The sequence below is a fragment of the Streptomyces sp. NPDC031365 genome (genome assembly GCF_055569765.1).
This window is the reverse complement of sequence record NZ_JBVIIM010000017.1, coordinates 118,528-176,198: the sequence shown is the minus strand read 5'-3', so window position 1 is coordinate 176,198 and position 57,671 is coordinate 118,528. Positions and strand designations below refer to the sequence as shown.

Annotated in this window: 45 protein-coding genes, 1 tRNA gene and 2 pseudogenes (1 of these 48 running past the window's edge); 33 read left to right on the top strand and 15 right to left on the bottom strand. The window is 70.9% G+C overall.

Annotated elements, in window-relative coordinates:
- Positions 1–613: the 3' portion of a DegT/DnrJ/EryC1/StrS family aminotransferase gene (locus ACZ5C2_RS24340; RefSeq protein ID WP_468794607.1), read on the top strand. The gene continues 53 nt to the left of window position 1, outside the view; 613 of the gene's 666 nt are visible here — the last part of the coding sequence; its start codon lies beyond the left edge, outside the window; the stop codon is at positions 611–613.
- A 77-nt stretch (positions 614–690) separates the two neighbouring features.
- Positions 691–763, top strand: a tRNA-Thr gene (locus tag ACZ5C2_RS24335).
- Between the two features lie 61 nt (positions 764–824).
- Here ACZ5C2_RS24335 and ACZ5C2_RS24330 read toward each other — a convergent pair.
- Positions 825–3,464: a SpoIIE family protein phosphatase gene (locus ACZ5C2_RS24330; protein ID WP_468794591.1), complete on the bottom strand. Its 2,640-nt coding sequence runs from the start codon at positions 3,462–3,464 to the stop codon at positions 825–827.
- A gap of 501 nt (positions 3,465–3,965) precedes the next feature.
- Between ACZ5C2_RS24330 and ACZ5C2_RS24325 the strand changes: the two genes are divergently transcribed.
- The 10 genes from ACZ5C2_RS24325 (at position 3,966) to ACZ5C2_RS24280 (ending at position 18,843) form a co-directional block, all read left to right on the top strand.
- Positions 3,966–9,431, top strand: coding sequence for a HAMP domain-containing protein (locus tag ACZ5C2_RS24325; protein ID WP_468794588.1), 5,466 nt, complete (start codon positions 3,966–3,968; stop codon positions 9,429–9,431).
- A 307-nt stretch (positions 9,432–9,738) separates the two neighbouring features.
- Positions 9,739–10,416, top strand: a complete 678-nt coding sequence (locus tag ACZ5C2_RS24320) for a response regulator (RefSeq protein WP_468794585.1) — start codon at positions 9,739–9,741, stop codon at positions 10,414–10,416.
- Between the two features lie 174 nt (positions 10,417–10,590).
- Positions 10,591–13,323: a DNA translocase FtsK gene (locus ACZ5C2_RS24315; protein ID WP_468794582.1), complete on the top strand. Its 2,733-nt coding sequence runs from the start codon at positions 10,591–10,593 to the stop codon at positions 13,321–13,323.
- Between the two features lie 253 nt (positions 13,324–13,576).
- Positions 13,577–14,416, top strand: a complete 840-nt coding sequence (locus tag ACZ5C2_RS24310; RefSeq protein WP_468794579.1) for a helix-turn-helix domain-containing protein — start codon at positions 13,577–13,579, stop codon at positions 14,414–14,416.
- A 93-nt stretch (positions 14,417–14,509) separates the two neighbouring features.
- A complete protein-coding gene (gene rimO / locus ACZ5C2_RS24305) occupies positions 14,510–15,985 on the top strand; it encodes a 30S ribosomal protein S12 methylthiotransferase RimO (protein ID WP_468794576.1) in 1,476 nt (491 codons plus the stop codon).
- Positions 15,982–16,872: a CDP-diacylglycerol--glycerol-3-phosphate 3-phosphatidyltransferase gene (gene pgsA, locus ACZ5C2_RS24300; protein ID WP_468794573.1), complete on the top strand. Its 891-nt coding sequence runs from the start codon at positions 15,982–15,984 to the stop codon at positions 16,870–16,872. Before rimO ends, pgsA begins: the two co-directional genes overlap by 4 nt.
- Positions 16,869–17,414, top strand: a complete 546-nt coding sequence (locus ACZ5C2_RS24295; RefSeq protein WP_468794570.1) for a CinA family protein — start codon at positions 16,869–16,871, stop codon at positions 17,412–17,414. Before pgsA ends, ACZ5C2_RS24295 begins: the two co-directional genes overlap by 4 nt.
- 109 nt (positions 17,415–17,523) lie before the next feature.
- Positions 17,524–17,904: a helix-turn-helix domain-containing protein gene (locus ACZ5C2_RS24290; protein ID WP_266821377.1), complete on the top strand. Its 381-nt coding sequence runs from the start codon at positions 17,524–17,526 to the stop codon at positions 17,902–17,904.
- A 188-nt stretch (positions 17,905–18,092) separates the two neighbouring features.
- Positions 18,093–18,563, top strand: coding sequence for a Dps family protein (locus tag ACZ5C2_RS24285; protein WP_468794566.1), 471 nt, complete (start codon positions 18,093–18,095; stop codon positions 18,561–18,563).
- Positions 18,564–18,606: 43 nt separating this feature from the next.
- A complete protein-coding gene (locus tag ACZ5C2_RS24280) occupies positions 18,607–18,843 on the top strand; it encodes a hypothetical protein (protein ID WP_468794563.1) in 237 nt (78 codons plus the stop codon).
- A gap of 46 nt (positions 18,844–18,889) precedes the next feature.
- On the opposite strand, the gene ACZ5C2_RS24275 is transcribed toward ACZ5C2_RS24280, so the two are convergent.
- Together ACZ5C2_RS24275 and ACZ5C2_RS24270 are read right to left on the bottom strand one after the other, a co-directional pair.
- Positions 18,890–19,711: an Fpg/Nei family DNA glycosylase gene (locus tag ACZ5C2_RS24275; protein WP_468794560.1), complete on the bottom strand. Its 822-nt coding sequence runs from the start codon at positions 19,709–19,711 to the stop codon at positions 18,890–18,892.
- Positions 19,712–19,898: 187 nt separating this feature from the next.
- Positions 19,899–24,773 carry an ATP-dependent helicase gene (locus ACZ5C2_RS24270; protein WP_468794557.1) on the bottom strand — a complete coding sequence of 1,625 codons (4,875 nt, stop codon included), beginning with the start codon at positions 24,771–24,773 and terminating at the stop codon, positions 19,899–19,901.
- Between the two features lie 95 nt (positions 24,774–24,868).
- On the opposite strand from ACZ5C2_RS24270, the gene ACZ5C2_RS24265 reads away from it, so the two are divergent.
- From ACZ5C2_RS24265 to ACZ5C2_RS24255, 3 genes are read left to right on the top strand one after another with little or no spacing between them, the layout of a single operon-like run.
- Positions 24,869–25,867 (top strand): AraC family transcriptional regulator, encoded by a 999-nt coding sequence (locus ACZ5C2_RS24265; protein WP_468794554.1) that lies wholly within the window; start codon positions 24,869–24,871, stop codon positions 25,865–25,867.
- Entirely contained in the window at positions 25,807–26,484 is a 678-nt protein-coding gene (locus ACZ5C2_RS24260) for an AzlC family ABC transporter permease (protein ID WP_468794551.1), read from the top strand. The genes ACZ5C2_RS24265 and ACZ5C2_RS24260 overlap by 61 nt, the downstream gene beginning before the upstream one ends.
- Positions 26,481–26,789: an AzlD domain-containing protein gene (locus ACZ5C2_RS24255; RefSeq protein ID WP_468794548.1), complete on the top strand. Its 309-nt coding sequence runs from the start codon at positions 26,481–26,483 to the stop codon at positions 26,787–26,789. Before ACZ5C2_RS24260 ends, ACZ5C2_RS24255 begins: the two co-directional genes overlap by 4 nt.
- A 341-nt stretch (positions 26,790–27,130) precedes the next feature.
- Here ACZ5C2_RS24255 and ACZ5C2_RS24250 read toward each other — a convergent pair whose 3' ends face one another.
- Positions 27,131–28,075 (bottom strand): hypothetical protein, encoded by a 945-nt coding sequence (locus ACZ5C2_RS24250; protein ID WP_468794545.1) that lies wholly within the window; start codon positions 28,073–28,075, stop codon positions 27,131–27,133.
- 78 nt (positions 28,076–28,153) lie between these two features.
- On the opposite strand from ACZ5C2_RS24250, the gene ACZ5C2_RS24245 reads away from it, so the two are divergent.
- From ACZ5C2_RS24245 to recX, 4 genes are all read left to right on the top strand, one after another.
- Entirely contained in the window at positions 28,154–28,348 is a 195-nt protein-coding gene (locus tag ACZ5C2_RS24245) for a DUF3046 domain-containing protein (protein WP_468794542.1), read from the top strand.
- Between the two features lie 59 nt (positions 28,349–28,407).
- Positions 28,408–29,667: an AI-2E family transporter gene (locus ACZ5C2_RS24240; RefSeq protein WP_468794539.1), complete on the top strand. Its 1,260-nt coding sequence runs from the start codon at positions 28,408–28,410 to the stop codon at positions 29,665–29,667.
- A 227-nt stretch (positions 29,668–29,894) separates the two neighbouring features.
- Positions 29,895–31,013, top strand: a complete 1,119-nt coding sequence (recA, locus tag ACZ5C2_RS24235) for a recombinase RecA (RefSeq protein ID WP_468794536.1) — start codon at positions 29,895–29,897, stop codon at positions 31,011–31,013.
- Positions 31,014–31,016: 3 nt separating this feature from the next.
- On the top strand, positions 31,017–31,805 hold the full coding sequence (recX, locus tag ACZ5C2_RS24230) for a recombination regulator RecX (RefSeq protein ID WP_468794533.1): 789 nt from the start codon (positions 31,017–31,019) through the stop codon (positions 31,803–31,805).
- Positions 31,806–31,852: 47 nt separating this feature from the next.
- On the opposite strand, the gene ACZ5C2_RS24225 is transcribed toward recX, so the two are convergent.
- Positions 31,853–32,527 carry a class F sortase gene (locus ACZ5C2_RS24225; protein ID WP_468794530.1) on the bottom strand — a complete coding sequence of 225 codons (675 nt, stop codon included), beginning with the start codon at positions 32,525–32,527 and terminating at the stop codon, positions 31,853–31,855.
- Positions 32,528–32,532: 5 nt separating this feature from the next.
- Positions 32,533–33,375 (bottom strand): DUF4397 domain-containing protein, encoded by an 843-nt coding sequence (locus tag ACZ5C2_RS24220; protein WP_468794527.1) that lies wholly within the window; start codon positions 33,373–33,375, stop codon positions 32,533–32,535.
- A gap of 402 nt (positions 33,376–33,777) precedes the next feature.
- Between ACZ5C2_RS24220 and ACZ5C2_RS24215 the strand changes: the two genes are divergently transcribed.
- Positions 33,778–34,302 (top strand): universal stress protein, encoded by a 525-nt coding sequence (locus tag ACZ5C2_RS24215; RefSeq protein ID WP_468794604.1) that lies wholly within the window; start codon positions 33,778–33,780, stop codon positions 34,300–34,302.
- A gap of 17 nt (positions 34,303–34,319) precedes the next feature.
- Here ACZ5C2_RS24215 and ACZ5C2_RS24210 read toward each other — a convergent pair whose 3' ends face one another.
- Entirely contained in the window at positions 34,320–34,658 is a 339-nt protein-coding gene (locus tag ACZ5C2_RS24210) for a helix-turn-helix transcriptional regulator (protein ID WP_468794524.1), read from the bottom strand.
- A 639-nt stretch (positions 34,659–35,297) separates the two neighbouring features.
- Between ACZ5C2_RS24210 and ACZ5C2_RS24205 the strand changes: the two genes are divergently transcribed.
- Complete coding sequence (locus ACZ5C2_RS24205; RefSeq protein ID WP_468794521.1) at positions 35,298–36,347, top strand: TerC family protein; 1,050 nt, start codon at positions 35,298–35,300, stop codon at positions 36,345–36,347.
- 96 nt (positions 36,348–36,443) lie between these two features.
- On the opposite strand, the gene ACZ5C2_RS24200 is transcribed toward ACZ5C2_RS24205, so the two are convergent.
- The 5 genes from ACZ5C2_RS24200 to ACZ5C2_RS24180 form a co-directional block, all read right to left on the bottom strand.
- A complete protein-coding gene (locus ACZ5C2_RS24200; protein ID WP_468794518.1) occupies positions 36,444–38,069 on the bottom strand; it encodes an FAD-dependent monooxygenase in 1,626 nt (541 codons plus the stop codon).
- Between the two features lie 294 nt (positions 38,070–38,363).
- Positions 38,364–39,266, bottom strand: coding sequence for an amino acid ABC transporter permease (locus ACZ5C2_RS24195; protein WP_468794515.1), 903 nt, complete (start codon positions 39,264–39,266; stop codon positions 38,364–38,366).
- A complete protein-coding gene (locus tag ACZ5C2_RS24190) occupies positions 39,263–39,940 on the bottom strand; it encodes an amino acid ABC transporter permease (RefSeq protein ID WP_468794512.1) in 678 nt (225 codons plus the stop codon). Before ACZ5C2_RS24190 ends, ACZ5C2_RS24195 begins: the two co-directional genes overlap by 4 nt.
- A 132-nt stretch (positions 39,941–40,072) precedes the next feature.
- Entirely contained in the window at positions 40,073–40,918 is an 846-nt protein-coding gene (locus ACZ5C2_RS24185; protein ID WP_468794509.1) for a glutamate ABC transporter substrate-binding protein, read from the bottom strand.
- 81 nt (positions 40,919–40,999) lie between these two features.
- The gene (locus ACZ5C2_RS24180) at positions 41,000–41,776 is read right to left on the bottom strand and encodes an amino acid ABC transporter ATP-binding protein (RefSeq protein WP_468794506.1); all 777 of its coding nucleotides are present in this window, start codon (positions 41,774–41,776) and stop codon (positions 41,000–41,002) included.
- 285 nt (positions 41,777–42,061) lie between these two features.
- Here ACZ5C2_RS24180 and ACZ5C2_RS24175 point away from each other — a divergent pair, with 285 nt between their 5' ends.
- Both ACZ5C2_RS24175 and ACZ5C2_RS24170 read left to right on the top strand, forming a co-directional pair.
- Complete coding sequence (locus tag ACZ5C2_RS24175) at positions 42,062–42,748, top strand: response regulator transcription factor (RefSeq protein WP_468794503.1); 687 nt, start codon at positions 42,062–42,064, stop codon at positions 42,746–42,748.
- Between the two features lie 9 nt (positions 42,749–42,757).
- Positions 42,758–44,191, top strand: coding sequence for a sensor histidine kinase (locus ACZ5C2_RS24170; protein WP_468794500.1), 1,434 nt, complete (start codon positions 42,758–42,760; stop codon positions 44,189–44,191).
- Here ACZ5C2_RS24170 and ACZ5C2_RS24165 read toward each other — a convergent pair.
- A complete protein-coding gene (locus ACZ5C2_RS24165) occupies positions 44,170–45,165 on the bottom strand; it encodes a TAXI family TRAP transporter solute-binding subunit (protein ID WP_468794497.1) in 996 nt (331 codons plus the stop codon). The genes ACZ5C2_RS24170 and ACZ5C2_RS24165 overlap by 22 nt on opposite strands.
- An 84-nt stretch (positions 45,166–45,249) precedes the next feature.
- Between ACZ5C2_RS24165 and ACZ5C2_RS24160 the strand changes: the two genes are divergently transcribed.
- The 4 genes from ACZ5C2_RS24160 (at position 45,250) to ACZ5C2_RS24145 (ending at position 48,699) form a co-directional block, all read left to right on the top strand.
- Positions 45,250–45,657 carry a pyrophosphohydrolase domain-containing protein gene (locus tag ACZ5C2_RS24160; protein WP_468794494.1) on the top strand — a complete coding sequence of 136 codons (408 nt, stop codon included), beginning with the start codon at positions 45,250–45,252 and terminating at the stop codon, positions 45,655–45,657.
- Between the two features lie 114 nt (positions 45,658–45,771).
- Positions 45,772–46,326, top strand: a complete 555-nt coding sequence (locus ACZ5C2_RS24155; RefSeq protein ID WP_468794491.1) for a DUF7010 family protein — start codon at positions 45,772–45,774, stop codon at positions 46,324–46,326.
- Positions 46,327–46,376: 50 nt separating this feature from the next.
- Positions 46,377–47,894, top strand: a complete 1,518-nt coding sequence (gene miaB / locus ACZ5C2_RS24150; protein WP_468794488.1) for a tRNA (N6-isopentenyl adenosine(37)-C2)-methylthiotransferase MiaB — start codon at positions 46,377–46,379, stop codon at positions 47,892–47,894.
- A gap of 91 nt (positions 47,895–47,985) precedes the next feature.
- Complete coding sequence (locus ACZ5C2_RS24145) at positions 47,986–48,699, top strand: class III extradiol dioxygenase subunit B-like domain-containing protein (protein WP_468794485.1); 714 nt, start codon at positions 47,986–47,988, stop codon at positions 48,697–48,699.
- Positions 48,700–48,853: 154 nt separating this feature from the next.
- On the opposite strand, the gene ACZ5C2_RS24140 is transcribed toward ACZ5C2_RS24145, so the two are convergent.
- Both ACZ5C2_RS24140 and ACZ5C2_RS24135 read right to left on the bottom strand, forming a co-directional pair.
- A complete protein-coding gene (locus ACZ5C2_RS24140) occupies positions 48,854–49,126 on the bottom strand; it encodes an antitoxin (RefSeq protein WP_468794482.1) in 273 nt (90 codons plus the stop codon).
- Positions 49,127–49,150: 24 nt separating this feature from the next.
- Positions 49,151–49,438, bottom strand: coding sequence for a hypothetical protein (locus tag ACZ5C2_RS24135; RefSeq protein ID WP_468794479.1), 288 nt, complete (start codon positions 49,436–49,438; stop codon positions 49,151–49,153).
- Between the two features lie 181 nt (positions 49,439–49,619).
- On the opposite strand from ACZ5C2_RS24135, the gene miaA reads away from it, so the two are divergent.
- From miaA to hflX, 6 genes and pseudogenes are all read left to right on the top strand, one after another.
- On the top strand, positions 49,620–50,558 hold the full coding sequence (gene miaA / locus ACZ5C2_RS24130; protein WP_468794476.1) for a tRNA (adenosine(37)-N6)-dimethylallyltransferase MiaA: 939 nt from the start codon (positions 49,620–49,622) through the stop codon (positions 50,556–50,558).
- 108 nt (positions 50,559–50,666) lie between these two features.
- Complete coding sequence (locus tag ACZ5C2_RS24125; RefSeq protein WP_468794601.1) at positions 50,667–51,167, top strand: hypothetical protein; 501 nt, start codon at positions 50,667–50,669, stop codon at positions 51,165–51,167.
- A gap of 68 nt (positions 51,168–51,235) precedes the next feature.
- Positions 51,236–51,964: pseudogene (locus tag ACZ5C2_RS24120) on the top strand (diaminopimelate epimerase).
- 299 nt (positions 51,965–52,263) lie between these two features.
- Complete coding sequence (locus tag ACZ5C2_RS24115; RefSeq protein ID WP_468794473.1) at positions 52,264–54,432, top strand: RelA/SpoT family protein; 2,169 nt, start codon at positions 52,264–52,266, stop codon at positions 54,430–54,432.
- 97 nt (positions 54,433–54,529) lie between these two features.
- Positions 54,530–55,905: pseudogene (locus ACZ5C2_RS24110) on the top strand (M1 family aminopeptidase).
- A gap of 158 nt (positions 55,906–56,063) precedes the next feature.
- On the top strand, positions 56,064–57,557 hold the full coding sequence (hflX, locus tag ACZ5C2_RS24105) for a GTPase HflX (RefSeq protein WP_468794471.1): 1,494 nt from the start codon (positions 56,064–56,066) through the stop codon (positions 57,555–57,557).
- Positions 57,558–57,671 lie beyond the last annotated feature (114 nt).

Genomic DNA, 57,671 nt, shown 5'->3' with positions numbered 1-57,671 from the left:
CGGCAACGTGGAAGTCGCCGAAGCCGTAAGGGCGGCAGGGGCTCTGCCAGTCTTCGCCGACATAGATCCGGCGACATACTGCCTGGAGCCGACCGAGGTGGCGGCGGCCGTAACTCCGCGGACGGCGGCCGTCGTTGTCGTGCACCGCTTCGGCCGGCCCGCCGATGTCGGGCGGTTGCACGCCCTCGGCCGACGGCACGGGCTGCTGGTGCTGGAGCACGGGGAGCCCGAGGCACCGCCGCACGACGAGACGGCTCAGAGGCGGGAGAGGGCCGCGTTTCTCGACGCCAGGTTGAGAGGCGTGCGTACGCCCGAAGGCGGAGTCGGGCACGCGTATCAGCAGTACGTCGTACGCGTGCAGGGGAACGGGCGGCCCGACCGGGATGCCTTCGCACGGGCCATACGCGTCAGGGGCGTTGTGTGCCGGGTACCGGTGAAGACACCTGTGCACCGGCTGCCGGAGTTCCGGCAGTGTGTGTCCCTCCCCGAGACGGAGCGGGCCGCCGACGAGACCCTCGCGCTTCCGGTGGACGCGTCATTGACCAAGAGGGAGATGCAGCGGACCGTGGCCGCGTGCAATGCGCTGGGCGGACTGCTGCAGCCTGCCCTCTGAGCGCGGTTGGGAGCACGGGGCTGTTCGGGGTATGATCTATCCCGTTGCCGCGAGGGAAACCTCACGACGGGCAACAGGCCCCTATAGCTCAGTCGGTAGAGCGTCTCCATGGTAAGGAGAAGGTCAACGGTTCGATTCCGTTTGGGGGCTCGGACAGAAAGGCCCCGCCCATTCGGGCGGGGCCTTTCTCATGCCCTGAACAGGCCGCCCGCTAATCCTTCTGCAGACCAGGCACACGCATGGCCAGAATGGCCATGTCGTCGGACGGCGCGTCGGAGGCGAAGCGTTCCACGGCGCGCATGATGCGGGCCGCGACGGCGCCGGCCGTCAGGCCCGTACAGGTCGTCAGGACCTCGGCGAGGCCGTCGTCGCCCAGCATCCGCGGGCCCTCACGACGCTCCGTGACGCCGTCCGTGACGCAGAGGAGGACATCGCCGGGATCGAGGGTGACCGTCTGCTCGTACAGTTCCAGGTCCTCCAGTACGCCGAGGAGCGGCTGCGGTTCCGCGGCCGGTTCGACCGTGCCGTCCTGCCGGAGCCGGAGCGGGAGGGGATGGCCGGCGCAGACCACCTTCAGTTCCGCGCTGCCGTCCTCCTGAGGGCGCATCTCGCCGTAGAGGAGGGTGAGGAATCGGCTGCGGGCGCCCTCGTCGAGGATCGCGGAGTTGAGGCGTTCCAGGACCGCCGGGCCGCTCAACCCCTCGCGGGCCAGCAGGCGGAGCGCGTGCCGGGCGAGGCCGGTGACGGCCGCCGCGTTCGGGCCCGTACCGCAGACGTCGCCGATGGCGAAGCCGTAGGCGCCCTCGCTGATCGGGAAGAGGTCGTAGAAGTCGCCACCCACCTCGTTGCCCTCGCCGGCCGCGCGGTAGATGACCTCGACCTCGACACCGTCGATCGTCGGCAGCTCCGGCGGCAGGAGGCTGCGCTGGAGGGACTGGCTGATGGCCGTGCGCTCGGAGTAGAGGCGTGCGTTGTCCAGGGCCAGGGCGGCCCGCCGGGAGAGGTCCTCGGCGAGCTCCAGGATCTCCTGACGGAAGTGTTCGTCGCTCGGCTTGCCCAGCGTCAGCATGCCGATGACGCGGTTGCGGGCGACCAGGGGGAGGACCACCGTCTCGCCGCCGACCGCCGAGGCGGTGGCGAGGGTCGGGCCGATGCCCGGGGTGACCTGCTGGGTCGGCCCCCCGCTGAGGCCGAGGCTGCGCATCGACGTGCGCAGGGCCGCCTGGTGGGCGACCTCCGCGGGTGCCGACCAGACGCGGGCGCCGGGGGTGGGGACGGGATCGGGCGGGGCGATCTTCGACAGCAGGGACTTGATGCCGTCGATGAGATCCTCGTCCTCATGGAGCACGTAGGAGAGGTACGGATCGGAGGACTGGTCGGCGATCGTGTACACGGCGCACCAGGTGGCGAGGGTCGGAACCGTCATCTGGGCCATCAGGGCCAGGGTCTGGTCCCGGTCCAGGGTGCCGGCCAGCAGGTCTGAGGCCTCAACGAGGAAGCTGAGCGAACCGCGGCGCAGGCGCTCCAGTTCACCCAGGCGGGCAGACTCGACCGCGAGCGCGATGCGGTCCGCCGCGAACTGCAGGCGCAGCGCCTCCTCGTTGGAGTACCTGCCGGGGGCCTCGGCGGCGACACCCAGGGAGCCCGTGAGGCGGCCCTCGACCTTCAGCGGGACGGTGACGACCGAGCGCATGCCGGTGCCGTTGAGGAGAGGGACCGCGCCGGAGACGGCGGCGAGATCCTCGTGGACGGCCGGCATACGGGCCGAGCCGTAGCGGCCGGGGCCCGCCTCCACGGGGACGCGGGCGAAGCGCTGGCGGGCCGAGGGGAGCCCGGTGGAGGCACGGACCTCCAGTTCGGTCTCGTCGTCGGTGGCGAGGAGCAGGAAGGCGGAGTCGCCGTCGAGCATGTCGCGGGCGCGTTCCACGGTGCGCTGGAGCAGGCCGTCGAGGTCGTCCGGTGCGGGGGAGCCGATGAAGACCTCGAACGGGTCGGTGTTCTGGCCCTCGGAGCCGCCGGAAGAGTCGGACGCGGGGCCGCGCAGCGGGGTCTGCAGAACCGCCCGTTCGTGGTCCCGCACGAGAAGACAGACGGTTGACGGTTCGCCGTCGGTGTCGCGGACCCGCAGATGGGAGGCGTACACCGGGATCACCCGGCCGCTGGCGCCCCTTATGCCGTAGCTGCCCTCCCAGCGGGAGAGCCGGAGTGCGTCGGCGATGCCGGTGCCGGTGCCCGGGGTGTGCGGCCAGGCCGCGAGGTCGGTGAGCGGTTTGCCGGCGACCTGCTCGGCGCTGTAGCCGAACAGGTCCTCCGCGTCCTCGTTCCAGGCGGTGATGGAGCCGACCCGGTCGATCTGGACGACGGCCACCCGGACGCGGGTGTCGGCGAGTGGCAGGAGATGGACCGGCAGAGCGGGACCGGCGGACCGGGCGCCGACCGAACGCTCGGGAAGGGCGAGCTGGAACCAGACGGTCTTGTGGGTGGGCGTGTAGTCCACGCCCCAGTGGCCGGCCAGGGCCGCACACAGCTGGAGACCGCGGCCGCCCTCGCGGTCGGGGCTGCCCATGTTGGTGGGCGAACCCTGGAGCGGGATCTCGCGCTCCGGATACCGGTCGGCCACCTCGATCCGCACGCCCTCGTCGCTGCGCAGGCAGAGCAGATCGGCGGAGGTGCCGGCGTGCACGACGGCGTTGGTCACCAGTTCGCTGGTGAGCACCACGGCGTCGTCGACGATGTCGGCGAAGCCCCAGCCCTGCAGGGTGTCGCGGACGAAGGAGCGGGCGCTCGCGACCGACCGCCCGAGGGGCTCGAAGCTGGCGGCCGCGCGCGCGGTGATCACAGAACTCCCCATATGTCGGCGGCCCCTGCCCCTCCATGCCCGATTCCCCGGCTCGCTCGGTACAGGGTAGTCGGCCAGTGGATCGGTGTTCAGGGGTATCCCCCTGCGTTCCCCGGGGGACACCCCTGAGCACCGACGCGACGCGTCTCGCGTCACAGGTCGGCTGATGAGCTTCGAGGAGCTGCCGAACTGTTGTGACTCCGCCTGACCCGAAGGTCCGCTTCTCGCCGGACCTGAATCCGGCGAAGGGCAAGCCCTGCCCGACTGCTCAACGAGGAGTGGCGTTGTGAGTTACGGTCATAGGTCGGCATGGTGGAACACTGGACAGGCTTCCTGCAAACGTCCGGGCGGGGCGAGTGTCCACCGCCCACGGTGGGCAGCAGCCTCCTGGCGACACCTTGGAACGTCGGGCAGGACATCGCAGTAGTACGGGAAAAACGCGGTGGTAACGGGAATGCCCTAGGCGGCGCCCCGAGCACAGCGGTAACGGTCGACCCCTGCGGGAGGGACACAGTGGAGTCTGGCGCAGCGACGCGGGGCACGAAGACGACGCGCGCGAAAGGCGGACAGTCCCTGAGCAAGCCGGGAAGGGCGCGGGGCGGGACCACGACGGTGGACACGGCGACCCTGAACCGGTTGATGACCGCCCTGGTGGCGATGAGGGACGGGAACTTCCGCAAGCGGCTCACGGTGTCCGGCGACGGCGTGATGTCGGAGATCGCGGCGGTCTTCAACGAGGTGGCCGACCGCAATCTCCATCTGACGGGTGAGGTCGCGCGGGTGCGCCGCATGGTCGGCCGTGAGGGAAAGCTCACGGAGCGGCTGGAGACGGGGGCCTGTGAGGGCTCCTGGGCGACCGCGATCGACAACTCGAACGCGCTGGTGGACGACCTCGTACGGCCGGTCTCCGAGGTCAGCCGGGTGCTGTCGGCGGTGGCCGAGGGTGATCTGTCGCCGCGCATGGAGTTGCGGACGCAGGCGCCGGACGGGACCGGGCATCCGCTGCGGGGCGAGTTCCTGAAGGTCGCGCGGACCGTCAACAACCTGGTCGACCAGTTGTCGACCTTCACCGACGAGGTCACGCGCGTGGCCAGTGAGGTCGGTACCGAGGGCAAGCTGGGCGGACAGGCGCAGGTGCGCGGTATGTCCGGTTCATGGAAGGACCTGACGGACTCCGTCAACACGATGGCGGAGCGGCTGACGGCCCAGGTGCGCGACATCGCGCTGGTGACCACGGCTGTCGCGCGCGGTGATCTGTCGCGCAAGGTCACCGTGCATGTCGAGGGCGAGATGCTCGAGCTGAAGAACACCGTCAACACGATGGTGGACCAGCTCTCCGCGTTCTCCTCCGAGGTGACCCGTGTGGCGCGTGAGGTGGGCACCGAGGGCGCCCTGGGCGGTCAGGCGCAGGTGCCCGGGGTGGACGGGGTGTGGAAGGAGCTCACCGACTCCGTCAACACCATGGCCGGCAATCTCACGGCGCAGGTGCGCGGGATCGCCGAGGTGACGACGGCGGTCGCCAACGGTGATCTGTCGCGGAAGGTGACGGTGCCGGCGCGCGGCGAGGTCGCCCAGCTCGCCGAGACGATCAACCAGATGACCGAGACGCTGCGCATCTTCGCGGACGAGGTCACGCGGGTCGCCAACGAGGTCGGGGCCGAGGGACGGCTGGGCGGTCAGGCGAACGTGCCGGGGGCCGCGGGTACGTGGAAGGACCTGACGGACTCCGTCAACACGGTGTTCCGGAACCTGACCACTCAGGTGCGGGACATCGCGGCGGTGACGACGGCGGTCGCCAACGGTGACCTGTCGCAGAAGGTCACCGTGGACGTGGCCGGTGAGATGCTGGAGCTGAAGAACACCGTCAACACGATGGTCGATCAGCTGTCCGCCTTCGGTGCGGAGGTCACGCGGGTGGCGCGCGAGATCGGTGTCGAGGGCGAGCTGGGCGGTCAGGCGCAGGTGCCGGGAGCGGCGGGTACATGGAAGGACCTGACGGACTCCGTCAACACGGCGTTCCGCAACCTCACCGGACAGGTGAGGAACATTGCCCAGGTGACGACGGCGGTCGCCAACGGTGACCTGTCGCAGAAGGTCACCGTGGACGTCTCGGGCGAGATGCTCCAGCTGAAGAACACCGTGAACACGATGGTGGACCAGTTGTCGAGCTTCGCCGACCAGGTGACGCGGATGGCCCGGGACGTGGGCACGGAGGGCCGGCTGGGCGGTCAGGCGCGCGTGGACGGCGTGTCGGGCACCTGGAAGGAGCTCACCGACTCGGTCAACTCGATGGCGTCGAACCTGACCGGTCAGGTGCGCAACATCGCCCAGGTCACGACGGCCGTGGCGCGCGGTGACCTGTCGCAGAAGATCGACGTCGACGCGCGCGGGGAGATCCTCGAGCTGAAGAACACCATCAACACGATGGTGGACCAGCTGTCGAGCTTCGCCGATCAGGTCACGCGCGTGGCCCGCGAGGTGGGTACGGAGGGCCGCCTCGGTGGTCAGGCGCAGGTGCCCGGGGTGGCAGGTGTGTGGCGGGACCTGACGGACTCGGTGAACGGCATGGCGTCCAACCTGACCGGTCAGGTGCGCAACATCGCCCAGGTGGCGACGGCGGTCGCGCGCGGTGACCTGTCGCAGAAGATCACGGTGGACGCGCGCGGGGAGATCCTGGAGCTCAAGAACACGCTGAACACGATGGTGGACCAGCTGTCGTCGTTCGCCGAGGAGGTCACGCGGGTGGCCCGTGAGGTGGGCACCGAGGGCATCCTCGGCGGTCAGGCCGAGGTGCAGGGTGTCTCCGGCACCTGGAAGGACCTCACGCAGTCGGTGAACGGCATGGCGAACAACCTGACCCTCCAGGTGCGCAACATCGCCGAGGTCACCACCGCGGTCGCCAAGGGCGACCTGTCGAAGAAGATCACCGTCGACGCCAAGGGCGAGATCCTCGAGCTGGTCACGACCGTCAACACGATGGTGGACCAGCTGTCGTCGTTCGCCGAGCAGGTCACCCGGGTGGCCCGTGAGGTGGGTACCGAGGGCATGCTGGGCGGCCAGGCGCATGTGCCGGGTGTCACGGGCATCTGGAAGGACCTGAGCGACAACGTCAACCTGATGGCCAAGAACCTGACCACTCAGGTGCGCAACATCGCGCAGGTGTCCGCCGCTGTCGCCAACGGTGACCTGACGCGGCAGGTCAGCATCGAGGCGCGCGGTGAGGTGGCGCAGCTCGCCGACACGATCAACACCATGGTGAAGACGCTGAGCGCGTTCGCCGAGCAGGTCACCAAGGTGGCCCGTGAGGTGGGCACGGACGGCATCCTGGGCGGCCAGGCGCATGTGCCGGGTGTGGCGGGGACGTGGAAGGACCTCACCGAGTCGGTGAACGGCATGGCGTCCAACCTCACCGGTCAGGTTCGCAACATCGCCATGGTGACGACGGCCATCGCCAAGGGTGACCTGACGAAGAAGATCGACATCGACGCGCGCGGGGAGATCCTCGAGCTGAAGACGACCATCAACACGATGGTCGACCAGCTGTCCTCGTTCGCCGAGCAGGTCACGCGGGTGGCCCGTGAGGTGGGCACCGAGGGGCAACTGGGCGGGCAGGCTCGGGTGCGTGATGTCGACGGCACCTGGCGGGACCTGACCGAGTCGGTGAACGAGATGGCCGGGAATCTCACCCGGCAGGTGCGTGCCATCGCGCGGGTGGCGACCGCGGTGACCCGCGGAGACCTGAACCTGAAGATCGATGTGGACGCGTCCGGGGAGATCCAGGAACTCCAGGACTACATCAACAAGATGATCGCCAACCTGCGTGACACCACGATCGCCAACAAGGAGCAGGACTGGCTCAAGGGCAATCTCGCCCGTATCTCGGCGCTGATGCAGGGTCGCCGCGACCTGGACGACGTGGCCTCGTTGATCATGAGCGAGCTGACGCCGGTGGTGTCCGCGCAGCACGGTGCCTTCTTCGTCGCGGTGCCGCTGGTCGACGGCGAGGACCTGAACGCCGCGGACGACGACCAGTTCGAGCTGCGCATGCTGGGCTCGTACGGCTACTCCATGGGATCCATGCCGACGTCGTTCCGGCCGGGTGAGGGGCTCATCGGGACGGCCGCCATGGAGAAGCGCACGATCCTGGTGGAGAACGCGCCCAGCGGCTATCTGAAGATCTCCTCGGGGCTCGGGGAGGCGCCCCCGGCACAGGTGATCGTGCTTCCGGTGCTGTTCGAGGGGAAGGTGCTCGGTGTCATCGAGCTGGCGTCGTTCACGCCGTTCACGGCGATCCAGAAGGACTTCCTCAACCAGATCGCCGAGATGATCGCGACGAGCGTCAACACCATCTCGGTCAACACCAAGACCGAGCGGCTGCTGGCCCAGTCCCAGGAGCTGACCGAGCAACTGCGCGAGCGGTCGGCGGAGTTGGAACAGCGGCAGAAGGCGCTCCAGGCGTCCAACGCCGAACTGGAGGAGAAGGCCGAGCTGCTGGCCCGGCAGAACCGCGACATCGAGGTCAAGAACACCGAGATCGAGGAGGCGCGGCAGGTCCTGGAGGAGCGCGCCGAACAGCTCGCGGTGTCCATGCGCTACAAGAGCGAGTTCCTGGCGAACATGTCGCACGAGCTGCGCACGCCGCTCAACTCGCTGCTCATCCTGGCCAAACTGCTCGCCGACAACGCCGACGCGAACCTGTCCCCGAAGCAGGTGGAATTCGCCGAGACCATCCACGGTGCCGGGTCCGACCTGCTCCAGCTCATCAACGACATCCTCGACCTGTCGAAGGTCGAGGCGGGCAAGATGGACGTCTCCCCGACGCGTATCGCGCTCGTCCAGCTCGTCGACTACGTGGAGGCCACCTTCCGGCCACTGACCGCGGAGAAAGGGCTGGACCTGTCCGTGCGGGTCTCCCCGGAGCTGCCGGCCACCCTGCACACCGATGAGCAGCGGCTGCTCCAGGTGCTGCGCAACCTGCTCTCCAACGCGGTGAAGTTCACGGACTCCGGATCGGTCGAGCTGGTCATCCGGCCCGCCCGCGACGATGTCCCGCAGGCCATCCGGGAGCAGTTGCTGGAGGCCGGTTCGCTGACCGACCCGGACGCGGACCTGATCGCGTTCTCGGTGAGCGACACGGGCATCGGCATCGCGGCCAGCAAGATGCGGGTGATCTTCGAGGCGTTCAAGCAGGCCGACGGGACCACCAGCCGCAAGTACGGCGGTACGGGGCTGGGGCTGTCCATCTCGCGGGAGATCGCCCAGCTGCTCGGTGGCGAGATCCATGCCCAGAGCGAGCCGGGCCGCGGCTCCACCTTCACGCTGTACCTGCCGCTGCACCCCAGCGAGCTGCCGCCGCACGGCTACGCGCAGACCATGCCGGCGCTGGAGGGCGGGGGCCCGGCGGGGTCGGCCGAGCTGTCCACGCCGGAGCTCGAGACGCCGGCGGAGGTCACGTCGTACCGGGACACCCAGAACGGTCCGGCCGTGCTCTTCCGGCGCCGCCGCAGGGTCACGCTCGAGCAGCGGCCCGCGGCCGAACCGGAGCAGTGGCCGGGCGTGGAGCAGGAGCCGGCCCCCCGGTCGTCGCGCCGGGGCATCCGCTTCGGCGGGCAGAAGGTGCTGATCGTCGACGACGACATCCGCAACGTCTTCGCGCTCACCAGTGTCCTGGAGCAGCACGGTCTGTCCGTGCTGTACGCGGAGAACGGCCGTGAGGGCATCGAGGTGCTGGAGCAGCACGACGACGTGGCGGTCGTGCTGATGGACATCATGATGCCGGAGATGGACGGGTATGCCACGACCAACGCGATCCGCCGGATGCCCCAGTTCGCCGGGCTCCCGATCATCGCGCTCACGGCGAAGGCGATGAAGGGCGACCGTGAGAAGGCGATCGAGTCGGGTGCCTCCGACTATGTGACCAAGCCGGTCGACCCCGATCACCTGCTGTCCGTGATGGACCAGTGGATGCGGGGGGAGTGAGGGCGGCGTCCGGAGGGCGCGCGATGGTGACGGGAAGCTTCGGTGTTCACCCGGAGTTGCTGACGCGGTGCACGCGCGGTCGTGTAGAAGTACGGGATTCGGGGAACCTTCTGGTCTCCCGCCGCGTTTCTGCTACGTGCACAGTGACATCACGGTGACAGGGTGTGGCGACAGGCGGGGTGCGGCTACGATGACCGGCACAAGGACGGGCGGCGCAAGGGAGTCGTCCCCTGGGGCGGTACTCACAGGTGCGGCTCCAGGTCCTGCGGACAGGGGAGGCCCCAAGCCGGGGCGAGGAGGGCGGGCCATGGTGCAGAAGGCCAAGATCCTCCTGGTCGATGACCGGCCGGAGAATCTGCTCGCGCTGGAGGCGATCCTCTCGGCGCTCGATCAGACGCTGGTGCGGGCATCGTCCGGGGAAGAAGCACTCAAGGCACTGCTGACGGACGATTTCGCGGTCATTCTGCTGGATGTCCAGATGCCGGGCATGGACGGTTTCGAGACCGCCGCGCACATCAAGCGGCGAGAGCGCACCCGGGACATCCCGATCATCTTCCTCACCGCGATCAACCACGGTCCGCACCACACCTTCCGCGGGTACGCGGCAGGTGCGGTCGACTACATCTCGAAGCCGTTCGACCCGTGGGTGCTGCGTGCGAAGGTCTCGGTCTTCGTCGAGCTGTACATGAAGAACTGCCAGTTGAGGGAGCAGGCGTCACTGCTGCGGCTCCAGTTGGAGGGCGGCGAGAAGGACACCGGTGAGGCGAAGGAGCCGGCGGGCCTGCTCGCCGAGCTTTCGGCGCGGCTCGCGGCCGTCGAGGAGCAGGCCGAGGCGCTGACCAAGCAGCTCAATGACGAGTCGACGGACGCGGCCGCGGTGGCCACGGCGGCCCATCTGGAGCGCAAGCTCACGGGGTTGCGACGGGCGCTGGACGCCCTGGAGCCGGGGACCGGCAGTGCGTCCTCGGTGCCGTCGCAGAACTGATGCCGGGGGCACGGGCCTTGTGGAGCCTCCGGAGGTGAGCGGTCCTGAAGGAGTGTCAATCGGGCTTCTTCCGTGCCCCGTCGCGTCAGCTTCGTGCCTCGGCGGGAGCGACACGAACGGGTGAAGCATCCGCCACGCGTGTCCCCTGCGGTCTCCACCGGTAACCTCACACCCATGGCCTCACGTCCCTCCGCTGCCAAGAAGCCGCCCGCGAAGAAGGCGGCCGCTTCCGCGAAGGCTCCGGCGAAGAAGGCCGCTGCCAAGAAGGCCCCGGCGAAGAAGGCTCCGGCCAAGCGGGCCGCGGCGAAGAAGCCGGCACCCGCACCGGCACCGAACCCCACCAGCGGCGTCTACCGGCTCGTTCGCGCCCTGTGGCTGGGCCTCGCGCACGCCGTCGGTGCCGTCTTCCGCGGCATAGGGCAGGGAGCCAAGAACCTCGACCCCGCCCACCGCAAGGACGGCCTCGCGCTGCTGCTGCTCGCCATCGCCCTGATCGTCGCCGCCGGTACCTGGGCCGATCTGGAGGGCCCGGTCGGCGACCTCGTGGAGATCCTGGTCACCGGCGCCTTCGGCAGGCTCGACCTGCTGGTGCCGATCCTGGTGGCCGTCATCGCCGTACGGTTCATCCGGCACCCGGAGAAGCCCGAGGCCAACGGACGGATCGTCATCGGCCTGTCCGCGCTCGTCATCGGCGTCCTCGGACAGATCCACATCGGGTGCGGGTCACCGGCCCGCAGCGAGGGCATGCACGCCATACGGGACGCCGGCGGCCTCATCGGCTGGGCGGCGGCCACGCCACTGTCGTCCACCATGACCGACGTGCTCGCCGTGCCGCTCCTGGTGCTGCTCACCGTCTTCGGTCTGCTGGTCGTCACGGCCACGCCGGTGAACGCCATTCCGCAGCGTCTGCGCCAGCTCGGCGTCCGGCTCGGAATCGTCCACGAACCCGAGCCGGAGGACTTCGGCGAGGACGACGCCCGCTACGAGGAGCAGTGGCGCGAGACGCTGCCGGTGAGCCGCCGCAGACGACGGCCGGCCGGCGAGGAGTACGACCCCGAGAGCGCGGAGCAGGAGGCGCTGTCCCGACGCAGGGCGAGGCCCCGCAGGTCCGCAGTGCAGCAGCCCGACATGGACCGGCCGATGGACGCGGTGGACGTGGCCGCCGCCGCGGCCGCCGCGCTCGACGGCGCCGTGCTGCACGGCATGCCGCCCTCGCCGATCGTCGCCGACCTGACCCAGGGCGTGAGCACCGGCGACCGCGAGCCCACCACGCCCACACCGGTCCCGGCCGCCCGCCCGAAGCCGGAGAAACCGAAGGCGGACAAACCGAAGCAGGAGAAGCCCCCCGCCGGCGTCCTGGACATGACCAAGGCACCGCCCCGGGAGCCCCGCGATCTTCCGCCCCGCGCGGAGCAGCTCCAGCTCTCCGGCGACATCACCTACTCCCTGCCCTCGCTCGATCTGCTCACCCGCGGCGGGCCGGGCAAGGCGCGTAGCGCGGCCAACGACGCCATAGTCGACGCACTGCGGAAGGTCTTCACCGAGTTCAAGGTGGACGCGGCCGTCACCGGCTTCACCCGTGGTCCGACGGTCACCCGCTATGTCGTGGAACTCGGACCGGCCGTGAAGGTCGAACGGGTGACCGCGCTGACCAAGAACATCGCGTACGCCGTGGCCAGCCCCGACGTGCGGATCATCAGCCCGATCCCCGGCAAGTCCGCCGTGGGCATCGAGATCCCCAACACCGACCGGGAGATGGTCAACCTCGGCGACGTCCTGCGGCTCGCGGAGTCCGCCGAGGACGAGGACCCGATGCTCGTCGCCTTCGGCAAGGACGTCGAGGGCGGCTACGTCATGCACTCGCTGGCGAAGATGCCGCACATGCTGGTCGCCGGCGCAACCGGCTCCGGCAAGTCGTCCTGCATCAACTGTCTGATCACCTCGGTCATGATGCGGGCGACCCCGGAGGACGTCCGGATGATCCTGGTCGACCCCAAGCGCGTCGAGCTGACGGCGTACGAGGGCATCCCGCATCTGATCACGCCGATCATCACCAACCCCAAGCGGGCCGCCGAAGCCCTGCAATGGGTGGTCCGTGAGATGGACCTGCGCTACGACGACCTCGCCGCCTACGGCTACCGGCACATCGACGACTTCAACCGCGCGGTGCGCGAGGGCAAGGCCAAGCCCCCGGAGGGCAGCGAGCGCGAGCTCCAGCCGTACCCGTATCTGCTGGTGATCGTCGACGAGCTGGCCGACCTGATGATGGTCGCCCCGCGTGACGTCGAGGACGCCATCGTGCGCATCACGCAGCTCGCGCGGGCGGCCGGAATCCACCTGGTGCTCGCCACCCAGCGGCCGTCGGTCGACGTCGTCACCGGCCTGATCAAGGCGAACGTTCCGTCCCGGCTGGCGTTCGCCACCTCTTCGCTCGCCGACTCGCGGGTCATCCTCGACCAGCCCGGCGCCGAGAAGCTGATCGGCAAGGGTGACGGCCTGTTCCTTCCGATGGGGGCGAACAAGCCGACGCGTATGCAGGGCGCCTTCGTGACCGAGGAGGAGGTCTCGGCTGTCGTCCAGCACTGCAAGGACCAGATGGCGCCCGTCTTCCGCGAGGACGTCGTCGTCGGGACCAAGCAGAAGAAGGAGATCGACGAGGACATCGGTGACGACCTCGACCTGCTGTGCCAGGCCGCCGAACTGGTCGTCTCCACCCAGTTCGGATCGACCTCCATGCTCCAGCGCAAGCTGCGCGTCGGCTTCGCCAAGGCCGGCCGGCTGATGGACCTCATGGAGTCGAGGAACATCGTCGGACCGAGTGAGGGATCGAAGGCTCGTGACGTTCTTGTGAAGCCTGATGAGCTGGATGGCGTGCTCGCGCTGATCCGGGGGGAGTCTGAAGAGTAGGCGAGTGGGACACGGCCGTCGCCCCGGGGCAGCCCGGTGGCCGATCGTGACCCACCCGTTAGGGATCATCGAGCAACTGTTTCCCCTCGGCGTACGTCAAGTTGAGCGAAGCGATACAAGCGCAGGTCCACCATCGGGATGTCGGGCCATTCCGATGGCGTACAAAGTCCGACCGCCCGGTTGCCCCACCCTCTCGTACCCCTCCTAGACTGAACCTCCAGCACAGGCGGCTACACGCTCGAAAGGCGCCCCCGTGTCCAACGGCAACTCCCCTGAAGACGAGCGTCCGTTCGAAGACGTTTCCGAGGAAGTCCGCCCTTCCGTCTCCGTCGGCCGAGCGCTGCAGCAGGCGCGCATCGCCGCCGGGCTCACCGTAGACGACGTCAGTACCGCCACCCGTGTCCGGATCGCCATCGTGCACGCCATCGAAGCGGACGACTTCACGCCCTGCGGCGGTGACGTCTACGCACGCGGGCACATCCGAACCCTGGCCAAGGCCGTGCACCTCGATCCGGCCCCACTGATCACCCAGTACGAGGAGGAGCACGGCGGTGGCCGCCCTGCCCCGACCCCGGCGGCCCCCCTCTTCGAGGCGGAACGCATCCGGCCGGAGCGGCGCGGACCCAACTGGACCGCCGCCATGGTCGCCGCGATCGTCGTCGTGATCGGCTTCGTCGGGTTCACCATGGTCAAGGGCGACGAAGAGGGTGGCAAGGCGAACGTCGCCGACGGTGCCACCCCCAGCAAGTCGACCTCGCCGACGCCCAAGTCCGAAAAGCCTGCCGCGCCCACGCCGGAACCGTCGGACAGCGCCATCGCCGCCGCACCGCAGGACAAGGTGACCGTCCAGGTCACGGCCGCCGACGGACGCAGTTGGATCTCCGCCAAGGACCACAGCGGGCGGCTGCTGTTCGACGGACTGCTCAAACAGGGCGACTCCAAGACGTTCCAGGACAGTTCCAAGGTCAATCTGGTTCTCGGTGACGCCGGCGCGATCGACCTGTTCGTGAACGGCAAGAAGATCGAGGACGACTGGCAGCCGGGCGCGGTCGAGCGCCTGACCTACACCAAGGGCGACCCGCAGGCCGGATGAACGGCCCCGCGGGGCGCATCGGCGACGGGGTCGGCCAAGATCGGCCAACCCCGTCGACGTGGGGTGTCGGTAGGACGAAGTAGTCTTGAGTCCATGCCTGAACGCCGTACCGTCGCACTTGTCACCCTTGGCTGCGCCCGTAACGAGGTGGACTCGGAGGAGCTCGCAGGCCGTTTGGAGGCGGACGGCTGGCAGCTCGTGGAGGACGCCGAGGACGCCGACGTGGCCGTCGTCAACACCTGTGGATTCGTCGAGGCCGCCAAGAAGGACTCCGTCGACGCCCTCCTGGAGGCCAACGACCTCAAGGGGCACGGGAGAACGCAGGCCGTCGTGGCCGTGGGCTGCATGGCCGAGCGGTACGGCAATGAGCTCGCCGAGGCCCTTCCCGAGGCCGACGGGGTGCTCGGCTTCGACGACTACACCGACATCTCCGACCGCCTCCAGACCATTCTGAACGGCGGCATCCACGCCTCCCACACCCCGCGCGACCGACGCAAGCTGCTGCCGATCAGCCCGGCTGAGCGGCAGGACTCCGCCGCCTCCGTCGCGCTTCCGGGCCACGGCCCGGTGGACCTGCCCGACGGCCTTGCCCCGGCCTCCGGCCCCCGGGCTCCCCTGCGCCGCCGGCTGGACGGCGCGCCGGTCGCCTCGGTGAAGCTCGCCTCCGGCTGTGACCGGCGCTGCTCCTTCTGCGCCATCCCGTCCTTCCGCGGCTCCTTCATCTCACGCCGGCCCAGCGACGTGCTGAACGAGACCCGGTGGCTGGCCGAGCAGGGCGTGAAGGAGATCATGCTGGTCTCCGAGAACAACACCTCCTACGGCAAGGACCTGGGCGACATCCGCCTGCTGGAGTCCCTGCTGCCCGAGCTCGCCGAGGTCGACGGCATCGAGCGGGTGCGGGTCAGCTACCTCCAGCCGGCCGAGATGCGGCCCGGTCTGATCGACGTACTGACCTCCACCCCGAAGATCGCCCCCTACTTCGACCTGTCCTTCCAGCACTCCGCGCCCGACGTGCTGCGCGCGATGCGGCGGTTCGGCGACACCGACCGGTTCCTGGAACTGCTCGACACCATCCGGAGCAAGGCGCCCCAGGCCGGCGTGCGCTCCAACTTCATCGTCGGCTTCCCCGGCGAGTCCCCGGCCGACCTCGCCGAGCTGGAGCGGTTCCTGAACCACGCGCGGCTGGACGCCATCGGCGTCTTCGGCTACTCCGACGAGGAGGGCACCGAGGCGGCGACGTACGACCGCAAGCTCGACGAGGACGTCGTCGCCGAGCGGCTGGCCCGGATCTCCCGGATGGCCGAGGAACTGGTCTCGCAGCGCGCCGAGGAGCGGGTCGGCGAGACCGTGCACGTGCTGGTGGAGTCCGTGGACGAGGAGGAGGGTGTGTACGGCCGGGCGGCGCACCAGGCTCCCGAGACGGACGGCCAGGTGCTGCTCACGAGCGGCGAGGGTCTGAGCGCCGGCCGTATGGTCGAGGCGAAGGTGGTCGGCACGGAAGGTGTCGACCTGGTGGCCGAGCCGCTGTTCCAGGGTTCGCTCGCGTGGAGTGAGGAGGCGGGCAGATGACGGGTCTTCCGGCATCGGCGGCAGGCGGCCCCTCCGGCGCGAGGAAGGCGGCGGGCGCCGTACCCAAGGGCACGCCGGGCTCTGTCTCGGGCCGCGCGGCCGCGCGGGTGGGCCGGGGCGCGGCTCCGGGATCGTCCGGTGGCGGTCCGGCACGACGTGACCTGGCCGGCCGTGGCCGGGGAAGCGCCCCGTCGCACGGTGAAGGTGTGGCTCCGGCCGCCTCGTCCGACGACGGCGTCGACGCCGGGGACGGTGCGAAGCCGGCCCGCGGCGGGAAGATCGCGGCAGCGGCCGTCAACCAGGCCAGCGTCTGGAATGTCGCCAATCTGCTGACCATGCTCCGGCTGCTCCTGGTGCCGGCGTTCGTGATGCTGATGCTCGCCGAGGGCGGGTACGATCCGGCGTGGCGGTCGTTCGCCTGGGCGGCCTTCGCCGTCGCCATGATCACCGACCTGTTCGACGGTCATCTGGCGCGCACCTACAACCTCGTCACCGACTTCGGTAAGATCGCCGACCCCATCGCCGACAAGGCGATCATGGGAGCGGCGCTGATCTGTCTCTCCGCACTGGGCGATCTGCCGTGGTGGGTCACCGGAGTCATCCTCGGCCGGGAACTCGGCATCACCCTGCTGCGTTTCCTCGTCCTTCGCTACGGCGTCATCCCGGCCAGCCGGGGGGGCAAGCTCAAGACCCTCACCCAGGGCATCGCCGTCGGCATGTACGTACTGGCGCTGACGGGATGGCTGGCGACGCTGCGGTGGTGGGTGATGGCGGCGGCGGTCCTGCTGACCGTGGCGACCGGACTCGACTATGTGAAGCAGGCCATCGTGCTCCGCAGACAGGGAATCGCCGAGCGCAAGGCGGCGTTGGAGGAGACGGAAGCGTGAGTTCCACGGCCACCGAAGTGGTGCGACTACTCACCGTGAACGGCGGAACGCTCGCCGTCGCCGAGTCGCTGACCGGTGGCCTGGTGGCGGCCGAGATCACCTCGGTACCCGGGGCGTCCAAGGCCTTCCGAGGTTCGGTGACGGCCTACGCCACCGAACTGAAGCACCGGCTGCTCGGCGTGGACGCCACTCTGCTGGCGCAGAGGGGAGCGGTGGATCCGCAGGTGGCGGCCCAGATGGCGGCCGGCGTCCGCGAGGCACTGGGCGCCGACTGGGGCATCGCCACCACCGGCGTCGCCGGTCCCGACCGGCAGGACGGACAGGACGTCGGAACCGTGTTCGTGGCCGTGGCCGGACCCCGCGGGGCGGGCTCCCGTTCCGCCGGTGGCGGAAAAGTGGAGCATCTGCGGTTGAACGGCGACCGCGCGGAAATTCGTATGGAGAGTGTACGGAGCGTACTCGCACTGCTTCTGACGGAGCTTGCGGGCGAACACACCGGGAATGAGCGGGCACAGGATACGGAACGGAACGGGGGGTTTTGATGTTTGCAGCCCTGAGTGAACACGACATCGCTCCCCGCACGGCCGCGGCGCGAGGCGGTACGGTGGGGCGAGAAGGATGCGGCTACGCGGTCCGAGGAGGGAGCCACCGATGATTCTGCTCCGTCGCCTGCTGGGTGACGTGCTGCGTCGGCAGCGCCAGCGCCAGGGCCGTACTCTGCGCGAAGTCTCCTCGTCCGCCCGAGTCTCACTCGGCTATCTATCCGAGGTGGAGCGGGGGCAGAAGGAGGCTTCCTCCGAGCTGCTCTCCGCCATCTGCGACGCGCTGGACGTACGGATGTCCGAGCTCATGCGGGAAGTGAGCGACGAGCTCGCCCTCGCCGAGCTGGCCCAGTCTGCTGCAGCGACCCCCAGCCAGCCCGTACCCACGTCGGTTCGCCCGATGCTGGGTTCCGTGTCGGTGGCCGGTGTGCCACCGGAACGGGTGACCATCAAGGCGCCCGCCGAGGCGGTGGACGTCGTCGCCGCGTGAGCATGGTGTTCGTCGCCTGCGCGGTGTGAAGTGTGGGATGCCCCGGTAGGGGCCCGTCCGGAAGATCCGGGAGGGTGCCGCCGGGGTTTTCGCATGTGCGGGCCGTTCCGTGCCCGTGTGCGTTTGCCGGTGCGGCGCGGGACCGTCATCGTTGAGGGACGAGGCGGGGGTCAGCCACGGAGGTGCGGATGTACGTCGTGAAGAGCCCGTTGTCCGACGAGAACCTGAAGACCGTGTCCGAGGCGCTGCAGGGCGCTCTGGCCGACCTGGTGGATCTCGCCCTGGTGGCGAAGCAGATCCACTGGAACGTGGTCGGGCCGCGCTTCCGCTCGGTGCATCTCCAGCTCGACGAGGTCGTGTCCCTGGCGCGTGCGCACTCCGACACCGTCGCCGAGCGAGCCGCGGCCCTCGGTGTCTCTCCCGACGGGCGTGCCGCGACGGTGGCCGTCGGCAGCGGGATCGGTGTGACGCCCGAGGGCTGGGTCGACGACTCCACCGCGGTGGGCGCGATGGTCGACGCGCTCGGCGCGGTGATCACCCGGATGCGTGAGCGGGTCATGTCGACCGGGGAACCGGATCCGGTGAGCCAGGACCTCCTCATCACGATCACCGGGGACCTCGAGAAGCAGCACTGGATGTTCCAGGCCGAGAACGGGTGACGTGCCCTTGCGGGCCGCAGACTCTTCGGGAGGCGGCCCAGGGATGGTGACGCCGGGGCGGGCCGTGCACCGGTGGGCCGTGCTGGGGTTCGGGGCGCTGTGGTGGTGGGCGGTGGCACGCCTGATGCTGGCGCCCGACGCCGGTGCGCTGGAAGGAGCGGTCGCGGCCGGCGGCTGGGGGCTCAGCGTGCTGCCTGTGCGCTGCATGCCCAAGGCGCGGGCGGAAGGGGCACTCGCGGCGGGGCGCTGGCGCAGGGCCTGGCGCTCCGGCGCACGGTAGGGGCGCAGAGCTGACGGGCTGCCGGTTCGCTTCGTGCCGTACGCGGTCAGCGGGGGAAGGCGCCCTGCGATCGTCCGGGGGCCGGGCCCGGCTGGCAGGTAGGGCACCAGTACGTGGGGCGTTCACGGGAGCCGTCGCCCTGGTCCGCGAGGCGGATCGGGGTTTGGCAGCGCAGGCAGGGGCGGCGGGCACGGCCGTACACGAAGAGGTCCTGGCCGCGGCGGCCCGTCGTGCTGCGGATCGGGCGTTCGCGATTGAACTCCAGCAGCTTCCTGGCGAGCTCCGGAAGCTTCGCGGTGCGGTCGGCGGACAGTTCACCCACGGGGAGCCAGGGGGTGATGCCGAGCAGGAAGCAGAGCTCGCTCTTGTAGACATTGCCGATACCGGCGAGGTTGCGCTGGTCGAGGAGGGCCTCGCCGAGCGGGCGGGACGGGTCCTTCGCCAGGTTGGCCAGCGCCAGGCCGGGGTTCCAGTCAGGGCCCAGGAGGTCGGGTCCGAGATGGCCGACCGCGCGGTCCTCGTCGGCGGTACGCACCAGTTCCAGTACGGGCAGCCGGTAGCCGACGGCGCTGCGGTCGGCGCTGCCGAGGATCGCGCGGATCTGGTGGGCGGGGCCGCCGTTCCAGCGCTGCCCGTCGGAGTACACCCTCCAGGAGCCGTCCATCCTCAGGTGCGAGTGCAGGGTCAGGCCGCCTTCGAGGCGGGTCAGGAGATGCTTGCCGCGTGGGGTGACGTCCAGCACCGTGCGGCCGGTGAGGTCGGCCGTGGCGAACCGGGGCACCCGGAGGTCGCTGCGGGTCAGCACCTTTCCCGCGAGGGCGTCGTGCAGCCGTCGCGCGGCCTGCCAGACCGTGTCTCCTTCGGGCATGTGTCAAGGGTGGCACGTCGGGCCGGGCGGGGTCGGTCGCGTCGGGCGCGGGCGTTCCCCGGCGGGTGGCCCGGTTCTCGGGAGGGTTCCCCACGGGCAGCAGGGGTTGCGGGCCGTGGGGGCGTGCCGCCAGCGGGTGCGGAGAGGGCTCGGGGGTGAGGACGGGGCGCAGTGGTGGGCGGGCCGGTCAGGCGCGCAGCCGCAGGCCCCGGGGTGTGGCCACGAAGCCCGCGGTCTCCAGGAGGGCGCCCAGCGGAGATGTCAACGCGGAGGCGCCGTTGACGCGCTCCACGGTGACCGTGCCGAGGGAGCCCGCGCGGGCGGCGGCGGCGAGGGCTTCGGCGGCAGCCGTGAGACGGGGATCCTCGGCGGGTTCGGCATCGGATGCCGCGGGCCAGGCCAGCAGCGTCTTGCCACCGCGCTCCATGTAGAGCGTGAGCTCGCCGTCCACGAGCACCACCAGGGAGCCTGCCTTGCGGCCGGGCTTGTGCCCGGCACCGGTCGGGGGCTCGGGCCAGCTCAGCGCGGCACCGTACGCGTTCGCCGGGTCGGCGGCGGCGAGGACGACGGCGCGTGCCGAGCGGTCCGCGCCGGTGCGACGGCCGGCGAAGGGATCGTAGGACGCACCTCCGCCGCCGTTCTGCCACGGAGGCGAGGGCTGTACGGCCAGGTCGCGGGGGGAGACGTAGTCGCCCGGCGACAGGCGGGGGTACGGCGTCTCCTCCGGGCCGGGGGAGCCGTCGAAGCCCGGTGGGGCCGCGAAGGGGTCGGGCCCGCCGCCGAAGGGGCCCGGCGCGCCTGAGGCCGGGAAGCCGTCGCCGCGCTCACGGGCGTTGGCCGCCGCGCGGAGGCGGTCCACGGCCCCGTCCATCGCGAACTGGGCGGCGCCCAAGCCCTCCACGACATAGCCGCGACGGGCCTGCCCGGTCTCCTCGAAGGCGGACAGCACGCGGTACGTCGCTGAAAAGCCGCCCTCGACGCCTTCCGCGGCGACCGCGCCCCGGGTCACCACACCGTGCCGGTCGAGCAGGGTGCGGGCCAGCGCGTGCGCGCGGACCGTCGGGTCGGCGTCCCGGTCCGGGAGCAGGGACCAGCGGCCCGCGACGGTCGGCGGGCCGGTGCGGGATGCGGTGCGCGCGGCCGCCGTGAGCGAACCGTAGCGTCCGCGCGGGACCGAGCGCTTGGCGCGGTGGGCCGTGGAGCCCGCGGTGCGGCCGGAACCCAGCAGGGAGCGCATGGGGGCGAGCGTGTCGTTGGTGAGCCGTCCGGACCAGGCGAGGTCCCACAGGGCGTCGGCCAGCTGGGGATCGCCGGCCTCGGGGTGGGTGGTGGCCCGGACCTGGTCGGCGATCTGGCGGAAGAACAGGCCGTAACCGCCGGTGAGGGTGCCCAGGACGGACTGGTGGAGCGCGGTGAGCTCCAGGGGATGCGGGGGCGGCAGGAGCAGTGGGGCAGCGTCCGCGAGGTAGAGGGAGACCCAGCCGTCCTTCCCGGGGAGTGAACCGGCACCGGCCCACACGACCTCTCCGGCGGCCGTGAGCTCGTCGAGCATCGCCGGGGCGTAGTTCGCCACCCGGGACGGCAGGACCAGCTTCTCCAGCGCGGACGCGGGCACGGTCGCGCCCTGCACCTGCTCGACGGCGCGGACCAGACCGTCGATGCCCCGCAGGGTGTGTCCCTTGCCGATGTGCTGCCACTGGGGGAGGAACTGGGCGAGCGAGGCAGGCGGTACCGGCTCCAGCTCGTGCCGCAGCGCGGCCAGGGAACGGCGGCGCAGCCTGCGCAGCACGGTCGCGTCGCACCACTCCTGTCCGATGCCGGCCGGATGGAACTCGCCCTGTACGACCCTGCCCGCCGCCGAGAGGCGCTGCAGGGCGCCCTCGGTGACGGCCACGCCCAGTCCGAAGCGGGCCGCTGCCGTGGCCGATGTGAACGGACCGTGGGTGCGCGCGTAGCGTGCGAGGAGGTCGCCGAGCGGGTCCTTGACGGGTTCGGTGAACGCCTCCGGCACACCGACCGGCAGCGCCGTGCCCAGCGCGTCGCGCAGCCGGCCGGCGTCCTCGATCGCCGACCAGTGGTCGGCGCCGGCCACCCGCACCCGGAGGGCGCGCCGCGCGGAGGCGAGTTCCCGCGCCCACTGCGGCTCGGCGCCGCGCTCGGCGAGTTCGGCATCGGTGAGCGGGCCCAGCAGCCGCAGCAGGTCGGCCACGCCCTCCGTGTCCTTGGCACGCCGGTCCTCGGTGAGCCACTGCAGCTCGCGCTCCAGCTCGGTCAGCACCTCGGCGTCGAGCAGTTCGCGCAGCTCCGCCTGGCCGAGGAGCTCGGCGAGCAGCCGTGAGTCCAGGGACAGGGCGGCGGCGCGGCGCTCGGCGAGTGGGGAGTCGCCCTCGTACAGGAACTGGGCGACGTATCCGAAGAGGAGGGAACGGGCGAAGGGGGACGGCTCGGGTGTGGTGACCTCCACCAGGCGCACCTTGCGGGACTCCAGGTCGCCCATCAGCTCGACGAGTCCGGGTACGTCGAAGACGTCCTGGAGGCATTCGCGCACCGCTTCCAGGACGATCGGGAACGAGCCGAACTCCCCCGCCACCTGGAGCAGCTGGGAGGCGCGCTGACGTTGCTGCCACAGCGGGGTGCGCCGGCCGGGGCTGCGGCGAGGCAGTAGCAGCGCGCGGGCGGCGCACTCGCGAAACCGGGACGCGAACAGCGCCGAGCCGCCCACCTGGTCGGTGACGACCTGGTCGACCTCTCCCTTGTCGAAGACGACGTCGGCGGCACCCACGGGGGCCCGGTCCGCGTCGTATTCGGTACCGGTCTTCGCCGGGTCCTGGTCGAGCAGGTCGAGGCTCATCAGGTCGGCGTCCGGCAGCCGCAGCACGATGCCGTCGTCGGCGTGCATCACCTGGGCGTCCATGCCGTACCGCTCGGAGAGGCGGGCCCCGAGCGCGAGCGCCCACGGGGCGTGCACCTGGGCACCGAACGGGGAGTGCACGACGACCCGCCAGTCGCCGAGCTCGTCGCGGAAGCGCTCGACGACGATGGTGCGGTCGTCGGGGACGTGACCGCAGGCCTCGCGCTGCTCGTCGAGGTAGGACAGGACGTTGTCCGCCGCCCAGGCATCCAGCCCTGCCGCGAGGAGCCGCAGCCGGGCATCGTCCTTGGTCAGCGCGCCCACCTCGCGCAGGAAGGCACCCACCGCGCGGCCCAGTTCCAGCGGCCGGCCCAGCTGGTCGCCCTTCCAGAACGGCAGCCGGCCAGGCACCCCGGGCGCCGGGGAGACCAGGACGCGGTCGCGCGTGATGTCCTCGATGCGCCAGGAACTGGTGCCGAGCGTGAAGACATCGCCGACGCGGGACTCGTAGACCATCTCCTCGTCCAGCTCGCCGACCCGGCCGCCGCCCTTCTTGGGGTCGGCGCCCGCCAGGAACACCCCGAAGAGGCCCCGGTCGGGGATCGTGCCCCCGGAGGTGACGGCCAGGCGCTGGGCACCGGGCCGGCCGGTGATCTCGCCCGTGACCCGGTCCCACACCACGCGCGGACGCAGCTCCGCGAAGGCGTCGGACGGGTAGCGGCCGGCGAGCATGTCCAGGACGGCCGTGAACGCCGAATCGGGCAGGGAGGCGAAGGGCGCCGCGCGGCGGACCAGGGCGAGCAGGTCGTCGAGCTGCCAGGTGTCCATGGCGGTCATGGCGACGATCTGCTGGGCCAGGACGTCGAGCGGGTTGGCGGGGACCCTCAGGGACTCGATGGCTCCGGTGCGCATCCGCTCGGTGACCACGGCCGACTGCACCAGGTCGCCCCGGTACTTCGGAAACACCACGCCCGTGGAGACCGCGCCCACCTGGTGCCCCGCGCGGCCGACGCGCTGGAGCCCGGAGGCGACCGACGGCGGCGACTCGACCTGGATCACCAGGTCGACGGCGCCCATGTCGATGCCCAGCTCCAGGCTCGAGGTGGCGACCACCGCGGGCAGCCGGCCCGCCTTGAGGTCCTCCTCGACCAGGGCCCGCTGCTCCTTGGACACCGAGCCGTGGTGCGCACGCGCGATGACCGCGGGCGCCCCCTGGGCGGCCCCGGAACCGCCCATGAGGTCGGCGGGGGAGTGGTGCTCGTCCAGCGGCTCCCCGGTGGCCCGCTCGTAGGCGATCTCGTTGAGCCGGTTGCACAGGCGCTCGGCGAGACGACGGGAGTTCGCGAACACGATGGTCGAGCGGTGCGACTGCACGAGGTCGGTGATCCGCTCCTCGACGTGCGGCCAGATCGACGGGCGCTCGGCACCCTCCGAGCCGTCGGCGACCGGTGAACCGCCCAGCTCACCCAGGTCCTCGACCGGCACCACCACGGACAGGTCGAACTCCTTGCCCGACTCCGGCTGCACGATCTCCACCTTGCGGCGCGGGGAGAGGAACCGGGCGACCTCGTCCACCGGGCGCACGGTCGCCGAGAGGCCGATGCGGCGGGCCGGGCGGGGCAGCAGCTCGTCCAGCCGCTCCAGCGTGAGCGCGAGATGCGCGCCGCGCTTGGTGCCCGCGACCGCGTGCACCTCGTCCAGGATCACCGTCTCCACGCCCGTCAGCGCGTCGCGCGTGGCCGACGTGAGCATCAGGAACAACGACTCCGGGGTGGTGATCAGGATGTCCGGTGGCCGGGTGGCCAGGGCGCGGCGCTCGGCGGGCGGGGTGTCGCCGGAGCGGATGCCGACCTTCACCTCGGGCTCGGGCAGACCCAGGCGCACGGATTCCTGGCGGATCCCGGTCAACGGGCTGCGGAGGTTGCGCTCGACGTCGACGGCCAGGGCCTTCAACGGTGAGACATACAGCACACGGCAGCGCTTCTTGGGGTCGGCGGGCGGCGCCGCGGAGGCCAGCTGATCCAAAGCGGCGAGGAAGGCCGCCAGGGTCTTCCCGGAGCCGGTGGGGGCGACCACCAGCACGTCCGAGCCCTCCCCGATGGCCTGCCACGCGCCGGCCTGCGCGGCGGTGGGCGCGGAGAACGCCCCCGTGAACCAGCCGCGGGTCGCGGGGGAGAAGCCGTCCAGGGCTCGGTGCGGATCGCTGACCATGCGTCCATCGTGCACCCGGCCACTGACAATCGGGCCGGACCGCGGAGGGTGGGAGGCCCGGGCACGGGCGGTCCGAGCTGCGTGACAATGGCCGTATGGCGGAAACGCGCAAGGAGCGTGCGCGGCACTGGCGGTACGACGAACTGCCCGGTGTCGATCTGCTGCGTGCCCGCTACATACGGAAGGCGTTCGTCCGGCACACCCACGAGCACTTCGTGATCGCCGCCATCGCCGACGGCGTGGAGGTCTTCCACCACGGCGGCGGCGACCAGTACGCCGGTCCCGGGTCCCTCGCGCTGGTGAACCCGGACACCCCGCACACCGGCCGGGCGGGCGTTCCCGACGGCTGGCGGTACGGGGCGGTGTACCCGTCGCCGGAGGTGGTGGCCGCGATCGCGGCCGAGACCACCACGCTGCGCGGCGCACCCGGGTTCGTGACGCCCGTCCTCGACGACCCGTACGCGGTCCATCTGGTGCACCAGGTGCTGCGGGCCACCGACGAGGGCAACGCGCTCGCCGCCGACACCCTGCTCCGGGTCGCGGTGACCCGGCTGCTGCGGTCGAACGGCGGGACGCTGCCGCGACGCGAGGTGCGCACGGCGGGGGCCCGGATCGCCGCACGCGCGCGTGCGGCGCTGGAGGAACGGATGGCCGGGCCGCCGACGCTGGAGCGGCTGGCCGCCGAGCTCGGCACCAGCCCGTTCGCCCTGCTGCGCGCGTTCCGTGACACCTACGGGATGCCGCCGCACACCTGGCTCACCGACGCGCGGGTGCGGCGGGCGCGGCGGCTGCTGGACGCGGGGACGGCCCCGTCGCAGGTGGCCCTCGCCGTCGGGTTCACCGACCAGCCGCACCTGAACCGGCACTTCGGCCGGATCGTCGGCGTACCGCCGGGCGCCTACCAGCGCGAGCGCAAGAACGTACAAGACGCGGGTGGCGACCCTTCCGTACCGTCCGGGGCGTGGCAGCGGAACGGACAGCAGCACGCGCGGACCTACGGGACGACGCGGGAGGAAAGCCGGACGGCGCCGTCGTGCGGGACGCCCTCGGCGTCGGGATCGCCGTCGGACTCTCCGGGTTCGCCTTCGGCGTGACCTCGGCGGGCAGTGGACTCACCCTGCTCCAGACCTGTGCGCTCAGCCTGCTGGTGTTCACCGGCGCCTCCCAGTTCGCCCTGGTGGGGGCGCTGGCCGCCGGTGGCGGCCCGTTCACCGCCGCCGCGGGCGCGTTCTTCCTGGGAGTGCGCAACGCCTTCTACGGGCTGCGTCTGTCGCAGTTGCTGGCGCTGCCCCGCGCGGTGCGTCCGTTCGCCGCGCAGTGGGTCATCGACGAGACGGCCGCGGTGTCGCTCGCCCAGCCCACCCGGCGCAGCGCACGCATCGGGTTCGTGGTGACCGGGCTCAGCCTGTACCTCCTGTGGAACCTCACCACGCTGCTCGGCGCGCTGGGCGCGGAGGCGATCGGGGACACCGACGCGTGGGGGCTCGACGCGGCCGGTCCCGCCGTCTTTCTGGCGCTGCTCGCCCCGATGCTGCGGACCGGCACCGAGCGGGCCGTCGCCGGGCTCGCCGTGCTCCTGGGGCTCGGTCTGCTGCCCGTCCTGCCGGCCGGAGTGCCGGTCCTGGTGGCCGCGCTCGCGGCACCGGCCGTCCTGTGGGCGCGGGGCCGCAGGGGCGCTTCGCGCGGGGACGTACCGGAGGAGGACCGTTGAACATCTGGATCGCGATCGGTGTGACCGTCCTCGGCTGTTACGCCGTGAAACTCGCGGGGCTGCTGGTGCCCGCCGGGGTCCTGGAGCGGCCTCTCGTCAGGCAGCTTGCCGCGCTCGTGCCGGTCGCCCTGCTCGCCGCCCTGACCGCTCAGCAGACCTTCTCCGACGGCCGGCTGCTGGTACTGGACGCCCGCGCGGCAGGACTGGCGGCCGCGGCCGTGGCGCTGATCCTGCGCGCCCCGTTCCTGCTCGTCGTCGGAGCAGCCGTCGTCGTGACGGCGGGGGTGCGGGCACTGGGCGGGTGAGAGGGTGCCCGGACGGGTGCCCGGCGGTGCCGCACGAAGACGTGTCGGCACCGGTGTGCGGGGGGCGGCCCGCGAGGGCCCGGTGCTGTAGGCGTCACCGCCGCAGCCCCGGGCAGTCGTGGTCGTGCCTCCCTCAGCGACTCAGGGTGCCTCAAGGGGCCTGGGAGGGGCCCCAGGGCGGCACGGAGGGCGCGGCGGCAACCCGCGAGCGCGGGCGGGCGAAACCCACCCCCGGTCAGCGGTCACGCCCCCGCCGGCGGCCACGCCCCGGGCCGCATCGCATCCCGTTGCGTGCGCGGCAGTCCTTCTCCTGGCCGCGGAGACGCAACGCGGATGTCCATTCAGTCGACGGGACGGCCGTACGCCACCAGGGTGCGCAGGGCCTCGATCGTCACCATCGGACGGGCCTCCAGGGAGGGACCCGGCGCCCACTGCCGCCAGCGGATGGGCCAGCCGCCGTCTTTCTGCTGCCCGGTCGCCAGGAAGTCCAGGGAGCGTGCCATCTCCTCGTCGGTGAACCACGCGCGGGCCAGGGAGCGCGGCGTCCGCGCGTAGTCGTGCGGGAAGTGGTGTTCGCCCGGGGCGTATCCGGGGGCGACCGGGTGGGCATCCAGGTCGTCCGGGTCGAGGGCCGCGAGCCGCTGCTCGCGCACCAGGCGGCCCAGCCGCTCTGCGGCGGCCTTCGCGCGGGCGTGGTCCGGCACGTGGTCCAGGAAGGCCAGGGCGGCCTCGATCTCGTAGGGGTGCGACTTCTCCAGCGACTCCACGGACTGCCAGCAGAAGTCCGTGGCACGGAACAGCCAGGCGTGCCACACCGCGTTGCGGTGCAACAGTCCCACCACCGGCCCGGTGGCCAGCAGTTCGCCGGGCGGGTCGTCCACGACCGGCAAGAAGGGCGCCGCCGGGTAACCGCGCTGACCGGGACGGACCGCCGGAAGCGCGCCGTCCGCTGTCGAAACGGACGTCAGATAGCGGCACACGTCCTCCGCGCGCCGGCCGGCGCAGTTTCCCACGGCGTCCATCACCCGCAGGGCCAGTGCGGTGTGCAGCGGCTGGCTGACCGGACCGCGCAGGTCGGGCTCCAGCGCGTGGCCGTATCCGCCGTCCTCGTTGCGGTAGGCGTCCAGCGCTCTCTCCACCGGAGCGGTTCCGCCGCCGCGGAAGTGATGGGCGAAAAGATGCTGTTCGAGCACCCGCGCGGTGAGCCAGACGAACCGCTCCGCCCGCGCGAGCGCACCGTGCGGCGGGGATGTCGGCGGCAGTGGGGCAGCTCCGGTGTCGGCCATGGGACCGACGGTAGGCGGAAAGTGACGCCGTGAGGCGCGGTGGCCAGGGGTCACCCCCACAGGCGGGATACTGAGGGCATGCGGTTGACGGTCTTCTGGGAGCGGATGGCGGAGCACTTCGGCGCGGGCTACGCCGACACCTTCGCGCGCGACCATGTCATGGCCGAGCTCGGCGGGCGCACCGTGTGCGAGGCGCTGGCGGCCGGATGGAGCGCCAAGGACGTCTGGCAGGTTGTCTGCACGGTGATGGACGTTCCCCGGGAGAAGCGCTGATCGTCACAGAGATACCCCGGGGCCGGACTGCCGCGGTCGGCGTGGGCGAGACTTGAGCCGTGGCATCCACCGAAGAGACCGGGCCGGCGGCCCAGCATCCCACCACGCCCGGCGCGCCACCGTCCGCCGGGCCTCCGTCGGCCCCCATGCCCGGGCCGGGCGCCCGTATGCCGCGCTGGCTGCCGCGTGCCATGGTGCTCGCTCTCGCGCTGGTCGCCGTGTTCCAGCTGGGCAGCTGGGCCTTCCACCAGCTCACCGGCCTGCTGATCAATATCCTCATCGCGTTCTTCCTGGCACTCGCCGTCGAGCCCGCGGTGAGCTGGATGGCGGCGCGCGGGGTGCGCCGGGGCCTGGGCACCTTCCTCGTCTTCCTGGGCATCCTGGTCGTGTCGGCGGGCTTCGTCACGCTGCTCGGGTCCATGCTCGCGGGGCAGATCGTCAAGATCGTCGAGGATTTCCCCAACTACCTCGACTCCGTGATCAACTGGATCAACACCCACTTCCACACCGAGCTGCGACGGGTGGACATCCAGGAGGGTCTGCTGCGCTCCGACTGGCTGCGCAACTACGTCCAGAACAGCGCCACCGGCGTGCTGGACGTCTCCACCCAGGTTCTCGGCGGTCTCTTCCAACTGCTGACCATCGCCCTGTTCTCGTTCTACTTCGCCGCCGACGGCCCCCGACTCCGGCGCACCGTCTGCTCCCTGCTGCCGCCCGCGCGGCAGGCCGAAGTGCTGCGCGCGTGGGAGATAGCCGTGAACAAGACCGGCGGCTATCTGTACTCGCGCGGGCTGATGGCACTCGCCTCCGGCCTGTCCCACTACGTCCTGCTGGAGTTCCTCGAGGTGCCCTACGCACCCGTACTGGCCGTGTGGGTGGGCCTGGTGTCGCAGTTCATCCCCACCATCGGCACCTACCTCGCGGGCGCGCTGCCCATGCTGATCGCCTTCACGGTCGACCCCTGGTACGCGCTGTGGGTGCTGATCTTCGTGGTGATCTACCAGCAGTTCGAGAACTACGTGCTGCAGCCCAAGCTGACCTCCAAGACCGTCGACATCCATCCGGCGGTCGCCTTCGGCTCGGTCGTCGCGGGCACCGCCCTGCTCGGCGCCGTCGGCGCGCTGATCGCCATCCCCGCCATCGCCACCCTCCAGGCGTTCCTCGGTGCGTATGTGAAGCGGTACGACGTCACGGATGACCCTCGTGTGCACGGTCACCGCGGCCCCGGCGGCCCGCGGGCGCTCGGGAGCGCCCGCCGTCTGTGGATCCGCCGGCCGGGCGTGGCGCGCCCCCGGAGCAGCGACACCGGAGCCCCCTGAGGGCAGCCGCACCCCGTGGGCTCCGCGTGGCGCGACTTGACACGAAAATCGAACATCCATTCTTATGGGGGTGCCGGTGAGGCTCAACAGCGGGTGTTCTGTTCCGGTTGAGACCGAAATGCATCCGCGTTATCCACAGGCCGGACGTGCGTCGGGGCGCGTTGTCAGTGGCAGGCGTTAGCGTCTTTGACGTGAAGCGATCGACTCAAGCAAACCGGGTGGAACCCATGGCAGGAACCGACCGCGAGAAGGCGCTCGACGCCGCGCTCGCACAAATTGAACGGCAATTCGGCAAGGGCGCGGTCATGCGCATGGGTGACCGGACGAACGAGCCCATCGAGGTCATCCCGACCGGGTCGACCGCGCTCGACGTGGCCCTCGGCGTCGGCGGTCTGCCGCGCGGCCGTGTGGTGGAGGTCTACGGACCGGAATCCTCCGGTAAGACGACCCTGACCCTGCATGCGGTGGCGAACGCGCAGAAGTCCGGCGGCCAGGTCGCCTTCGTGGACGCGGAGCACGCCCTCGACCCCGAGTACGCGAAGAAGCTCGGCGTCGACATCGACAACCTGATCCTGTCCCAGCCGGACAACGGCGAGCAGGCCCTGGAGATCGTGGACATGCTGGTCCGCTCCGGTGCCCTCGACCTCATCGTCATCGACTCCGTCGCGGCGCTCGTCCCGCGCGCGGAGATCGAGGGCGAGATGGGCGACAGCCACGTGGGTCTGCAGGCCCGACTGATGAGCCAGGCCCTGCGCAAGATCACCAGCGCGCTCAACCAGTCCAAGACCACCGCGATCTTCATCAACCAGCTCCGCGAGAAGATCGGCGTGATGTTCGGCTCCCCGGAGACCACGACCGGTGGACGCGCGCTCAAGTTCTACGCCTCGGTGCGCCTCGACATCCGGCGCATCGAGACCCTCAAGGACGGAACCGACGCGGTCGGCAACCGCACGCGCGTCAAGGTCGTCAAGAACAAGGTGGCGCCCCCCTTCAAGCAGGCCGAGTTCGACATCCTCTACGGCCAGGGCATCAGCCGCGAGGGCGGCCTGATCGACATGGGCGTGGAGCACGGCTTCGTCCGCAAGGCCGGCGCCTGGTACACGTACGAGGGCGACCAGCTCGGCCAGGGCAAGGAGAACGCCCGTAACTTCCTGAAGGACAACCCCGACCTCGCCAACGAGATCGAGAAGAAGATCCTGAAGAAGCTGGGCGTCGGTGTGCAGCCCGAGGAGCCCGCCGCCGAGCAGGGCGCGAACACCACGGGAACCGCTCCGGCCGGGCCGGCCGCGGTACCGGTCCCGGCGGCCAAGGCACCCAAGTCCAAGGCCGCGGCGGCCAAGAGCTGACCCGTGACCCGACGAACCGACTGGGCCGAGTACGACTCCGACACGTTCGGTGCCCCACGGGGGAGGGGCACCGGAGGCGGTGACGCGTACGACGACAGCACGGGCGCGGGTGGCCTCCAGGACGCGGACTCCGGCAGCGACCGGCGGCGCGGCGGTGGCGCACGGGCGGGCGGCTCGCGTGACGGCGGGCCGCGCGGTGGACGCGGACGCACGAGCCGGACCTTCGGCGAGGCGGCCGCGGCGAACGGGGGCGCCTCTTCCTCGCCGGGGGCGGAGCGGGAGGGACCTCCGGGGGACCCGGTCGAGCGGGCGCGGGCCATCTGTCTGCGTCTGCTCACCGGGACCCCGCGCACCCGGAAGCAACTCGCCGACGCGCTGCGCGAGCGGGAGATCCCGGACGAGGCCGCGCAGGAGGTGCTGTCCCGGTTCGAGGAGGTCGGACTGATCAACGACAGCGCCTTCGCAGACGCCTGGGTGGAGTCCCGGCACCACGGCCGGGGACTGGCCCGGCGCGCGCTCGCCCGGGAACTGCGCACCAAGGGCGTCGACCCCGTACTGATCGACGCGGCCGTCTCCCGGCTCGACTCCGAGCAGGAGGAGGAGACCGCGCGCGAACTGGTCGCCCGCAAGCTGCGAGCGACCCGAGGACTCGACCGCGACAAGCGCCTCCGCCGCCTCGCGGGCATGCTCGCACGCAAGGGCTACCCCGAGGGCCTGGCCCTGCGCGTGGTCCGGCAGGCGCTGGAAGAAGAGGGCGAGGACACGGACTTCCCCGGCGACGAACCTGTGTGACACGGCGGGAGTACGCGGTCCCGTCCCAGCCTCACAGGGCGATACACCTAGCGCTCCCCGGTGGGGACGGCGTACACCAGCAGGTTCCGCTGATAGCCACCGCGTGCGCGGTCGTACGGGGGCGCGCAGGTGACCAGGGTCAGGACCGGCCGTCCGTGGCGCCGGAACACCTCGTCGGGGAGCCTGTCCTTGTCGACCACCTCGCGGGCCGTCACCTCGTACCGGACGGGAGACGCGTCCTTGCGGGCGACGGTGATCTTGTCGCCCTTCCGGACCCCGTACAGCTTGGCGAACGCGCCCAGGTCGCCGGTGCGGTCGTCCACGTGGCCGATCAGGACGGCGGAACCGGCGGGGGTTCCCGGCGCGGGGCCGAAGCGGTACCAGCCGACCTGCCCCGCGTTGTGGGGGATCTCCACCGTGCCGTCCTCCTCGACACCGACACCCTTGACCCGGGCGTCCAGGGAGACTCCTGGGATGCGCAGTGCCATGGGGTCGGGTGCGGGGCCGGACGTTTCTGTGCCCGGCGCGTTGTCGTCGTGCACCCCGAACGAGGTTCCGGCCACGGGTTCCTGGGCCCGTGGCCGGGCGCCGAAGTCCGACGGCACCGAGGCGCCGGACGGCCACAGCGACCAGATCAGCAGCGCCGCCAGGGCGACGGCGACGACCGCGGCGGCCCCGACGGCCGCCGCGGAGGGCCGTCCGCTCCTCGCGGAGGAACGCATGACCTTCAGTCGCTCCGGGAGCGCAGGCGACGGGCGGCCAGCAGACCGGCGACCGCGACGGCACCCGCGGTGCCCCAGGCGAGCCAGACGGTGGCGGACTCGTTGTCGGCGGCCATGGCACCGCTCTCACCGGCGTCGACGCCATTCGGCGCGGAGTCCATGCCGCTGATCGTCTGTGTCTTCAGCGCAAGGTTCTCGTCCTCGGCGCTGCCCCAGGCATAGACGACCGTGTTGGCGCCCTCGGCGAGGTCGAGGTCGGCGGGGCCGATGGCCACGGTGTCGGTCCCGGCCAGGACGACGTCGGCGTTCACCGTGCCGGCGGGGACCTCGAGCGACTTCCCGTCCGGGTTGGTCAGCCCTTCGATGACCGGCTCGCCGCCCGCGCGGACGTCCACGGCGGGTGCGGCGGCCACGTGACGGACGGTCAGCCGTGACTGACCGGCCGGGACCTCCGAGGTGTCGTTGACGAACGCGGTGAGTGTGGGGTTGCCCTGCGCGTCGAGGTGGGCCGCGAGGGTGGCGTTCGCCCCGGCAGGGACATCGACGTTCTTCTGGATGGCGGGATCGCCGTCGGGGCCCTCGCCGTCGGGGAAGACTTCGATGTCGTAGGTGCCCGGGTCCAGGGACTGGGGCTCGGTCAGGGTGCCGGGCTTGAAGTCGGGAAGCAGTTCGTTCCCGTTGGCGTACACGTCGACGGTGAGGCCGGGGACGCCGTGGAACACGGACACGGACGCCTTGCCGTTCTCCTGCTCCGTGCTCTGCGCGGAGGCGGGGACGGCCACGGCGAGGGACAGTACGCAGGCACCTGCGGTGGCGGAGGCTATCTTCCTGCTGCGCTGGTTCGTCATCGGAACTCCCTTCGTGGGGGCCCGGTCATACGCGGGGCCCGGCTTCCGGACGAGTGGCTCTCGAATGCAGCGCGCGACGAGGTTCGACGATCCCCAGCAGCCCTCCCACCGGCCGGTCACCCGTCCGGCGGCTGTTCGTGCGTCGCGTGCTGCCGCAGTCGGCGCCACGGACTCGTGACGCCCGATCCATTCTGCGAAGCAATGCGGGGTTCCGCCACTTGTGTCACTTATGCCACTTATGTACCAGCCGGACTGGTGCGACCTGTCGCCGGCTGATCCGTGTCGGACAATTATGCGATCCCGATTACGTGAAAAATATTTCGCGTAACTATTGACGTGCTTTTCCGGGGGAGGGGACCCTGGAAGTGCCCTTTCCTCCCTCGCCCGGAAGGCGTGACGATCATGATTCTCATCGGCCCGTCCTCCTCGCCCGCCGCGAACACCGTCTCCACGCCGGGTCGTTCACGCCCTCCGAGCCCTGTGGCCGCAGTGCTGGCCGACCGTCTCGACGACGTCCCTGTGGTGGACGCGGCTGCCCGGCTCGCCGCCGCGCGCGGCGCACCGCTGCTGCTGATCGCCGTACTGCCACCACCGCTGCCACGAGCCGTACCGGCAGCGCCGGACGGCGTGACGGTTCGCGCGGTGCTGGGGCGTGCTCTTCCACGCCTGGCCCGCGCGGGGATCGGGTACGAGCCGGCCGTCTGTCACCGTCCCGCAGGGCGGGGCGGCCGGTTGTGCGCGGCGAAGGTCCTGCTGGACGCGGCCATCACCCACCGCTGCTCATGCCTGGTGGTCTCCCGCAGCGGACCGGCGGGGCTCGACGCGAACACGGTGATGGAGGCGGCGGCGATCCGGGGTGGCCCGTTCGTCCATGCGGCTCCGCCTGCGCCCTGGGTGCCGCTGACCGCCCCGCGTTCCTTCGTCTGACGTCGGTGCCGGGCGCCTTACGGCGCGGTGCGTCCGGAGCCGGATGCCGGAGTGTCCTCGCGGTGGATGAAGGTCGCCAGCAGGTCGCCGACGGGGTGGCCTGCCTCGGTGGGGTGGCGCAGGGCGACGGTGGGGTCGATCGTGTACCGGTTGCGGCGGCCGACGCGTGTGCGCGTGAGATAGCCGGCCGCTTCGAGGTCGGCGACGATCAGCTGTACGGCGCGTTCGGTGATGCCGATGTGCTCGGCGACGTCCCGGAGTCGCACGTCGGGGTCCTGGGCGAGGGCGATCAGGACGCGGGCGTGATTGGTCAGAAACGTCCACTGGTCGCCACGTGTGGAGGAGGGCCGGCTCATGGCCTTCATCTTACGAAGCGGACTTCGCCTGACCGACATCGTTTCGCGTCCCACAATTGACGAAAATTTTTTCGCGTAACTTTTGACAGGTTTCGGGGGATCGGGTGAGGATGGACATATCGCCCGATGTTCCCCTCATCCCCGTTGAAGGGGGTTTTCGATGTCCGTCCGCACCCGGACCGGTCCCGCCGCGACCGCCGCCCCGGCGCTGTCCGTCTCCCTGCCGCACCCGGTCACCGCGCTGGTCACCAACCGGCCCGACGATCTCGCCGGTGGACGCGGCGGTCCGCCTGGCCGCCGCCCGCAACGCACCGGTGCTGCTGGTCGGCGCCCCGGTCGGCGGAAGCCGGCGGACCCCTCCCGCGCGGACGCGCACGCGGACCGGGCGCCCCTGCCCGGGCTTCGCAGCGCCGGTGCCGGCCACATCCCCGCCGTCCGTCACGTGCCAGGGCTCCGCCCCGCGTGGCTGCCCCTTGGTCCGCGCCGTCCCGCCCGCCTACTCGGACGGCGCCCGCCGCGGAGGCCGGCACCTGCCTGTGGATCTGCCGCCCACCGAGGTGCGCACCGTGTGGACCTCGGACCAGCGCCGCCCGCCCGCCCTCTCGGCCCTCCGACTCCGCCCGAGGAACTCGATGTCCCATGAATGATCTGTCGTTCACCGTCCCGCTATGGGTGTGGGCCGCGGTCTCGCTCGTCATCGCCGTCATGCTGGCCGTCGATCTGATCGCCCACCGCGACAACCATGTGATCGGGTTCAGGGAAGCGGCCGTCTGGTCCGGGGTGTGGATCGCGATCGGCCTGGCCTTCGGCCTGGTCCTGCTCGCGTGGCAGGGCGGAGAGGTGTCCTCCACCTACTACGCCGGATACCTGATCGAAAAGGCACTGTCGATCGACAACGTCTTCGTCTTCGCCCTGGTCTTCTCGTTCTTCGCAGTGCCCGACGCCTACCAGCACAAAATCCTGTTCTGGGGTGTCATCGGCGCTCTGGTGTTCCGGCTGGTGTTCATCTTCGTCGGCGCCGAACTGCTGCAACTCTTCTTCTGGACCGCCTACCTGTTCGGTGCGTTCCTCATCTGGACCGGCTACAAGATGGCCGTCTCCAAGGACGAGGAAGTCCATCCCGACCGCAACATCGTCGTCCGCCTGGTGAAGAAGATCATTCCCACCGACCCGGCGTTCCACGGTGGCCGGTTCTTCACGAAGATCAACGGGCGGCGGGTGGCCACCCTGCTGTTCGTCGCCCTGGTCGCGATCGAGGCCACCGACCTGATCTTCGCCGTCGATTCCGTCGCTGCGATCCTCGCGATCACCACCAACACCTTCCTGGTGTGGACCGCCAACGCCTTCGCGGTGCTCGGCCTGCGCAGTCTGTACTTTTGCCTGGCCGGGCTGCTGCGCCGCTTCGCCTACCTCCACTACGGGCTCGCGGTACTGCTCGCCTTCGCCGGCGTCAAGCTGATCCTGTCCGAAACCCCCGTGGGCAAGCTGCCCATCCCCCTCACCCTCGGCGTCATCGTCGTCACCATCACGGTGTCCATCGGCTGGTCCCTGCTCGCCACGCGTGACGACCACGGTGACCACGGCGGCACCACACCGGGTACGGGCAGCGCGGGCGGGGCCGAAACCGGCCCGGTGACCGGCTCGAGCTCCACGCCTTCCGCCCGCTCGCACGGTACGGAGCCGAGCTGACCGTCGCGGTCACCCCCCATTCCACCGTTCTCGCGTGGGCGCCGCACCCGTGGCGCCCACGGTCGGCGCACCGCGGCGATGCGCCGCCCGGGAACCTCAGCGCGACGCCGCCCCGGCGTCCTCCGTGGCGTCCGTCTCCGTCTCCGCTTCCGCCGCGCCGGGCCCGCCGAGCACCGCCTCGGCCGCCGTGTACAGATCCGCCGGGCGGACCCCGCTCAGGGCCGTCACCAGGTGGCCGTCGGGGCGTACCAGCAGCACGGTGTGTGCCGCCGCCCCCGGGTAGCTCTCGGCGACCAGCAGCTCGGCCCGGTGCGGCAGTGCCGAGACGGCCGCCGCCAGCCGGGGCATGATCCCGGCGGACATCCAGTGACGGCGCTCCCACACGCCCGTACCGGGCGCGATCAGCACCACCAGCAGCGAGCCCCGGCCGAGCCGGTCCCGCAGCCGGACGAAGGTGCCGTCCTCCGCCGTGACCCGCACATCGGTCACCGCGGCCCCGAGCGCCGTCCCGACCGGCGCCTCACCCTCGAGCCGGCCGGGCGTGAGCGGTGAGTTCGCATACGTCCCCGGAGCGCCCAGTGCACCCCGCCCCAGGTGACCGTCCGCCAGCAGCGTGTCGTGCCCCCGCGCGGAGCCGGTAACGTAGGAACGCAGTCCTCCGCCGCCCCGCAGCAGCGGCAGCACCTGGTCGGCCGCGCGCAGCCGGGCGGCAACGATCGCGCGGCGCTCGGTCTGGTAGCTGTCGAGCAGCGCCTCGTGCGGACCCTGGTGCCAGGCCAGCGCCAGCTTCCAGGCGAGGTTGTCCGCGTCGCGGAGCCCTTCGTCCAGCCCGTGCGTGCCCAGGGTGCCGAGCAGGTGGGCCGCGTCCCCGGCGAGGAACACCCGGCCGGCCCGCCAGCGCCGGGCCAGCCGGTGGTGCACGGTGTGGACCCCGGTGTCCAGCAGCTCGTAGGGCGGGGTGGGACCCCCGCCCCAGCCGGCCAGGGTCTCCCGGACCCGGGCCAGCAGCAGTTCGGGGGTGACCAGGTCCTTGCCCGGCGGAAGCAGCCAGTCCAGACGCCACACCCCGTCCGGCAGCGGCCGCGCGGTGATCTCCGCGGCGGAGGGACCGGACGTACGCCACGGCGGCATCCGGTGCAGCAGTGCCTCGTCGTACCAGGGAAGTTCGGTGCGCAGGGCGGCCACGGCGTGACGCTCCACCGCGGTGCGGCCCGGGAAGCGGATGTCCTGGAGCTTGCGCACGGTCGAGCGCGGCCCGTCGCAGCCGACCAGGTAGCTGCCGCGCCACCAGGTGCCTGCCGAGCCGCGGGTGCGGGCGGTGACCCCCGAGGGTTCCTGCTCCATGGTGTCCAGCCGACTGTCCACGGCGATCCTGACGAGCCGCTCGTCGGCCAGAGCCGTGCGCAGGGCATCCGTCAGGACGTGCTGGGTGATGTGCAGGGGAGCGGGATCGGCGTCACCGAAGGCGATCTCGCACATCACCTGCTTGCGCCGCACCGACCGCCATCCGGCCCAACGGACGCCGGCGTGCGCGAGCGGTACGCCGGTCAGCCGCTCGAGGAGCGCGGCGGTGTCCTCGCGCAGGACGACGGTGCGCGCCGGACGGGGTTCGTCCTTGCCCGGCCCTTCGTCGAGGACCACGCACGGCACCTCCTGACGTGCCAGCGCCAGGGCGAGCGTGAGCCCGACGGGCCCCGCTCCGACGATGATCACCGGGTCCACGACGCGGCGCCCCCTGCCCGAAGTGACGTCCGAGGGGACGCGGAGGAACAGGAAGGTGGAGCAGGGTGCACGATCACAGAACGTATGCAACCTATTGCCGGTGCTTGCGTCAAGTGACCGAAGGCAGGTGGCGATCATGCAGCGGGGCAGGTGTCCGTCACATCACTTGACTGCTCATCACATGAGTCCGGGGTGCATCGCCCTTCGGCACCACCCGTGTCGGCCGGTCACTCGACATGACTGTGGCCCGCCGGGTAGCGGCGGGCCACAGTCATGTCGTACGTCAGGCGTGCGTCACTGGTCCGCACCGGTTCCGCGGGTACCCCCCACCTCGGCCGCGTTCAGATCGTCGACCTGGTCCGCGCCGAGCACCGCGCCGGTGCTCCGCTTGCTGCGGCGCAGCCATCCCTCGAGCCAGGAGGCGAACGAGGTCAGGATGAAGTTGAGGACGATGAAGATGAGCGCCACCACGATGAAGCTGGGGATGACGTTGGCGTAGTTGGCCGCCAGCGTGCCGCGCGAGTTGAGCAGCTCGGTGAAGCCGAGCATCACGCCACCCAGCGCGGTGTCCTTCACGATGACGACCAGCTGGCTGACGATCGCCGGCAGCATCACCGTGACCGCCTGGGGCAGCAGGATGCTGCCCATCGTCTGGCTCTTGCGCAGACCGATCGCCTGGGCCGCCTCGCTCTGGCCCTTGGGCAGGGCGAGAATGCCGGCCCGCACCACCTCGGCGAGGACCGATGCGTTGTAGAGCACCAGACCGGTGACGACCGCGTACAACGGCCGGTCCTCGCTGCTGACGCCCGTGGACCGGGCGAAGAACTCGTTGGCGAACAGCATCAGCAGCAGCACCGGGATGGCGCGGAAGAACTCGACCACCGCACCGGCCGGGCCGCGCACCCATCGGTGATCGGACATGCGTGCGATGCCGAGAACCGCACCCAGCGGGAGGGCGATGACCATGGAAAGCGCCGCCGCCTTGAGGGTGTCGGCGAGGCCGGGCAGCAGGTAGGTCGTCCACGCGTCGGAGGTGGTGAAGGGCTTCCACAGGGACCACTCCAGCTGGCCCTTGTCGTCCAGCACCTGCCAGACCCACCACAGCAGCAGGGCGAGCAGGACGACGAAGACGACCGAGAAGATCACATTGCGGCGCTTGGCCTTCGGGCCGGGAGCGTCGTAGAGAAGAGATGTCATCGCTTCACCGCCAGGCGCTTGCTCAGCCAGTTGAGGAACAGGCCGGTGGGCAGGGTCAGTACCACGAACCCGAAGGCGAAGACCGCGCCGATGAGCAGCGTCTGTGCCTCGTTCTCGATCATTTCCTTCATCAGGAGCGCGGCCTCCGCCACTCCGATGGTGGCCGCCACGGTCGTGTTCTTCGTCAGTGCGATCAGCACGTTGGCCAGGGGCCCGATCACCGAGCGGAACGCCTGCGGCAGGACGACGAGCCTCAGCACCTGGCTGAAACTCAGCCCGAGGGCCCGCGCCGCCTCGGCCTGCCCGATGGGGACCGTGTTGATGCCGGAGCGGATCGCCTCGCACACGAAGGCGGCGGTGTAGGCGACGAGGCCGAGCACGGCCAGTCGGAAGTACATGGTGTCGAAGTCGTCCCGCGCGCCCATCGTCATGCCGAAGATGTCGGCGAGGCCGAGCGACGTGAAGACGATGATGACGGTCAGGGGAATGTTCCGGACGATGTTCACGTAGGCGGTGCCGAAACCGCGCATCAGCGGCACGGGGCTGACCCGCATGGCCGCCAGCAGGGTGCCCCAGATCAGGGATCCGATGGCCGAGAAGACGGTGAGCTGCACCGTGACCCAGAAAGCGCCCAGCAGGGACGGGTCGTCATAGTTTGAAAGAAAGTCGAACACGATCTCCCGCGCTTCCGGGTGTGTGACGTACGTGGCGGACGTGGCGCGCCGCCGCCGGAGAGGTGAGGGGCGGCGGCACGTCTGCGGATCCCCGCGTCGGCCGCGGGGATCCTGCGTCGGCGGAGTCCCGCGTTACTGGACGATCTGTCCGATCTTCGGGGCCGGCTCGTTCTTGTAGTTGGCCGGGCCGAAGTTCTTCTCGACGGCCTTCTGCCACGAACCGTCGCTGACCATCTTCTCCAGCGCGTCGTTGACCTTGTTCACGGTCTCGGTGTCGCCCTTCTTGACGCCGACGCCGTAGTTCTCGTTGCTCAGCTTCAGGCCGGCGAGCTTGAACTTGCCCTTGTACTGGTCCTGCGCGGCGTAGCCGGCGAGGATCGAGTCGTCGGTGGTCAGCGCGTCCACCTGCCCGTTCTGCAGGGCGGACAGGCACTCCGAGTAGCCACCGCGCTCACTCAGCTGGGCCTTCGGCGCGAAGTCCTTCTTCACGTTCTGCGCCGAGGTCGAGCCGGTCACCGAGCAGAGCTTCTTGTCGTTCAGGTCCGTGGCCTCGCTGATGTCCGAGTCGGACTTGACGAGGAGGTCCTGGTGGGCCAGCAGGTACGGGCCGGCGAAGTCGACCTTCTGCTTGCGCTCGTCGGTGATCGAGTACGTCGCCGCGATGAGCTTCACGTCCCCGCGCGAGAGGGCGTTCTCGCGGTCGGCGCTCTTCGTCTCGACCCACTCGATCTGGTTCGGCTCGTAGCCGAGCTCCTTGGCGACATAGGTCGCCACGTCCACGTCGAAGCCGGAGAAGGCGCCACCGGGCTCCTTCAGCCCGAGACCCGGCTGGTCGTACTTGATGCCGATCTTGATCTTCTCGCCACCGCCCGAGGAGGACGAACCGCTGTCATTGCCGTCGTCGCCCCCACAGGCGGTGGCGGTCAGGGCGAGGGCGAACACGGCGGCCGAGGCGGCGGTGACCTTGCGGAGCTTCATGGTGCACATCCTTTTGACTGGTGAAGTGATGCGGCCCGGTGCGGTCCGGTGACGCACGTCGTCAGGGCGCGAGGCGCGCCGTCAGTGGTGAAGGATCTTCGACAGGAAGTCCTTGGCGCGGTCGCTGCGCGGGTTGCTGAAGAACTGATCCGGCGAAGCCTGTTCGACGATGCGACCGTCGGCCATGAACACCACGCGATTTGCAGCCGAACGGGCGAATCCCATCTCGTGGGTGACGACGATCATGGTCATGCCGTCGCGGGCGAGCTGCTGCATGACTTCCAGCACCTCGTTGATCATCTCGGGGTCGAGAGCCGACGTCGGCTCGTCGAAGAGCATGACCTTGGGTTCCATCGCCAGGGCCCGCGCGATGGCCACACGCTGCTGCTGGCCACCGGAGAGCTGCGCCGGATACTTCTCGGCCTGCGCGCCCACGCCGACCCGGTCGAGCAGGGCACGGGCCCGCTCCTCGGCCGCCTTCTTGTCCTTCTTGCGGACCTTGACCTGGCCCAGCGTCACGTTCTCGAGCACGGTCTTGTGCGCGAAGAGGTTGAAGGACTGGAAGACCATGCCCACGTCAGCGCGCAGCCGGGCGAGCTCCTTGCCCTCGTCGGGCAGGGATTTGCCGTCGATGGTGATCGAGCCGGAGTCGATCGTCTCCAGTCGGTTGATGGTGCGGCACAGGGTGGACTTGCCGGACCCGGAGGGTCCGATGACGATGACGACTTCGCCACGGGCGATCGCCAGGTCGATGTCCTGGAGTACGTGCAACGCGCCGAAGTGCTTGTTGACGCTCTTCAGGACGACCAGATCGCCGGTCGCGGCCACATCTTCCTTGGCCACCGATACTTCGGTCATCGCTCTCAGGCTCCGTCCTCCTCGGTTTCGGAGGACAGTAGTAATCCTCCAGACCTGCGTCATTACATCTGAGGGGAATCTGAGCATCACGATCCGATAGCAATCGGACACCTGTCGTAGCACTTGTGAGCAGGGCTCATGTCGGCCGGGTAACGGTACGAAAGCGCAACCGGAACCCTCTTGACGCCGTCCTCATCCATCGGCGTGACTGCACAGTGCACGCGCGCGGGCACGCGTTCTTGTACACAGAGAGATCGTACGGCCGATGAACCGAAGGGGGCCCTGGTGAGACTGCTTCTTGTCGAGGACGACAACCACGTGGCCGCCGCCCTGTCAGCGGTGCTGGCGCGGCACGGTTTCGACGTCACCCATGCGCGCAGCGGTGAGGAGGCCCTCCAGGCGCTCGTCCCCGAGGGCAACGGCTTCGGCGTGGTCCTGCTCGACCTGGGTCTGCCCGACCAGGACGGCTACGAGGTCTGCGGCAAGATCCGTAAACGCACCGGCACGCCGGTGATCATGGTCACCGCGCGGTCCGACGTCAGATCCCGCATCCACGGCCTCAACCTCGGGGCCGACGACTACGTGGTCAAGCCGTACGACACGGGCGAGCTGCTCGCGCGGATCCACGCCGTCAGCCGGCGCAGCGTCCACGAGGAGGCCACGGGCAGCACGGAGACCGAGCTGCGCCTCGGCCCGGTCCGTATCGAGCTGCCGACCCGTCAGGTCAGCGTGAACGGCTCGGTGGTCCAGCTGACCCGCAAGGAGTTCGATCTGCTCGCCCTGCTCGCCCAGCGGCCGGGGGTCGTCTTCCGCCGGGAACAGATCATCAGCGAGGTGTGGCGCACCAGCTGGGAAGGGACCGGGCGCACCCTCGAGGTGCATGTCGCCTCCCTGCGCGCCAAACTGCGCATGCCCGCCCTCATCGAGACCGTACGCGGCGTCGGCTACCGGCTCGTCGCCCCCGCGGCCTAGCGGGGCCGGGTGCACACGCGTCTGCTTCCGCTGCTGATCGTCCTGATGGCGGCCGTGCTGCTCGCCCTCGGCGTTCCGCTGGCCGTCAGCCTGGCCGGCGCTCACCAGCAGAAGGTCGTCGTGGACCGGATCGACGACACGGCGCGTTTCGCCGCCCTCGCCCAGTTCGTCACCGAGCCCGCCGACCCGGCCGCCGGGGACATCAACGAGCGCCGGGAGACGCTCAGCAGCGAGCTCCGCAGCTACCACAGGGTCTACGGCATCCGCGCGGGCGTCTTCTACCGCAACGACTCGCCCATGGCGCACGCCCCGGCCGACTGGTTCCTGCCCCGCACGGGCGAGGTGCGTGACGCCTTCGAGGAGGCGCTGCTCAGCCGCCGCAGCCACGACCCCGAACAGGTGTGGCCCTGGCAGCGGCGCAGTCTCGTGGTGGCCTCGCCGGTCATCCGGGACGGCGACGTCGTCGCGGTGGTGGTCACCGACTCGCCCACCGGACAGATGCGCTCCCGCATCCTGCAGGGCTGGCTGGTCATCGCCGCGGGAGAGGCGGCCGCGATGCTGCTGGCCGTCGGCGCGGCCCTGCGGCTGACCGGCTGGGTGCTCAGGCCCGTACGAATTTTGGACGCCACCACCCACGACATCGCCACGGGGCGCCTGAAGTCCAGGGTCGCGGCGGCCGGCGGACCGCCGGAGCTCAGACGGCTCGCCCGGTCGTTCAACGAGATGGCGGACAACGTCGAGAGCGTGCTGGAGCAGCAGCGTGCCTTCGTCGCCGATGCCTCCCACCAACTGCGCAACCCCCTCTCGGCGCTGCTGCTGCGCATCGAACTCCTCGCCCTGGAACTGCCCGAGGGCAACGCGGAGATCGCCTCCGTCCAGGCCGAGGGCAAGCGCCTGGCACAGGTCCTGGACGATCTGCTCGACCTGGCGCTCGCCGAGCACAGCGAGGCCGACCTCCAGATCACCGATATCGGCGCCCTGACCGCCGAGCGCGTCGCGGCCTGGTCGCCCACCGCCGATGCCAAAGGCGTCCGTCTGACCGGCACCTGCCCGCCGACCACCGCCTGGGCCGACCCCGTCGCGCTGTCCAGCGCGCTGGACGCGGTCATCGACAACGCGGTGAAGTTCACGCCCGAGGGCGAGACCGTCGAGGTGACCGTCTCCTCCAACGGCGGCACCTCCACCGTGGTCGTCACCGACAACGGCCCGGGACTGACCGACGAGGAGCTGACCCGTGTCGGCGACCGCTTCTGGCGCAGCGGCCGGCACCAGAACGTCAAGGGGTCGGGTCTCGGCCTGTCCATCTCCCGGGCCCTGCTCGCGGCGGGCGGCGGCTCCATCGCGTACGAACCCCACGAGCCGCACGGACTGCGGGTGACCGTGACGGTGCCGAGGAACGCTCCCTCGGGCGAGCCGACGGCTCAGGGCTTGACGGACCGGTAGTAACGGCGGGCGCCGTCGTGCAGTCGCAGCGGATCGGTGTAGATCGCGGTGCGTACGTCGACCAGCTGGGCGGAGTGGACGTGCGCCCCGATGTTGTCCCTGCTCCTGAGCACGATGCGGGTCAGCCACTCGGTGAGCCGGGGGTCCACGTCCGACCGGGTGACCAGGAGGTTGGACACGGCCATCGTCGGGACGGCCGAGCCCAGCTGGCTGCCCGGATACGCCGACTCGGGCATGTTGGTGGCGCGGTAGTAGCGCGTGGCGCCGCCCTTCTTGTGCAGCTTCGCGACCAGGTCGGCCTCGATCGGCACGAACCGCAGCGCGCCCTGCTCGGTGAACGTCCTCAGACCGTCCGTGGGCAGCCCACCCGACCAGAAGAAGGCGTCCAGACCGTGGCCCAGCCGCTCCGGCCCGGCGTCGATGCCGTCGGAGGAGGGCCTGATGTCCGTCTCCGGGTCGATGCCGGCCGCCCTGAGCACCCGGTTGGCGATGAGCCGGACTCCCGACTTGGGCGGTCCTATGGCGACCCGCTTGCCCCGCAGATCCCCGACGCTGCGGATACCCGAGTCGGAGGCGACGGCGAGCTGCACGTAGTCGTCGTACAGACGAGCGACGCCACGCAGCCGACCGGCGCCCGGCCGGTCGTCCAGTTTGTACGTCTCCACGGCGTCGGCGGCGGCGATCGCGAAGTCGGCCTGCCCGGTCGCCACGCGGCGCACGTTCTCCTGCGAGCCGTCACTCGTCTCCAGCCGGACCTCGAGGTCGGGCATGTGCGTGCCGAGCGACGTGCGCAGCAGCTCACCGTACTTCTGGTAGACGCCCGCGCGGGTGCCCGTGCTCAGTGTGATCGTTCCGCCGGGCGGCTCCTCGTGCCAGGGTGCCAGCCACCACAGCAGCAGGCCGAGCGCCACGAAGGCGGCGGCCGTGCCCCGCAGGGCCCGCCGCCTGCCTATCCGGGACAGCGCGTGGGACATGCGCGTGATCCTGCCAGCCCGGGTGCCCGCTGACCAGGGCGGAGCTCACAGGAGGGTGTCAGGGGCGGCCGCTACAGTCGCGGCATGAGTGCTTCGCCCGCAGACCTGGTCCGCGACTTCCACCGAGCCTTCGGGCTCGACGCCCGCGACACACCGTCCGAGGTCTCGCCGGAACTCGCCGCCCACCGCGGGGAACTGCTCGCGGAGGAGGCCGAGGAGGTCGCCGAGGTGTCGGTCACGGGCCCGCTCGACCGGCTCGCGCACGAACTGGCCGACGTCGTCTACATCGCGTACGGCACGGCGCTGGTCCACGGGATCGACCTCGATGCCGTGATCGCGGAGATCCACCGCTCCAACATGTCCAAGCTCGGCCCCGACGGCGAGGTCAGCCGCCGCCCCGACGGCAAGGTCCTCAAGGGCGACCACTACGAGGCCCCGGACGTCTCCGCGGTACTGCGCCGGCAGGGCTGGTCGCCGCGCGGGGAGGCCTGAACGAGCCGCCCGCCGAGCGCGTGTGCCGCACGTCGTATCGCCGGCACCGGCGACGGAATGATCGCAGTACTCTCCACCCCATGACGCCGGCACGGCCTGTCCCGTCCGCCGCAGATGCCGAGTGCCTCGTGCCCACCCGCCCTGCGGCTGCGGCGCAGGGGAACCCTCGTACTCGCCGTGTTCGCCATGCTCTGGGCGTTCACGGGGGACACCGGAACGGGTTCGGCGACGGACGTCGTACCCCTGACCGTGGAGGTGGCGGCCGTCCTCGTCACAGCGCTGACGGTCTACCTGGGGCACGTGAGAGCGCCGCCCCCTCGCCCCCGGACGGTGAGTCTGCCGGCCAACTGGGCGCGTGGCGTGGGCATCGTCAACGGGGCCGAGGTGCTCGCCGTGATCGCCGTGTTCGCCGCGACCATCGGCTCCGGCCATCACCGGTTCCTCCCCGCCGCCGTCGCGCTCGTCGTGGGACTGCACTTCTTCCCGCTCGCCCGTCTGTACGACCAGCGGCAGTACTGGTGGACGGGGGCGCTGCTGTCCGCCGTGGCGGCCGTCGGGCTGGTGCTGACCGCGGCCGGTCTGTCCGGCGAGAGCCTGCGCATCGTGGCGGGCCCGGGGTGCGCGCTGGTGCTCTGGGCCACCGCGTACCACCTGGCCCTGCGGGGCTGACGGGCCGCCGCGCGGGAAGGCTGCCCGTGGCACCGCCTACCCTTATGGGCATGAGCAGCATCGACCGGAGCCAGTCAGTGGGCGGCACGCGCACCTATGAAGTACGCACCTACGGGTGCCAGATGAACGTCCACGACTCCGAGCGATTGTCCGGGCTGCTGGAGGACGCGGGCTACGTCCGCGCCCCCGAGGGCTCCGACGGCGACGCCGACGTCGTCGTCTTCAACACCTGCGCCGTGCGCGAGAACGCCGACAACAAGCTGTACGGCAACCTCGGCCACCTCGCCCCGAAGAAGGCGAGCCGGCCAGGGATGCAGATCGCGGTCGGCGGCTGCCTGGCACAGAAGGACCGCGACACCATCGTGAAGCGGGCCCCCTGGGTGGACGTCGTCTTCGGCACGCACAACATCGGCAAGCTGCCCGTCCTGCTGGAGCGCGCCCGCGTCCAGGAGGAGGCCCAGATCGAGATCGCCGAGTCGCTCGAGGCGTTCCCCTCGACGCTGCCGACCCGGCGCGAGAGCGCCTACGCCGCCTGGGTGTCCATCTCCGTCGGCTGCAACAACACCTGCACCTTCTGCATCGTCCCCGCGCTGCGCGGCAAGGAGAAGGACCGTCGCCCCGGCGACATCCTCGCCGAGATCGAGGCCCTGGTCGGTGAGGGGGTCTCCGAGATCACCCTGCTCGGACAGAACGTCAACGCCTACGGCTCCGACATCGGCGACCGCGAGGCGTTCAGTAAGCTGCTGCGGGCCTGCGGGAAGATCGACGGCCTGGAACGCGTCCGCTTCACCTCCCCGCACCCGCGCGACTTCACCGACGACGTCATCGCCGCCATGGCCGAGACGCCCAACGTGATGCCGCAGCTCCACATGCCGCTCCAGTCCGGCTCCGACCCGGTCCTGAAGGCGATGCGCCGCTCCTACCGGCAGGAGCGCTTCCTCGGAATCATCGACAAGGTCCGGGCCTCGATTCCGCACGCGGCGATCAGCACCGACATCATCGTGGGTTTCCCCGGCGAGAGTGAGGAGGACTTCGAGCAGACCCTGCACGTGGTCCGCGAGGCCCGCTTCGCGCAGGCGTTCACCTTCCAGTACTCCAAGCGTCCCGGCACCCCGGCCGCCGAGATGGACGGGCAGATCCCCAAGAAGGTCGTGCAGGAGCGCTACGAGCGGCTCGTCGCCCTCCAGGAGCAGATTTCCTGGGAGGAGAACAAGAAGCAGGTCGGCCGCACGCTGGAGCTGATGGTCGCCGAGGGCGAGGGCCGCAAGGACGGCACCACCCACCGTCTCTCCGGCCGCGCCCCCGACAGCCGCCTGGTGCACTTCACCAAGCCGGATCGGGACGTGCGCCCCGGCGACGTGGTGACCGTCGAGATCACCTACGCCGCACCGCACCACCTCCTCGCCGAGGGCGCCGTGCTGGACGTGCGCCGCACCCGCGCGGGTGACGCCTGGGAGAAGCGGACCACCGAGAAGGCGGCGCAGCCCGCGGGGGTACTGCTCGGCCTGCCCACGGTGGGCGTTCCCGAGCCGCTGCCGGTGGCCACCGAGGGCTGCGCCATCGACTGACACTTGTCGTACGGCCTCGCGGGGCGCGTCCGGCCTACGGGCGTCCCGTGCGGCGGTTAGCGCCGTTCCGGGTCGCAGTACGCTGCTGATCATGCTTGTCGCCGCCGCAGTCTGCCCCTGCCCGCCGCTGCTCGTGCCGGACGTCGCCGCGGGTGCCGCCCCCGAGCTGGACACCGCGCGTGACGCCTGCACGGACGCTCTGGGGGTGCTCGCCGCCGCCCGGCCCGACCTGCTGGTGGTGGTTGGTCCGGTGGACCGTACCGGGCCGGAGAGCTACGCACAGGGCACCGCGGGATCCTTCCGGGGCTTCGGCGTCGACCTGGACGTACGACTCGGGCAGGGTGAGGGAACGGCCGGGCCGGAGCTTCCCTACGGGCTCGCTGTCGGCGCCTGGTTGCTGGGCCGGACCGGGTGGGCGGACGCTCCCGTCGAGGGGCGGGGCGTGGGGGAACCTCTCGAGGCCGAGCGGTGTATCGAAGAGGGAGAGAGCATCGCCGGCCGTGCCGAGCGGGTGGCGATGCTGGTGATGGGGGACGGCAGCGCCTGCCGCACACTGAAGGCGCCGGGCTACCTCGACGAGCGCGCGGCCCCCTTCGACGCGGAGCTCGCGCGCGCCCTGGGAGGCGCCGACACACGAGCCCTGCGTGCGCTGGACGCCGGACTGGCACGCGAGCTGAAGGTGTCCGGCCGGGCGCCCTGGCAGGTGCTCGCCGGCGCGGCGGCGGGCAACACAGGGCTGGAGGGCGCGCTGCTCTACGAGGACGCCCCGTACGGGGTGGGCTATCTCGTGGCCACTTGGTCCTAGGGGACCGGCCGCCGTCCGCAACCGGACCGGCCGCCGTCCGCAACCGGACCGGCCGCCGTCCGTCGGAAGCATGACGCCGTCCGCTCGACGCCGGGCAGCGCCGGTCGGCCGGGAACGCTCGGTGTGCTCCCGGCCGACCGCCGGTGTGTGCCGCTCAGGAAGCGGGCGGAGGCCCGGCCGGTGGCGTGGTGGTGCCGCCCGCCCCCGGGCCGGGTTCGTCCTTGTGCGTGAAGCGGTCCACGGCACCCTTGGCCTTGCCGGTACTTGATTGGATCCGGTCGCTGTACTTGCCCTTGGTCCGCTTGTCGACGGTCTGGGCGGCCTTGTCCAGACCGTGCTGGATCTTGTCCTCGTGCTGCTGCGCGAGGCCGGAGACCTTGTCCTTGGCCGGGCCGAGTTTGGCCTTCAGATTGTCCAGCAGACCCATGATGTACCTTCCCTTGCGGCGACCTTATGTGCGGGCGCCCTCGTCGGCTTCGCTGCCGGCGGCCTCGGAGGACTGCTGCTTCGGGATGTCGACACCCCCGGCGCCGGTGGCCCGGTCGGTCTCCTGCACCGCCGCCTCGGCGGTCTCCGGCGCCCCGGCGGAGCCCTTCTGCTCCGCGGCCCGGGCCGCGTCCTGCGTACCGGTCCGGTTCGCCGTACCGGGTCGGGCCGCCGCCCCGTCGGTCTGAGCCTCGGCGGCCCCCGTCTCCTCCGTGGTCTTCGACCTGCGAAAAAGCCGTGCAAAAACGCCCATATCCACTCCATACATTACTCGTGCGGGCGACATTCCGCGTCGCCCGGTGTGTCCGTTCGTGTGACCGGGCCATCGCCGCCGCGATCCGACGGCAGGAATCTCGCAACGGGCAACGACCCGCCCGGCACTGCGTCACGTAACCCATTCGAGAGCGCGGGGCGAGGTTTGCGAGACTGGATCAGTGAGCAGCGCACCCCTCGCCCCCCGCGTCATCGCCGTCGTCGGCCCCACTGCGGCCGGAAAGTCCGATCTGGGCGTTTTCCTGGCCCATCGGCTCGGCGGTGAAGTCGTCAACGCCGACTCGATGCAGCTCTACCGGGGGATGGACATCGGCACCGCCAAGCTGACGCCCGAGGAACGCGGCGGTGTCCCGCACCATCTCCTGGACATCTGGGACGTCACCGTCACCGCATCCGTCGCCGAGTACCAGCGGCTGGCCCGGGAGCGGATCGACGCACTGCTCGCCGACGGGCGCTGGCCGGTACTGGTCGGCGGTTCCGGCCTCTATGTCCGCGGGGCCGTCGACAACCTGGAGTTCCCGGGCACCGACCCGGAGGTCAGGGCCCGTCTGGAGGAGGAGCTCACACTGCGCGGGCCGGGCGCGCTGCACGCGCGGCTCACCGCGGCGGACGCCGAAGCCGCACGGGTGATCCTGCCGAGCAACGGCCGCCGTATCGTCCGCGCGCTCGAAGTCATCGAGATCACCGGCAGGCCCTTCACGGCCAACCTCCCGGGCCACGACTCGGTCTACGACACACTCCAGATCGGTGTCGACGTGGCCCGCCCCGAACTGGACGAGCGCATCGCCCGTCGGGTCGACCGGATGTGGGACGCGGGCCTGGTGGACGAAGTGCGCGCACTTCAGGCGCAGGGGTTGCGCGAGGGGCGTACGGCGTCGCGGGCCCTCGGTTACCAGCAGGTGCTCGCGGCGCTCGCCGGAGAGTGCACCCTCGAGGAGGCCCGGTCCGAGACCGTACGTGCCACCAAGCGCTTCGCGCGCCGTCAGGATTCATGGTTCAGGCGCGATCCCCGGGTGTACTGGTTGAGTGGGGCCGCGGCTGACCTCGCGGAACTTCCCCGGCTCGCGTTGTCGTTGGTCGAACGACCGGTTACAGCCTGATCACGTCCTGGCATCGGGACGCCCAGGCCGTCATCCGGGCCTGTGACGCCGTGCCATCATCGAGCTTCGATCGACCAAGTGGATTCCTAGTTGGGAGGGCGCGTGGCGATGGAGGCCGGCCCTCGCGACACCGCACACGGCACCGAACACCTCACCACCGAGCGGGGTGCACCGGAGCAGGAAGACGACCGTCTCAGCCCAGACGGGCCGGAAGAGACGGTCGGCGTGACCGACGACGGCCCCGAGCCGGACGAGATGTTCGCGGGCGGCGACGAGGTCGAGGTGGAGCTGCGCCCGCAGCGCCGGCTGCGCATGTGGCAGCTCGCGCCCATCGTCGGGCTGGCCGCCGTCGGTTCCCTGATGTTCGCCTTCCCGCTCGCCTTCGACTTCGGCGACAGCGGCGCCGTCATCGCCATGCTGGGGCTGCTGATCTGCTCCTGCTCGGCGGGGTGGGGCATGATGGCCGCCCGCAGGGTGGGCCATACCTGGCCGGGCCTGCCGGCCCGGGGTTCCGGACGCAGACCCGACTGGCGGGTCGTGACCGCCTACGCCGTGATGGTCGCCGCCGTGGTGGCCCTGGCGGTCTGGCGGGTCGCCCGGCTCCGCTGACTCGCCTCGTGCGGTGGCCGGCCGGCAACGACGCGCTGTCACCGTCACCCCTTACGATCGATCGAGGAATGAGCACGCGGATCGCCTTCCTCAAGGGAACGGCACGGAGAACGACTTCGTGATCGTCCCGGACCCCGAGAACGCCATCGATCTCCCTCGGCCGCTGTCGCCGCTCTGTGCGACCGCCGCGCGGGCATCGGCGGCGACGGGCTGCTGCGCGTGGTGCGGTCCGCGGTCCACCCCGAGGCCCTGGACATGGCGGCCGAGGCCGGGTGGTTCATGGACTACCGCAACGGTGACGGCTCGATCGCGGAGATGTGTGGCAACGGAGTGCGTGTGTCCGCGCGCTACCTCCAGCGCGCCGGACATGTGTCCGCGGGAGACATCGAGGTCGACACGCGCGGCGCAGTGAAGACCGTGCACATCGCCAGGGAGGGTGACATCACCGTCGGCATGGGCCGGGCGCTGTTCCCCGAGGGTCAGGTCACCGTGAGCGTCGGCGGGCGCAGCCGGCCCGCGCGGAACGTGAACATGGGCAACCCGCAGGCCGTGGCCTGCGTGGACGACCTCGCACGCGCGGGCGATCCGTCCGCCCCACCGCCGTTCAGTCCGCCGTCCGTAGGGACGGCGCCGACCCGGCCGTCACCGGCACTCCGGCGACGTACACGGTGGATGTGCCCGGCGGCACACTCGTGATCACCGAACGGTCCGACGGCGAGATCGGGATGACCGGGCCCGCCGTGATCGTCGCGGAAGGCGTGATCGAGGCGGAGTGGCTGGAGAACGCCCCTCGCTGAGTGAGGCACCGGCTCGGTATCCCAGCCTCCGGACCGCCCAGGGTTCGTATCCGCCGGACCACGAGGGTCTTCCGGCTTCGAGATCATGGTGACGGTCGCTTCGGTGGCGTGAAAGCGACTGCCGACCGACCTTCGCTCGATGGGGTGATCCGTTTCACGCTCGGCCGGAGGCGGTCAGATGGGCGGGGGCGGGGTCGGTAGCATCAAGCACCGGCCCGGACGGGGGACGAACGCCGTCCCCTGAGCCCGAGTCCGCCCTGGGGCACGCCGTCCGCCGGTCCACGCAGCCGGAGGTGCCCATGAACGCGGAGGCCGTGAACCCCCCGACCCCAGGCTCTGTGACATCTGGTCACGTCACACCCACAGGGTCGCGCAGGAAGGCCCGCCCCCGGCTCGACCTGCGCCGGCTCGGCCGAGCCGCGCTGCTCGGGGGCTCCGCCCGCGACCGGCTTCCCGACGCCATCGGACACGTCGTCGACGCCCACCGTGCTCACCACCCAGAGGCCGATCTCGAACCGCTGCGCCGCGCCTATGTGCTGGCCGAGTCCTCACACCGCGGCCAGACGCGAAAGAGCGGCGAGCCGTACATCACCCATCCGCTGGCCGTGACCCTCATCCTCGCCGAACTCGGCGCCGAGACGACGACGTTGACGGCCTCCCTCCTCCACGACACCGTGGAGGACACGGATGTGACGCTCGACCAGGTACGGGAGCAGTTCGGCGAGGAGGTCCGCTATCTCGTCGACGGCGTGACCAAGTTGGAGAAGGTCGACTACGGCGCCGCCGCCGAACCCGAGACCTTCCGCAAGATGCTCGTCGCGACCGGCAGCGACGTCCGCGTCATGTCGATCAAACTCGCCGACCGGCTGCACAACATGCGCACCCTCGGTGTGATGCGCCCCGAGAAGCAGGAACGCATCGCCAAGGTGACCCGGGACGTACTCATCCCGCTCGCCGAACGCCTCGGTGTCCAGGCGCTCAAGACGGAGCTGGAAGACCTCGTCTTCGCGATCATGCACCCCGACGAGTACGCGCACACGCGCGAGTTGATCGTGCGCAACGCGGCCCGCGCGGACGACCCGCTCGCCGACGTCGCCGACGACGTACGCAAGGTGCTCCGTGAGGCGGACATCACGGCCGAAGTCCTCATCCGCCCGCGCCACTTCGTGTCCGTGCACCGGGTGTCCCGAAAGCGCGCGCCCCTGCGGGGGGCCGACTTCGGCCGACTGCTGGTGCTGGTGAACGAGGACGCCGACTGCTACGGCGTCCTGGGAGAACTCCACACGTGCTTGACGCCGGTCGTCTCGGAGTTCAAGGACTTCATCGCCGTACCGAAGTTCAACCTGTACCAGTCACTGCACACCGCCGTGGCCGGCACGGACGGCCAGGTCGTCGAGGTGCTCATCCGCACCCACCAGATGCACAAGGTCGCCGAGGCCGGAGTCGTCGCCCTCGGCAACCCCTACGCCGCCCCGCCGGAGGAGCAGGCCGCGAACGACGGCGAGCGCGCCGACCCCACCCGGCCCGGCTGGCTCTCCCGACTCCTCGACTGGCAGCGGGCCGCGCCCGACCCCGACACCTTCTGGTCGACCCTGCGCGAGGACCTCGCCCAGGACCGCGAAATCACCGTCTTCCGTCCCGACGGGGGCACCCTGGGGCTGCCCGAGGGGGCGACCTGCGTCGACGCCGCCTATGCGCAGTACGGCGAGGACGCACACGCGTGCATCGGCGCCCGGGTCAACGGCCGGCTGGCGACGCTGAGCACCGTGCTGAAGGACGGCGACACCGTCCAGCTGCTCATGGGTCAGGACGCGGCCTCCGAACCCTCCAGGGAGTGGCTGGACCACGCGCACACGCCGGCGGCGCGGATCGCCATCCAGCGGTGGCTGACCGCCCACCCCGCGCAGGACGACACAGCCGTGGCGGAATCCGCCGTCTCGTCCCGGCCGCTCGCCGACGGCCACGCCCCGCCGAAGCCGCCGGACGCACCGGAGACGACGTCCGGCCGTCCCGCCGCCGCCCAGGTCCTGACCGACCGGGCCGGTGCGACGGTGCGGCTGGCCGGCTGTTGTACGCCCGTACCGCCCGACGACGTGACCGGCTTCGCCGTGCGCGGGGGAGCGGTCACCGTGCACCGCGCGGAATGCGCCGCGGTGGCGCGGATGAAGAGCGCGGGGCGTGCGGAGGTCGGCGTGCGCTGGGGGGAGGGCGCCGAGTGCCGGGTCACGCTGGTGGCGGAATCGTTCGTCCGTCCACATCTGCTCGCTGACCTCACCGAGGCCATGGCCCTCGAGGGTGCCGAGATCATCTCCGCGACCGTCGAACCGCCGGACCGGCAGCAGGTACGGCACACCTACACCGTGCAGCTGCCGGACGCCGCCCGCCTTCCCTCCCTGATGCGCGCGATGCGTGATGTCGCCGGTGTGTACGACGTGGGCCGGGCCCAGCCGCACACCCCTGGTGCCTGACGGAAGCACATGGCGTCCGGGCGGTGGGATGACCCGATTGGGTGGGCCGGAAGTGCGCCGTCGCCGTCGCGCACGTACGCGCTGATAGCCGTGGGGCATGCCGCTCACCCCGCACCACCACGCCGCCCGCCGTCGGAGGGCAGCCACGCTGTTCATCCCCGCCGTCTGCGTCTGCGTCTGTGTCTGCGTCTGCCTGCTCGGCGCGAGCGCCCCCGCCGTCCCGCTCGGCATCGGCGACCGTCTCTTCCCCCACCTGGGCAACCCCGGCTACGACGTGCTGTCGTACGACCTCGCGCTCAGCCATCCCGGCAGCAACGACCAGCAGCTCCAGGCCGTCACCACGATCGACGCCCGCGTCACCGCCGACCTGGACCGGATCAACCTCGACTTCGCCCACGGCACGGTCCGGTCGGTCGAGGTCGACGGCCGCTCCGCCGCCTTCACCGGTGCCGGCGAGGACCTGGTGATCACCCCCGAGGACGGTCTCGACGAGGGTGAGGTGTCGCGCGTCACCGTCCGGCACACCAGCGACCCCGTGGCCGGGGACCATGAGGGCGGCTGGGTACGCACCGCGGGCGGCCTCGCCGAGGCCAACCAGGCCGACGCCGCCCACCTCGTCTTCCCCTGCAACGACCACCCGTCCGACAAGGCGATGTTCACCTTCCGGATCACCGCGCCCGACGGCCGCACCGCCGTCGCCAGCGGCCTGCCCACGGGCACCGACCGCACGCGCGGGGGCTCGCGAAGACCCCGGGCCAGATCTCCCGGGCGGAGGAGAAGGCCGGACGCCACCCGTTCGCCACCTACGGCGTGCTCCGACGCGTCCACCGGCTTCGCGCTCGAGACCCGGACACTCTCCCTCTTCGAGCGCGAGATGTTCACCCGTCCGGCCCTCCCCGCCTGGTACGTCGAGTCGATCATGGTGCACGAACTGGCCCACCAGTGGTTCGGCAACAGCGTCAGTCCCCGCACCTGGTCCGACCTGTGGCTCAACGAGGGACACGCCACCTGGTACGAGGCGCTGTACGCGCACGAGACGGGCGGCAGATCCCTGGAGGCCCGGACGAAGGACGCCTACCAGGCGTCCGACGGTCGGCTCGCGGCGGGGGGACCGCCCGCCGCCCCCAAGCCCCCGGAGCCAGGCCGGAAGATCGGCATCTTCCGGCCGGACGTCTACGACGGCGGCGCCCTCGTGCTGTACGCCCTGCGGGAGGAGATCGGCCGTACGGCCTTCGAGCGCCTGGAACGCGCGTGGGTCACCCGCCACCGCGACGGCACGGCGGCGACGTCCGACTTCGTCCGGCTGGCCTCCGAGACCGCCGGGCGCGCCCTGACCGGCTTCCTGCACCCCCGGCTGGCACCACGACCCCGCCGATGCCCGGCCCCCCGGAATGGAGGACGCGGGCCCGGGACCTGACGCCCGCCCGGCGGCCGGTACCGCCCGCGCACCGTCCGGGCACGAGCCGGGAATAACACGATGACGAGACGGGCCGTACCGTGCGACCATCGTCGTGTTCGCACCACACGGGGCGCGGGAATCTCCCGGGCCATCCGGACGTTGTGCACAGAGACGGAGGGTCCCCGGACCGGCTCCGTCGCCCCGGACAGCAACTCGACGACGTAAGGACCCAATGACCTCCTCTTCTTCCCCTTCCCAGGACACCAAGCGCTTCGCGCCCACCCATCCCGAAGGTCTTCGGGCCGATGCCCTGATGGAGGAGGACGTCGCCTGGAGCCTCGAGGTCGACGGAGAGCGGGACGGCGACCAGTTCGACCGCTCCGAGCGTGCGGCCCTGCGCCGTGTCGCCGGCCTCTCCACCGAGCTCGAGGACGTCACCGAGGTCGAGTACCGGCAGCTCCGCCTGGAGCGCGTCGTGCTCGTCGGGGTGTGGACCTCGGGGACCGCGCAGGACGCGGAGAACTCCCTGGCGGAGCTCGCCGCCCTCGCGGAGACGGCGGGCGCCCTCGTCCTCGACGGCGTGATCCAGCGCCGCGACAAGCCCGACGCCGCGACCTACATCGGCTCCGGCAAGGCCGAGGAGCTGCGCGACGTCGTGCTCGACACGGGTGCGGACACCGTCATCTGCGATGGTGAACTCAGCCCCGGCCAGCTGATCCACCTCGAGGACGTCGTCAAGGTCAAGGTCATCGACCGTACGGCCCTGATCCTCGACATCTTCGCCCAGCACGCCAAGTCCCGAGAGGGCAAGGCGCAGGTCGCGCTCGCGCAGATGCAGTACATGCTGCCGCGGCTGCGCGGCTGGGGTCAGTCGCTGTCCCGTCAGATGGGCGGCGGCAAGGGCGGCGGCCTCGCCACCCGCGGTCCCGGTGAGACCAAGATCGAAACGGACCGGCGCCGGATCCGCGAGAAGATGGCGAAGATGCGCCGTGAGATCGCGGAGATGAAGACCGGCCGTGAGATCAAGCGTCAGGAGCGCAGGCGCAACAAGGTGCCGTCCGTGGCCATCGCGGGCTACACCAACGCGGGCAAGTCCTCGCTGCTCAACCGCCTCACGGGCGCGGGCGTACTGGTCGAGAACGCGCTGTTCGCGACCCTCGACCCGACCGTGCGCCGGGCCGAGACCCCGAGCGGCCGGCTGTACACGCTCGCCGACACCGTCGGCTTCGTCCGGCATCTGCCGCACCACCTGGTCGAGGCGTTCCGCTCCACGATGGAGGAGGTCGGTGACGCCGACCTGATCGTGCACGTGGTGGACGGTTCGCACCCGGTCCCCGAGGAGCAGCTGGCCGCCGTGCGCGAGGTGATCAGGGACGTCGGCGCCACCGACGTACCCGAGATCGTCGTGATCAACAAGGCCGACGCGGCCGACCCGCTGACGCTCCAGCGGCTGCTGCGGGTGGAGAAGAACTCCATCGCGGTCTCGGCCCGCACCGGCCAGGGCATCGAGGAGCTGCTCGCGCTCATCGACAACGAGCTGCCCCGTCCGTCCGTGGAGATCGAGGCACTCGTGCCCTACACCCACGGCAGGCTGGTCGCCCGCGCCCATGACGAGGGTGAGGTCCTCTCCGAGGAGCACACCCCGGAGGGCACCCTGCTCAAGGTGCGGGTGCACGAGGAACTGGCGGCGGAACTCACGCCGTACGTTCCCACGCCGGCCGGCTGATCCCGCTCAGGACAGAGCCGAGGGGGGGGGGGGGGGGGGGGGGGGGGGGGGGGGGGGGGGGGGGGGGGGGGGGGGGGGGGGAGGGGGGGGCGGGGGGGGGGGGGGGGGTTGCGT

Excerpts from the sequence above, each read along its gene's own strand:
- ACZ5C2_RS24165 (WP_468794497.1), bottom strand. The coding sequence starts at position 45,165 with ATGTCCCACGCGCTGTCCCGGATAGGCAGGCGGCGGGCCCTGCGGGGC.
- ACZ5C2_RS24315 (WP_468794582.1), top strand. The coding sequence starts at position 10,591 with ATGGCCTCACGTCCCTCCGCTGCCAAGAAGCCGCCCGCGAAGAAGGCG.
- ACZ5C2_RS24155 (WP_468794491.1), top strand. The coding sequence starts at position 45,772 with ATGCCGAGTGCCTCGTGCCCACCCGCCCTGCGGCTGCGGCGCAGGGGA.
- ACZ5C2_RS24280 (WP_468794563.1), top strand. The coding sequence starts at position 18,607 with ATGGTGACGCCGGGGCGGGCCGTGCACCGGTGGGCCGTGCTGGGGTTC.
- ACZ5C2_RS24270 (WP_468794557.1), bottom strand. The coding sequence starts at position 24,773 with ATGGTCAGCGATCCGCACCGAGCCCTGGACGGCTTCTCCCCCGCGACC.
- ACZ5C2_RS24140 (WP_468794482.1), bottom strand. The coding sequence starts at position 49,126 with ATGGGTCTGCTGGACAATCTGAAGGCCAAACTCGGCCCGGCCAAGGAC.
- ACZ5C2_RS24180 (WP_468794506.1), bottom strand. The coding sequence starts at position 41,776 with ATGACCGAAGTATCGGTGGCCAAGGAAGATGTGGCCGCGACCGGCGAT.
- ACZ5C2_RS24285 (WP_468794566.1), top strand. The coding sequence starts at position 18,093 with ATGTACGTCGTGAAGAGCCCGTTGTCCGACGAGAACCTGAAGACCGTG.
- ACZ5C2_RS24135 (WP_468794479.1), bottom strand. The coding sequence starts at position 49,438 with ATGGGCGTTTTTGCACGGCTTTTTCGCAGGTCGAAGACCACGGAGGAG.
- pgsA (WP_468794573.1), top strand. The coding sequence starts at position 15,982 with ATGACGGGTCTTCCGGCATCGGCGGCAGGCGGCCCCTCCGGCGCGAGG.
- ACZ5C2_RS24215 (WP_468794604.1), top strand. The coding sequence starts at position 33,778 with ATGATTCTCATCGGCCCGTCCTCCTCGCCCGCCGCGAACACCGTCTCC.
- ACZ5C2_RS24265 (WP_468794554.1), top strand. The coding sequence starts at position 24,869 with ATGGCGGAAACGCGCAAGGAGCGTGCGCGGCACTGGCGGTACGACGAA.
- recA (WP_468794536.1), top strand. The coding sequence starts at position 29,895 with ATGGCAGGAACCGACCGCGAGAAGGCGCTCGACGCCGCGCTCGCACAA.
- ACZ5C2_RS24225 (WP_468794530.1), bottom strand. The coding sequence starts at position 32,527 with ATGCGTTCCTCCGCGAGGAGCGGACGGCCCTCCGCGGCGGCCGTCGGG.
- ACZ5C2_RS24275 (WP_468794560.1), bottom strand. The coding sequence starts at position 19,711 with ATGCCCGAAGGAGACACGGTCTGGCAGGCCGCGCGACGGCTGCACGAC.
- miaB (WP_468794488.1), top strand. The coding sequence starts at position 46,377 with ATGAGCAGCATCGACCGGAGCCAGTCAGTGGGCGGCACGCGCACCTAT.
- hflX (WP_468794471.1), top strand. The coding sequence starts at position 56,064 with ATGACCTCCTCTTCTTCCCCTTCCCAGGACACCAAGCGCTTCGCGCCC.
- ACZ5C2_RS24220 (WP_468794527.1), bottom strand. The coding sequence starts at position 33,375 with ATGACGAACCAGCGCAGCAGGAAGATAGCCTCCGCCACCGCAGGTGCC.
- ACZ5C2_RS24290 (WP_266821377.1), top strand. The coding sequence starts at position 17,524 with ATGATTCTGCTCCGTCGCCTGCTGGGTGACGTGCTGCGTCGGCAGCGC.
- ACZ5C2_RS24115 (WP_468794473.1), top strand. The coding sequence starts at position 52,264 with ATGAACGCGGAGGCCGTGAACCCCCCGACCCCAGGCTCTGTGACATCT.
- ACZ5C2_RS24250 (WP_468794545.1), bottom strand. The coding sequence starts at position 28,075 with ATGGCCGACACCGGAGCTGCCCCACTGCCGCCGACATCCCCGCCGCAC.
- ACZ5C2_RS24245 (WP_468794542.1), top strand. The coding sequence starts at position 28,154 with ATGCGGTTGACGGTCTTCTGGGAGCGGATGGCGGAGCACTTCGGCGCG.
- ACZ5C2_RS24185 (WP_468794509.1), bottom strand. The coding sequence starts at position 40,918 with ATGAAGCTCCGCAAGGTCACCGCCGCCTCGGCCGCCGTGTTCGCCCTC.
- ACZ5C2_RS24160 (WP_468794494.1), top strand. The coding sequence starts at position 45,250 with ATGAGTGCTTCGCCCGCAGACCTGGTCCGCGACTTCCACCGAGCCTTC.
- rimO (WP_468794576.1), top strand. The coding sequence starts at position 14,510 with ATGCCTGAACGCCGTACCGTCGCACTTGTCACCCTTGGCTGCGCCCGT.
- ACZ5C2_RS24205 (WP_468794521.1), top strand. The coding sequence starts at position 35,298 with ATGAATGATCTGTCGTTCACCGTCCCGCTATGGGTGTGGGCCGCGGTC.
- ACZ5C2_RS24125 (WP_468794601.1), top strand. The coding sequence starts at position 50,667 with ATGGAGGCCGGCCCTCGCGACACCGCACACGGCACCGAACACCTCACC.
- ACZ5C2_RS24145 (WP_468794485.1), top strand. The coding sequence starts at position 47,986 with ATGCTTGTCGCCGCCGCAGTCTGCCCCTGCCCGCCGCTGCTCGTGCCG.
- ACZ5C2_RS24330 (WP_468794591.1), bottom strand. The coding sequence starts at position 3,464 with ATGGGGAGTTCTGTGATCACCGCGCGCGCGGCCGCCAGCTTCGAGCCC.
- ACZ5C2_RS24195 (WP_468794515.1), bottom strand. The coding sequence starts at position 39,266 with ATGACATCTCTTCTCTACGACGCTCCCGGCCCGAAGGCCAAGCGCCGC.
- ACZ5C2_RS24210 (WP_468794524.1), bottom strand. The coding sequence starts at position 34,658 with ATGAGCCGGCCCTCCTCCACACGTGGCGACCAGTGGACGTTTCTGACC.
- ACZ5C2_RS24320 (WP_468794585.1), top strand. The coding sequence starts at position 9,739 with ATGGTGCAGAAGGCCAAGATCCTCCTGGTCGATGACCGGCCGGAGAAT.